Raw genomic sequence first — 57,671 nt, 5'->3', positions numbered from 1 at the left:
CTGCGCGGCTTCCTCGCCAACCGTGTACGTGTGCATCTGATCGCCCAGCCTGGCCTGTTGAACGAAGTGACCCTGCCTGTGCAGAAGCTGGATAGTCTCACCGACGATCTGCTGAAAAACCGTTATGCAACCAAGGCGATTTTGATCGTAGACGAATCTTTTGATGGTGATGAACAGGGTTATCAATTGCTGAAAGCCGCGTATGGTGACAACCTCTATACATTCAGCCTCCGTCAAGATTGGTCCTATGCCGATTGGTACCTTGCTTCCGATTCAGCTGATCTGGACGAGTTCATCACCAATAAACTCTTTGTACTTGGCACCAGCCTTGAAGAGCGGGACCTGCTGCGCAAAGCGCGTGACAACAAGTACTTCCTCTGGGATTACAACGGAACCGGGCAAAAAACCATCGGCTACTTCGGCCCACTCCGCAAAGACCTGATCGACGTCGAGCTGATCAAAACCATCGCAGAGCACCGTCCGCACTACGACATTGTCCTGATCGGACTCGAGGGTGAAAGCGATTGGGACTTCAAGGCGGAGCTCGGTCATTTGCCAAATATCTTTTTCCTGGGAAATAAACCGGCTGACCTGCAATATTACTATCTCTCCGGCTTCGACATGTACCTGTTGCCGGTCAACATCGAGGATCGTGCAAGCCAAGAACGCGGTCTGAAGGCCCTGCTCCACGCAGGCAAGCCATTGGTGTCCAGCCTGCCGGTATCCCCTGTAGGTCTGCCATACACCATCACAGCACATAACAGCACACGCCTGCTTTCCGATCTGGATCAACTGCTTCATACCCCGGTAGATACGACTCTGCTGGACAAATATCTCGGCCTCTATCTGCCGAAGCGCAAAGCGTATTGGCTCGAATCCCTTGCCAACAACCATCTTTTCTATGAACAGACCCGTGGCATTGAGAAAAAAGAGCTTGGCGTGATCGAAGAACCAGCCGTACCGTTTGCCCCTGAAAAAGTAAACCTGCTGATCGAAGCACAAGGTCTGGACAAAGGCGGGCTGGAGGAAGTCATCTTCAACACGCTCAAAACGATTGACCTCAACTTCTTTAATCCCGTGATCGTCTGTATCCATCACGGCGGGTATGTGGCAGAACGTTGTGAACAGCTGGGCATCCCTGTGATTGTGCTTGGCGACAACAAAGAAGAAGAATACGTACAGGTATTAAAACAGCACAACATCCATATGGTTCACCAGCATTACTCCACCTATGGAGCACCTCTGGCTTATGCTCATCACATCCCTGTCGTTCACTTCATCCACAACTCGTATGTATGGTTCACTGAACAGAACGTGGCTGAGATGCTGGCCCAAGATCCTTATATCTCCTGCTACATCGCCGTTTCGGCCGAGGTAAAAGAATACTCTACCCGCCGAATCAAGCTGCCGGCACACAAGATCGAAGTCATCCCGAATGGTATCAATGTCGACTGGCTCCAAGAAAAATTCAGTCTGCCGCAAAAGATTTACCGTTCTGAATACGGCTTGTCTGACCAAGATTTCGTTCTGCTCAATCTAGCTTCCATCGACGGCCGGAAAGCCCAGCTTCTCACCATCCATGTGATGAAGGAAATCGTCAAAACCTATCCGGACATCAAAGTGCTGATGTGCGGCAATCCTCTTGATGAATCCTTCTATCAAAAATGTCTCAGCTACATCCGTGACTATCGTCTGGAGAAAAACATCATTTTCACCGGATTCGTCAAGGACAACCAAGACCTCTTCAAAATCGCTGATGTCTTCCTGATGCCATCCATCATCGAAGGCTGGAGCATCTCTAAGACAGAAGCGATGTACGCAGGTAAGCCACTGCTCTTAACAGATGTCGGTGGAGCACGCCACGTCATCGAAAACGAAGATATCGGGCTGTTGATTCCTAACGCTTACGGTGATGTCGCCGGTCTCAATGACCAGACCCTCTACACCTACACACTCGATGGTCATACCCGCAATTTCGATGATCTCAAGCAAGCGATCATCCGTATGTACCAAGAGCGGGAGATCTGGAAGGAAAAAGGCAAACAAGGCACGGAGAAGGTGCTTAATCTCTACAACCTCACAAACATTGTGAAGCGTTACGAAACCCTCACCAAGCAAGTGATGTTCAAAGAACGTGATCGCAAATATATCACTCTCTAAGAATTGGGAAGGAGCTGCATCTGTTTTCGCGGATCAGCCCTTCTCCCTATTTATATACAGCGGAAAGGTTTGGGGCTTTTGAAATCGACAGTCAAACGTATGCTTTCCTCGCTTTCTGCCAATCGGACAGTCCGTCAGCTTTTTGCTTCGCTTCCTTATCCGGTCAAAGAACAGGCGAAGAAGCTGTTAAAAGGTGTGATCAAGCATTCTGTACAGCAACGCACCGTCGTCCACCGTACCGAGATCAAGCGAGTAACCGGATATCGTCCACTGGTAAGTGTTATCCTGCCTGTCTATAACCATGATGAGTTTCTTCCAGGCGCCATCGAAAGTGTGTTGAGGCAGACCTATCCACATCTGGAGCTGGTCATTGTGGATGACGGCTCTGACCGGATTCTGCTGGATGGCATTCGTCCCTATCTCACTGATCCGCGGGTTCGTTACGTTCGACAGGAGCATGGCGGCTTGCCGATTGGGCTCAATACAGGATTTCGCTTTGCCCAAGGGGAGTTTCTCACATGGACATCGGCTGACAACATCATGGGAGAGAGCAACATTGAAGAACTGGTAAGCGGCCTGCTCGATTCGCCGACAAGCAGCTTGATTTACGCCGATTACGCGATTATTGACTCAACAGGTCAGCGCCTGAGAGATTCATCCTTTCGTGTACACAACCAGTATGATGCGGATACAAGTGTGATTCTGTTACCAGAGGATCCCGCACCGCTTACCCGTGTCCATGATAATTTTATCGGTCCTTCCTTTATGTATCGCCGGCTCATGACCACGATTGGCAGCTACGATGATTCTATCGGGGTAGAGGATTACGACTACTGGGCGAGAGGCTTTACTTTTTTCCCCTTGCTCCATTTCCCACTTCCCTCCCATCTCTATGAATATCGTGTCCATGATGACTCTCTTTCTGCCAAAGCAAGAGAGCTACGGATCGCGGAGAAGGCGAAAAACCTACTGCAGCGGGTCGATCTACGCGGACAGTTTTTGAAAAAGCAACAGGTGATCCTTGAGCCTGCCTTTACCATACACTACGATGTCCTAAAAGATGAGCTTACGACCTGGTGCCAAACCACTAGCGGCCAGCCTGTTACTGAAGACTCCATCGTAGTGACTGACTTTGGCAGACACCATGGGATTCCTCCTGTGACACCACGGCTTACGATTGTACTGGTTGACCATGATCATCCTAGCCTGTATGAGATCGTTCCTGACGAGGCTGTGGTCTATCTGGCAACCGACCATGATGCCTATCTGCTCCTGCGCCGCTTGCATATCCGTGCCTTTTATGTAGAGGAGCTGAGCAATCTAGCGGGGGCGATCTCTGCCCTGATCGCTGCTAAGCTGTTCGATCCAGCCCCCAAGCAGGCGGTCATCCAAATGATCCAGACCAAATCCCTGCAGATCCATACACCGTGGAAGCCAGAGACTGATACAACCGCACTTTCTATGCTGAATCCGCTTCAAACCTTTGGTCACCAGCTTCATACAGACGCATCTGCCCTCACACCTGATGTGATTCTGACCAATGATGCCTGCCCAGACCGCACCCTGTACCCCACAGCCCCTGTCGGCCTGCTGGTAACAGAGGAGAGCTTCTTCTCACAGGTGATTGCTCCACATCCCACTGACGTCTTCCTCTGCACACGAAAAAACCTGATGTGTCGCTTAGAGCAGCAAGGTGTGCCCCGAGAGCAGCTCTATTGGATCGGGGACCTGTCAGAAGCGCCTTCCCTGCGGCACATCGAATCCGTCATGCTACAAGCCCTCATCCGGTCCGGCAGCTAAGTGAAGAGAGGAGGCCGCTGTGAAACATATTGTTCATATCGTAGAAGCAACAGGAGGCGGTGTGCTCAAATACCTGCTCCAGCTCACCAAGGATGCAGGTGGCTCCGATCTTTCGCACACCATTCTCTATTCTCATCGTGATGTGACCCCTGATAATCTGAGTGAGCTGTTCGCTCCTCATGTGCGTCTGGTTCATTTCCCGATGGTTCGGCAGATCTCACCTGCCAAGGATTGGGATACCATCCGCCAGCTCTATCGGTATCTGCGCGAGCTTCAACCCGATGTCATCCATCTGCATTCCTCCAAAGCTGGTTTTCTGGGGCGTCTGGCTGCATGGTTGTTACGTAAACCCAAGGTCTATTACACCCCGCATGGCTACAGCTTTTTAATGAACAGTGAAGGCTTCCTCAAGCGCGCTGTCTATTTTGCAGCTGAATTGGTCCTCAGTCAGGTACGCGGCGGCATCATCGCCTGCTCCAAGAGTGAGCATCGTTTCGCGCGTATGCTGAATCCTTTTGGCGAGAATATCTTGCTCGAAAATGCATTAGACCTTCACGTCCCACAACATCAAGAGCGTAGCCCCCTCCGGATTGTCGCAGTTGGACGGCTCGACGAACAGAAGAATCCTCTGTTGTTTATTCGTATAATCGCCCGACTGCGTCAATTCCTGCCTGAGATCGAGGCAGTTTGGATCGGAGACGGGCCTTTGCGCTCCGCATGCGAACAGCTGGACCGTGAGACGGGGGCCAACATCACTTTTACCGGTTGGCTGCCTCACCCAGAAGTACTTACACATGTAGCGACAGCAGGGCTTTTCTTGCAGACCTCAAGGTGGGAAGGACTGCCTTTCTCGATCCTTGAAGCATTCGCACTCGGAGCACCGATCATCGCAAGTGATATCACCGCTCATCGCGACCTGATTACCGGACAGAACGGACTGCTCGCCCATGATGAGAATGATTTTGTCCAACACGCCCTGACCGTCCTGCGACAGCCCGAAGTGGCACAGGCTCTGTCCCAAGGTGCGCTGAAATCACATCAGACCACCTACAGCTACGATACTTTTATCCAAACGATCCAAACGATATATAACAATTGAGGTGTCTGAATGATTAAAAAGGCTATCATACCGGCAGCAGGCCTTGGAACACGCTTCCTGCCAGCCACCAAAGCCCAGCCCAAAGAAATGCTCCCCATCGTCGACAAACCAACCATCCAATATATCGTCGAAGAAGCCATCGAGTCTGGAATCGAAGACATCATCATCGTCACCGGCCGTTCCAAACGAGCTATTGAAGATCACTTCGACCGCTCGATTGAACTAGAGATGAACCTGATGGAAAACAAGAAAAGCAGCCTGTTAGAGATCGTAGAAGGCATCTCCAATCTGGTCGATATCCACTACATCCGCCAAAAGGAGCCGCTCGGATTGGGCCATGCCGTCTACTGTGCCCGCAAATTCATCGGTAATGAGCCGTTTGCTGTTCTGCTCGGCGATGATATCATTCACAGCGAGGTTCCTTGTCTGAAACAACTCATTGACGTCTATGAAGCACAGCAACAATCAGTCATCGGCGTGCAGCGTGTTCCTTTATCTGAAACCAACAAATACGGAATCGTCTCCCCCGGCCAACAGATCGCCAACCGGACAGACGTTCTCGATCTGGTCGAAAAACCTGCTTCTCACCCACCGTCCGATCTGGCTGTCATGGGCCGTTATATCCTGCAACCAGAGATCTTTGACTACCTCGAGACGACACAACCGGGAGCCAACGGTGAAATCCAGCTGACGGACGCATTGAAAGAGCTGGCCAAAGTCAAAGGCATGACCGCCCTCGAATTTTCCGGCAAACGCTACGACGTCGGAGACAAGCTCGGCTTCCTGCAGGCTACCGTCGAATTCGCCCTCATGCGTCAAGACCTGCAGCATGATTTTACCCGCTACCTCGTCGACCTCGTACACAACGATGAAACGATCAAAAAAGCTCTTCTTCAAACAACTCTAAACGGTTCGGAGTGAATGTAGATTGAAAACCATACTAGTCACAGGCGGAGCAGGCTATATCGGCAGCCACACCGTAAAGGTTTTGCTCGAAAAAGGATATAACGTCGTCGTATTGGATAACTTGGTTACCGGCCACCACGGTGCTGTCCTGACCGATTCCTTTTACCAAGGCGATATCAGCGATGCGGAACTGATCACCACCATCGTTGAAAAACATCAGATCGATGCAGCCATCCACTTCGCCGCACGCAGCCTCGTCGGTGAATCGATGACCCGCCCAGATCTCTACTTCCATGAGAATACAGCCAAAACCGGCATGTTCCTCTCCGCACTCATCCAAAACGGCGTCAAAAAAATCGTCTTCTCTTCGACTGCAGCCGTCTATGGCCTGCCGGAAACCGTACCAATCTCCGAGCAGACACCGAAAGCTCCCATCAATCCCTATGGCCTGTCCAAGTGGATGATCGAGCAATCCTTTGAATGGCTGGAAAAAGCATATGGCTTGCAATGGATCGCCTTGCGCTATTTCAATGCTGCAGGTGCTTCCCTGGATCATTCGATCGGGGAGGATCATCAGCCTGAGACCCATCTCATCCCACTGGTACTACAGACCGCACTGGGGCAGCGTGAAGCCATCCACGTGTTCGGCAACGACTACAACACACCAGACGGTACCTGTATCCGCGACTACATCCACGTCCTCGACTTGGCTGAAGCCCACGTACTCGCCCTGCAAGCTCTCAACGACGGTCATCCAAGCCGGGCTTTCAATGTCGGCACCGGGCAGGGCTATTCTGTCCGCGAAGTGATCGAGACCGCCAGACGCATCACCGGACATCCGATTCCTGTTGTGGACGCCCCACGCCGCGAAGGAGACCCTGACAGCCTGGTAGCCCAAGTAGACGACATTCAACAACAGCTCAACTGGCAACCGCGCTACAGTGACCTCGACACGATCATCCAAACCGCCTGGAACTGGCATAAGAACAATCCTAACGGCTACTCCAGCTAAACAAACAAGTCCCATCAGATTGACTCCCCCGATCGGATTCATCGGTCAGTATTTGTAACCAATCAAAAAAAGGACTCCCTTCTTCATGAAGAGAGTCCTTTTTGCTATGATGATTTAATTTCGAAATATGGTTTGATAGCCAGCCAGCTTCTCTTGGAAAACCGCCTCTGCACGATTCGCATTAATCAGCTCCACGGCTTCCTGCATACGACCCGTCTTTTCAAGAAGAACCGCTGATAATGCCTTCGCATCCAGGGCGAACTGAGGGTCGTTTACAAGGCTCAAGACCTTTTGTGCTTCAGCATACTGCCCCTCTAGCATAAAGCTCTTTCCTAAGGCCATATAGCCCGTCTGAGGCAGATCCAGCTGACGACGGTCCGGTATTTCCTGCCCCGCAAACGGACCCATCTTCTCTTGGAACTGCTTGTATAAAGCCATCGTCTGATCTGCATATGCCTTCGCCTGATTCAGGTCACCAGCCTTTTTATACTCGATGCCCACCTCGGAAAACACTTGCATCAGCGCACCATAATACGTGTTATTGAAAGGCTCTAATTGAATCGCTTTTTGATACAACTCAATGGCTTTCGGCCATTCTTGAAGCTTGATATAACTCGATGCCACCAGATAGTGCAGAACCGAATTCGTAGGCTCCAAGGCAACGGAATCCTGCAATTGCTTGATCGCTACAGGCTTTACGTTTTCATCCTTTTTCCGCTGATAGATCATCGCCAATACTTCGGCATACTTAACCTGATTCGCCGTCGAATACGGATTATAGGCCACAGCCTGCTCCAGCTTATCCGCTGCTTCGGTCAAAGCTACTTTCCCCTGAAGCGAGCTCACGGCCTCCTCTGCCAGATAGAATCGTGTCTCATACACGCCCAGCACGATCACCAAAGCAAGTGTGGCGTAGAAGGCCACCTGTTTTCCGACTGGCACCTGTCTTACGAGCGGCACCTTCTGACCGCCCTTCGCCTCCTCGTTCGCTCCCGCCTTGACCGAGGCCACCGGCAACGCCATCGCGATCAACCAGAAGGTAATCAATCCAACAGTCCCAAACGAATAGTCAAAGTCAATCGCCGCATGCATCAAAAGCATCGCAAGCGCCGTAACCGAAGCGATAGCGAGCAGCTTCTGATTCTCATCTGTCTCATTTCGAATCCCCATGAGAATACGTGCCAGATAAAACAGGATCACTCCCGCAAAGACAGCCAATCCCACGATACCGCCACTAATCAGCAAGTCCAGATAGACACTGTGCGTTTCATTACTCAAATACGGCAGTTGTTGATATCTCGTATACACGATCTCCCAACCTTGTCCCCCGTATCCTAACAACGGCGAATCTCCCACCATCTTCAGAGCATCATCATACATATTCGTACGGCCAATCACACTGTTGGTATCCGCGTCGATATCAGCAAGACGGCTCTGCATCGCCTCCGGCAGGTTCTGATACACCAAGCCCTGATATTTCAGGTCAAGACCCAGCGCAACAGCCATCACCACAAGCAGTCCAGGCAAGATCCATCTGGTATAGGACTTGCCACTCAGTCGGTTCAATCCAGACACTTTAGTACTGACCAGCTTAACCAAATAAGGAGTCAGCGTGACCAACAAGACCAACCCAATTATCCCAATCACAGAGTACACCGGAGACGGATGTGTTGCCCCTTGTGCGGTCATCGATTCATTCTGCTGATAGACCAAGAAGCCAATCCCTACACTAAGCACGGTATACCATGTATAGCGCACCTGCTTCTTCCCCTTCAGCAGTGCCAAACCAATCAACCAAGCCACCGGGAACAGCAGCATCGTACCGCGTGAATACGAATGGAACAGACCAGCACTATAAGCCACCAACGGCAATGCATAGAACACATTCATCCACAGTCTGTTTTTCCCGTCATCCTTACTCAACATCACTAGACCAAAGATCCAGAACGCACAGGTCACCGCGGCAAATGTATTCGCATACTGAAACACACCTGTCAGTCGGCCATTCAGCACAATATCCTTATACTCCACCCAGCCCCACAGACCAAACAGAGCGAAGAAGCCTAAGATTAATCCAAATGCGTGAAAGACATTTCCCAATACCCGTCCCGCATCAGCCTTCTGAGCCTTCTGATCCTCACCACTTCGAATCCACATGAGGATAAGGAACAGGCAGACATACGTACCCCAGCGGAACACATAGTTAAGGCCACCTTCCAATGTCTCGGCCTGGAACAAAGACAGCAAAAAACTCAAAGGAATCAAAGCCGCAACCGTATAAGGAATCAGTCTGCCTATCTCTTTGAACCTCCAAGCCAGAATCCCGACAACCAGCAACAAACCACTGATCATGACCTCATACAAGTACATTCTCTTATCAAAAAACAAGGCTTGCTCAAAAGAAGAACCGATAACGATCAATGTAATCAGACATAAGACAATCCATCTGGAATAACCTTTCATGTTTTACCTCCGAACCGAGACCCACCATTTATTTCACGAAACCACTCTCGCTTACTTCGCTAAACCGTTTTGTTGCAAGAAGGCTTTGATCTCTTCTTTTGCCTTTAAACCATCTGGTGCGAGACTCAAGTAATTATTCAAATGTTCAACTGCCTCTTTCTTCTTCTTCAACTGTAGATAGCTCAATCCAATAATTCGTTCCGCATCAAAATAATTAGGATTAGTAGCAATTGGAGTTAGGGTTGTGATCGTTTCCTCATATTTAGTCTTCAAGTAAAGGATCTGTCCCTTTTTCATGACCAATTCCAAAAAGTCACTTTGCACAGCAAGTCCCTTATCTGCTAATTCAAAAGCCTTATCTAAATCCTCTTTGTACATATAAATCCCTACCGCATTATTGTAGGCCTCAATGATCTCAGGCGACTTCTCAATAGCAGCCAGATAATGTTTCTGAGCATTTTCAAGGTCATTTTCACGACGATAGCCATTTCCTAAAAAGTAATCATACCGGCCATTCTCAGGGTCTTTTTTCATAGAGCTTTCCAAGATTGGCTTTGCTTCAGTGAATTTACCTTGATCCAATAACGCAACTGCTTGTATAAACTGTTCCTCAACAGTATCGCTAGCTGAATTGCCGTTTATATTAGCAGTCCCTGTCTCGGCATTACTACAACCGATTATAGAAAATGAACAAATAGTCAATACTACTAATAATCTGATGTATAGTTTTTTCATCTCTTTTTCCTCCACTCCGTTATAAATAGTCAACCCAAATACTATTATTCTAGCACAATCGATGTAGAATATGTCCTGTTAGTTTGATAAAGAATAGATAAAAGATGGAAAAAAGCAATAAAAAAAGAGAGCCTGTTAAACAGACTCCCTTTTTAATAAAGATTTAGTTTCTTGTTACGTTTTGGGAAGTGAAGCTAAGTTTGTTACCCTTAGCATCAGTTGCGTCAATAGTTGTTGCTGGTTTGATTTGAATGTTTTTAGCGTACTCTTCAGCAGTCAATGCACGACCAAGTTTGAGTACGTATACTTTATCAGTAGCACCAGCGATTTCTGTTACTGTGCCGTAAGTAGCACCAGCTACAGTTGCCCAATCTTGACCATCAACGAATACCCCAAAGTCAGCAGCGGAGTCAGTGATAGAAGTGCCATTCATAGACTCGCTGAAAGTGATTGTGATTTCGTCAGCGGATGTAACTACTGCAGAAGCAATAGTTGGAGCTACGTTTTCTACGAAGTTGAACTTCTTAGTAGTAGCAGGGATCACAACGCCGGTAGCGGTTTTTACATCTTTAACAGTTACAAGACGCTCACCGGAGAGGTTGAATGTACCAGGCTTCAAGGTAAGTTTCACGATAGAAGCAGGTACACCGTCTGTAGTTACAGAGTTCTTAACGAAGATCGCGCTTTGAACAGCACTTGTACCTTCTACTGTGTAGTTAGCAACATTGAGTGCAGAAGCCGCATCAAGTACTTTGTCGAAAGATACATAGATAACGTTGTTGTCAGCTTCAGTAGCGGAAGTGTTGAGGTTGTCGTAACCAATAGCAGTTACGGAACCTTCGCTAAGATCAGTATCAGCGGTACGAGTAAATGTTACGCCGTCTTTCTGAGCGAAGTTGTTCAGGCTGAGGTCATTTACAGTACCAGTAAGGGATACAGTGTAAGCGCCAGGTGCGAAACCGTTCAGGCTAATCGCGATAGCGTTTTTAGCGGTACCATAAGCAACTGGTACGAGGTTAGCAAATTCTACATCAGTTTCAACGTAGTTAGAAACAAGCTTACCTTTAACAGTTACTGTTTCAGAGGAGAGGTTAGTAACATCAACGTTTTCGTTGAACACTACTACCAAGTGCTCTTTGCCATCAATTTTTTCTACACGGGTAGAATCTACGGTTGGAGCTACTTTATCTTTAGCAAAGGTAACGAGTTGAGAGTAAGCCCCACCTTTATTACCATTGAAGTCTTCGTAGTTAGCAGCAACTAATACTTTTTGAAGACCTTCAATACCACTCTCGAGTGTTACGAGGTACTCAGGGTTGTTAGTACCGTCAATGTCTACTGTACCATTGAAACCTTCTACAGAGATCGCAGGAGTTGTAGAGAGTTTTTCGGTAAATGTTACTTTGAAGCTCTTATCGTTTACAGGAGTAACACTTACGATTGCTGGGGGAACTGTTTCAGTTTGAACCTTTTTAACGGTAACTGTTACAGGGTTTGGAGAAATAAAGTTGTCTTTATAGTCCACAGCTCCGATAAAGCTAAGGGTGTAATCTGTGTTTGCATCCGCATTAGTGAGGTTTACGGTAAGAGTTTTACGATCAGCGGAAAGAGTCAGGGCAGTCTGGGAAGACACCTTAGATTCGTCACTGCTAGACACAGTTCCGAGGGATTTGATTGGTTCAGAGAAAGTTACAGTAGCTTCTTTCCAGTTTTTGTACTCAACTTTAGCTACAGTTGGACGTACAGTGTCCGCAACTTTTACTACTGTGGAGTAAGAAGCCATAACTTTTCCATCGAGGTCTTTAAAGTTGGAGAAAGTAAGTGCATACTCACCATCGAAGAATACTGTATCTTGATTTGGTGTGATTACAACTGTTTGAGCATCAACGAACTTGAAGCCTACAGCTGGTGTGCTGCTTGCGTCAGCAATGTAAGAGAACGCGAGGCTACCAGAAGTTTCATCAACAGGTTTGTTGAATTTCACTTGAATTTCTTTCGCATTCAGAGCGGAAACACCTGTTACTTGAAGAGTAGCAGCTGGGTTTACTTTCACTACGAAAGTCTCAGATACATCACCAGATTTAACAGTGATAGTAGCTGTACCTTCAGCTTTAGCTTCTACTTTACCGTTAGCATCTACAGTTGCTACAGCAGCGTTAGAAGTTTCGAAAGTGAATTCAGCATCTACTTCGTTACCGTCTGCATCGTATGCTACAGCGGAAAGAACGAGGGAAGAATCGTTAGCATCGCCTACAGTCAGTTCGTTGTCGCCGGAAGCAGTAACTTCGATAGTGTCAACGCCTGGAAGTTCAACGTCAACTACTGGATCGTAGATGTCGCCTTCGTTACCCTCTTCGTCGATAGAAGTGAAACCGTCGAGTGCACCAAGTGCATCGAAGTCTTCAGTTGTACCGAAGTGGAGTGCATCGTATGCGTCTTCAGCTGTGAGCAGGTCATAGATGTTAGCTACATAACCGTTTTCGTCAACGAAGAGTGCAGCGGATGGATCAGCGATCATTTCATCGAGTGCTACGTCAAAGTTAGCGTCAGACAGGTAAGCGTCGAGAGAGTAAAATTTCGCAACTTCTCCACCGATATAGATACCAGCTTGTGGGTGTGCGAAAGCTGCAGATGTCATGCTGCTAACCAATGCGGTTGATAATACAGAAAGCAGAAGCTTCTTGTTTTTCACGTACTACCCCTCCAAAAAAATTTTATAAGAGCCTTGTTAATCTGTGCTGTCGTATAAGGTAATGCTTGACCATCAGTATGATATTTAGTGAACCAGAGGGGCAAAACCCCTCTGATCCATTTAAAGTAGTTAGCTGATGATTATATCTTCACCAAAGAGTGATTATTGTTGGAAGTTACCGTTGAAGGTATACTCTTTACCACCTTGGGTGAGAACGAGTTTGTAAGAAGAAATAACTTCTGTCTTTTTAACGAGTACATCAACAGTGAAGGTACCGTCTTCTTCAATTGTTACGTCTGCTGTTTTAGTACCAACAGTGATTTTCGCAGTACCATCAGTGTAGTTGTCGAATTGACCAGCTACAGTGTATTGGTTAGCGATCAGTACGTCTTTCTTAGTTGCGGAAGATTGAGCGTACTTAGGTGCATCACCAGTTGTTGGAGGAGGAGTTACTACTACATCGTCTTGAGCAAGGAAATCGCTCATGTCGTAGCTGTAGTCTTCTACTTCATCCTCATCAGTGATCCACATTACGTAGTCGATAGCGGAACCGTCGTCATCGGAGTCAACGAGTACTACGTAGTCGCCTTCTTCAACGCCGTCGATTTTCTCAGTGTAATCGAAGTATACAGTAGCGGAAGAGGTTACAGCTGTGCGAGTAACTTTCTTGCCGTCTTTGTCAAGACCTTCGAGTTTGAGGGTGCGGCCATCAACATCAGTGATCAGACCAGTTGTTACGAAATCGAGTTCTGCATCTTCTGCATCTTCGAGAACAGTAGTCAATTCTGGCTCTTCACCTTGAGTGTCAACGATTACTACTACGTCTTCTGGATCTACTTCGTTAGAACCATTGAGGGAGTATTGAACGAAGTTAGCACGTTTCAGGTCAGCATCGTCAGCATCGTCGAGGTCGCCGTCAACTTTGAACTCAACTTCTTTCACTTCGTTGTCAACTTTAGCAACGAAAGTTACATAAGTGTCGCCATCGGACTTAGTTTTTACGCTCTTAACGAGGCCGTATGCTTTGTCTGCGGAGATGGAATCGCCAGCAGTTACGAATGCATAATCTACTTCGTTATCATCTTCGTCTACGATGTAGTAAACGGAGATGTCATCGTCATCAGCGATGGATTTGAATTTAGCAGTAGAAGCGTCTTCGAGTTCACGACGGTTGCCTTCTTTGATTTCACCAGTCATATCGAATACGATGGTGTCGTCAGTTACAGTGTAGGATTGGCCGTTGTGAGTGAGTACGAGATCGTCTTCGTCAGCTGCTTTATCCCAATCGTCGTTGGAGAGGAAGCCAACAGTCAGTTCTTCGTCTTCACGAACGCCTTCGCCAGCACCTTTAGCGGTGTTGAAGATGCGAACTTTGTCTACTTCACCTTTAGAATCGAGGGAAACTTCTACTACTGCAGGAGTGTCCTTCTTAGGAGTGAGCAGAGAGAGTGCTTCAGCAGAAGTTACTTCGTCGAACTCACCTTTCTTAGTGGTGGTGTTGTAAACGTATTTCTCAATGTCTTCTTTTTCGAGCTTGATAGTTTGTTTAGCACCTTTTTCAGTGTAAACGTTGAAGGAGTATTTGTCTTCCAATTGATCGTAAACAGCTGCTTTTGTTACGATTGCTTTGAAAGTACGATCGTTAACATCGGATTTAGTTTCGATGTGACGAACGCGGCCAGTTGGGTCGAGGTAGAGTTTAACTTCTACGCCGTCGAGGTCACGGATATCTTCTTGTGTGATATCTTCTACAGTGTCGTTGCCATCTTCAGAGAAGGAAGCTTTACGGAAACGGTAGGTTTTATCACCAATTTTGATGCGGTTGTCGTTAGTGTTGTGAGCATATACTTCATCGATTTTGCCTTCTACAACAGTGCGGTTAGCAAAGATGAGGTATTTGTCGCGGTTACCATCAGCGTAGTATACAGAGTATACGTCCATTGGTTTCAGGTCAGCCAATTTCGCTGGTTTACCGTCGAGGAATACGAGGTAGTCTTTACCTTCTTCTTTGTCTTTCACATCGAAGTTAGTACCTTGGAGAGTAGTGATTTTCTTCTCGTCAACTTTTTCGATTACTTCAGAACCGAATTTGTTGTAATCACGGCTGCTTTGGTCAGCAGTGCGATCGTCAACTACGGAGAGGTACGCGATTTCGCCGCTGTCGTTCAGAACAGCTTTGATAGAGAATGCATCAGATACTGCGATTACTTCGCGGAGTGCATCTTCAGCATTTTTGAAACGCTCAAAGTTGAAAGTTACTTTCGCATCGTCTGCGAAATCGTACTTTTTACCTTCGCCAACTTCGAGTTCGAGTTTGCTGAGTTCGAGTTTGTTGATGTCTTTAATGTCTGCTTCTTCATCAACAACTTTACCGTTGTAGTAGAAGTCAGAGATGGTGTCTTTAATTACGGACTCATCTTCAGAGCCTTCCATCCATACTACTACGTTTTCACGGCCTTCTTTAACCCAAACTTGAACGTGTTGACCAGCGAAGTCGTTAGGGTTGATACCGTCAGCAACTTTGTATTTAGCACCTTTGATGGAGTTAGAAGGAGCAGAGAACTCAACTTCGTTACCTTTGAGGGTACCAAGACCAGTTACAGGTACGTTAGATACGAATGGCAGATCGCCTGGTTCGTTATCGTCAGTGCGTGCCCATTCCATGTCGTATACTTCAACGTCGAGGTATTCGGACAGGAGAGTTACGTTTTCAACTGCACGGTAGTCGTTGTTAGAACCGAAAGAAGTTTGTTTCATGATGTCGACAGTCAGAGAGTTGTCGAGCATTTTGAAGATGTCACCACGAGTAGCAGCTTTGTTAGCATCGATATTTACGTTTTTGGAAATACCGAGTTCAGAAGCTTTCGCGATGTAGTTATTTGGCCAAGTACCTTTTACGGATGGCTCATAACCGAGTGCACGAACGAGCATTGCTACAGCTTCAGCGTAAGTTACGTTGTTGCCAGCTTTGAAAGTTTTATCTTCATAACCCTTGATGATTTCTTGGCCGTTAGCTACGTTTACGTAACCTGCGAACCAGTCAGAAGAGTTAACGTCTTTGAAGTATTTGTTGAATTGAGCCAGTTTCGCACCGGACTCAAGACCGCGAGCGCGAACAACGAGAGTTGCGAACTCAGCGCGAGTGATTTGACGGTCAACGCCGTATTCACCGTTGCCATAACCTTGAACAAGACCAAGTGCTTCAAGGCGCTTTACAACTTTCTCGAGATTTGCATCCATTTTTGGAGCTGCAGTTTCTTCAGCGCCAACAACCATAGGAGCTACAGACAATGCTAATGCACTTGCGAGTACGCTATTAACAACCTTTTTCATAACCTTAGGTTCTCCTCCTCTAGTGTAAAAAGAATTATCTTTTGATGGGAATTTACATTTATCTTTCTTTTTAAAGCCCGAATCCTGCAAGCGCGTTTCACCTCCCTTCGCAGGATACGCATCTAAACAAGCTGATTTTTTATTAATCTTGCCTTGTTTTAAAATGCAACAGTTACTAGTGTAACATAGTTGCTAGAGTTCGTGAATCCTTTTTAAGGAATTTCTCCGTAATCACTGTGACACTCTATTAAACGCTTCGTCTGACCAAAAGTTGCGGTGCCTGGCGAAAAATTTTAAAGTTTTTTTCTGAGGCTTGATTTTACTTGGCTGTGTGACTCACTCGCCCGCCTCACACTTGTTATTATAGTGGAGGTTGTCGGCGAAGTCATCGCTAACCTTTTTCCATCGTGTCCAATCTGAGGCAAGCTCAAAACGGACAAGTCTAGCATCTTGTTTTTCGTTTCGTTCGTGTGTTTCTTGTGTTTCAGAGGCTCTCATGTCCGCCTCACAATTTGTATTATAGAGAGTCCTAGGGATAAAGTCACTGCTATATGATTGGTAACAGTGCCAGTGCTCCCCTTTCTCTGAAAAATGCCTATTTGCCTGTAGCGTTCTCGTAATTGATCAGGGCGAGGTTGTAGTTGTGAATGGCGGTCTGGAGGCTGTTCTCTGACTTGGAGAGCTCCTCTTCTGCACCGATTACTTCAATAGAAGTAGCGAGACCATTCTCAAAGCGCAGTTTGGTCAGACGGAAGCTTTCTGCTGCCGCCTCTTTGCCTTTTTTCAATGCTTCGATCTGGCTTTTCACAGAATTGAGGTTGTGATAGGCTTGCAGCACTTCTACGGTAATGTCGTTCTTGGTCTGCTCGATTGCGATTTGGGCCTTTTCAAGGTCGTTTTGTTTCAATTGACCCGGATAGGTGGAGAGAGCGGAGTATTTCTTGATCAGCTCAATGTCCAGTTGCGCGATCTTCAATTCTTCTGCCTTGGACAGAATCTCAACGCGGTTCTTCAGGGCTTCTGCAATCGCGTCTTCTACTTTAAGAGCCACATTTTCTGTATGTGTCTTGTTCATCAGTGTCCATTTCTTCGTCAGTTCTGCACCGATAAACTTGTTGAGTTCCAGGAGTTTAATCTCCGCTGTGCTTTCTGCTGCTGCTAAGGATGCCTGTGCACCTGCTACACCCGCTTGTGCCGTGAGCACATCTGTTTTCGCGCGGGTTCCCACTTTGAAGGCTGCTTCTGCAATCTTCAGGTTGGTTTCTGCGCGCTTGAGGCTTTGCTTTTTCAGTTCCAGGTCTGCTCGTGCGTTGATATAGTCATAAAACGCTTTTTCAGCACCCAGCTTGATTTGGCTCTCCGCAGATTTCAGTGAAAGGTCATTTACCTTCTTGACGAGGTCTACCTTCGCACTTTGTACGTATTTTTGCTGGGCAGCACTTAAAGAAGTGATGAACTCAGATGGAAGCTCGCGCACCTGATCGTGGACCAGACGTACGTTGATGCTTGAGGTATCCACATCAATCCGCAAGTTTTTCAGTGTCACGTTGTTTTTGAGTGCGACTTCGATTGCTTTGTCGATTGTCAGCTCTTCAGCGGCAGCTGTTGCTCCTGCTTGCGTAGCGGAAGTGGTGCTCGTTGTCGCTGGTGTCGTTGTTTCCGCTGCCCAAGCAGAAGCTCCTGGGGTCACCATCAAGGCGGCCAGAGTTACAGCTACCCATGATTTCTTCGAATAAGGAAAATTCATTATGATACAACTCCTTTTCGTACAAGTTCTAATATTTATATCGGAACATCTCTTCCACAATATAACACAAAGATGTCAGACGAATGTCAATTGTTACGAATTTCACAAAAATATCCCGTCCACGAATGCGCACCCTATATACATATCTCCTCCCTCCACTAAATATGACTGTGCAGAGCATGAAAAGGTTTCTCTACTAATACGGATCAAGTGCGGAAAAGATTTCAAATTCGTTGCATCTAGGCAAAAAAGTGGCTATCCTTCTATATGAGGTGAGAAACTGATGTTGGATCAATATAAGACGGTTGCCGGCTACGGGGAGGATGAGATCGTCATTGAGCGATCCCGCTTTATCGGCTATGCGCAGCGGGCTACCACGGAAGAAGAAGCCGTTCAATTCATTCAGATGATCAAGAAAAAGCACTGGGATGCTACCCATAACTGTTCTGCTTTTGTCATTGGCGAAAATGATCAGATTCAGCGCTCCAGTGATGATGGTGAACCCAGTGGTACAGCCGGGAAACCGATTTTGGAATGCATCAAGAAAAACGGGCTGAAGGATACGGTTGTGGTCGTCACCCGTTATTTTGGCGGAATTAAGCTTGGTGCCGGGGGATTGGTGCGTGCTTATACAGCCGGTACCGTAACCGGACTTAAAGCTGCAGGGATCGTAGCCCATATCCTGCATCAGGCGGTCACCATCACCATCGATTATCATTGGTGGGGCAAGGTAGAAAACGAATTGCGCCTGGGGAATCACCGAGTTTCTTCTATAGAATATACGGATAAGGTATCGGTTACCGTACAGGTCCCCAATGGTGATGAAGATGCATTCTCTGCCCAGATGACGGATCTGACCAATGGACAGGCTGAGATCGTCCTTGGGGAGAAAGAATACATCGAGGTTCCGATTGAAGCAGTGGAAGCGGATGAAGAAGAATAAGAAAAAGCCTCTGGAGCAGTTTTATGTGCTCTGGAGGCTTTTTGCGTTGCCTTTATTTCGTTGCTTTTTTTCTGATCCACTCATCTACAGCAGCCTGCAGATGGTCATCATCAATCTTAACACCTGGGCGTTGAATATCTTCACCAATCAGGATTTGGATCGCGTCTGCGAGATCGTCTTTGACATCTTCCTCGTAGTCACGGATGTCTTCAAGATCGTCTTCGTCAGAGGATTCGATCCAGTCATTGAAGGCACGTAAGGATTTTTGCTTATTCTCAAGTGCATCTTCAATGTAATCGATGACATCTTCCATGTCGCGTTCATCTCGGGAGGACAGGTTATCCCCCAAAGATTCAGCCAGTACTTCCATGCGCTCTTCTAACAGTTCAAGCGGAATACTGCGGTAGGCCACACCTTGTTCTATAAGGGCCGTGTTCGGTGTGGTGTTCACAGAAAGCTTCAGCTGAATGGCTGCTTCCATCTGTTCAGAAGTGTTATACAGGGCTTTGGCCAAAGAAGCGATGTTGAGGATGTCCTGACGCATCATACCAGAGTGGTACCCTCGCGTATCGTACGCGATGTTTCCCATGATCTCAGAAGCGATTTGGCTTTTGGACTTGGTCTGGTAGGAAGAACCCAGTTTGTTATACAAATTATTCACTTCTGCACTGTTTCCACCCAGGAAAACGTGTGCCTGGTAGCTCTGATTATCAACAACATAAGCCAGTTTATCAATTTTGCGAAGTGATTCAGCCGGAATATAGAGGTTGCCCTCAATGATGACACCCTTATCCGGTACTTGTGCACGGTCCATGGTGAGTGCGACTTTATCGTATGTACCAAATTGACCATATGGACTTACTGATGCGGCCCATGCTGTACCGATACCGCTCAGCAAGAGGAATGCTAACGACGTCAGAATGGTTCGTTTTTTCATCCTGTTCCCTCCCCTTCAATCATTTTATCATATTTCCTTATTGGAAAAAGCCTTCTTTTGGAAGTTCCCCAAAAGAAGGCTTTTCTAAGGTGTGTGCTACTTAATGGCGTGGATCTTCTGGATTGTTTTTTGAGCTTCCATTACGCGTGCCAAGAGGATGGCAGCGTCACCGCGAAGGATGTTGGCTTGCGGTTCAAAGACATAACCGGTCTTTGGATCAGTTGGGTCGATTGGAGAACCCACGATCAGTTTTTGCTTCGCGATCGCCAATACAGACGGCTTCGCGTAGTTATCGATCAGGTTGTAGTCTCTGAAGAGCTTTTGCAAGTCTTTATCGATCTTCGATTGTACGGTGTCTGTTTTGAGCTTAAGAGCGCGTGCCAAGATAACAGCTGCTTCTTGACGGGTGATACGGCCTTGCGGATTGAAGATACGTGGATCTGTACCACGTACGATACCGAGTCGTGCCGCTGTCTCAATGTGACGGTAGTCGTACAGAGAAGTCGAGGTGTAATCAGTTGGTACGTCGTCGAAGCTGGAGCCACGGATGTTATCAAGAAGCGGGAGTTGCAGAGCGCGTACGACCATGGCCGCGAATTCACCACGAGTGGTTTCTGTATCCGGGCTGAAGTCGATCGCACTGCGGGAGAGGATAACCCCTTTGGAGAACATCGCTTCAATGTGGTTACGTGCATATGGATGCTGAATTACATCGCGGAAGGAGTCATTCAGCTTCGCCACTACATAGTAACCGAACTTGTCGAATGGTACTTTAATGGTTTTCTTGGAGGTGTTAACGACACCACCGAGATTCTCCCAGTAGTACTTCTTCGGATCATAACGCATAACGGTCAATTGGTTCGCTGCGCTTGGTACGATGTTTGGATCATAGGCGAGCTCAAGGGTACCGCGTTTGTTTGGAACAAGGACACGATCGCTTGGTACGTTGTTGAAATTGTAGAGCTTCGGATTCATCGTGCTTGGATTAGGCATTGGCATGATCGGCAGCATCCCGAAAGTGTATGGGTCATACTGCGGAGATATACTGCTTGGGTCATCGGCCATACCTGCATCCATCCAGTACACTTGTGATGCCTTGATGAAGTGAGTGTCAAACGAGTTTTTGAACTGACGGCCAAGATCCGAGATCGTATCGTCAAAGTTCTTCGGTCTTGAATCCAGATAGTCGAAGCGGTCTACTACGCCGTCTTCACTGTTTGCGATTGCGTACAAAATGTTGTGTTCTTTAAATACCTGACCTTTGAGGTTTTGTGGAACGTTATAGTCACTGCGGATCAGGTAGGTGTCTTTCGGGAAGGTCAACACGAGTTTATTCTCGAATACTTTACCGCCGTTTTTCATCGCTGCCATGAACTGAGCACCTGGAATGGTGGATGGAGCGTAGAATACGTCGATAAAGTCGGTTACGGTGTTGGTGCCTTGTTTGATCGTGAATGTAATTCGGTTGGACTTACCAGGCTTCAGATCTGAGATCACCACACGGTAAGCATCAGTTGTGTCGATATCACCATCGAGATCATCGTCAAAGCTGACTTTCGATGCATTCAGCTTATTCACCACTACGCTGTCTGCATTTTTCGTCTCCAAAACGAACTCAATGTAGTTTTGGTTGATCGTGCTTTGCAGACCGGTTTTGATTGGACGAAGAACTTTGTAGGTAAGACCTGGAGCACTTACTTCAAGACGGAAAGTAGCTTTGGAACCACCATTCGTACCATTGTTGTATACGTGGAACAGGTAAACCGCTTTACTTCCGTCTGCTGGAACTGCCTGCTCTCCCAATACGAAGGAGAAGTATTTTTTCTCGATGTCATAAGTTACGGTCAAGCCAGTGACGTCAGTCTTAGCAGGGTCACCTGCCGTAACCGGATATGGAGTACCGGAATCCTTCATCAACGTATTGCGGGAGAGATCCCACGTTTTCGTGAAGCCATCTGGACCTTCAATCACAAACAGGTACTTGTTCTGGTTGGCGGTATAAAGACTGTGAATCGTATCTTTCACATCATCGTCATCATCCCCAAGGTCGATGAAGTCAAATGTACCGGCCACCTTCATCGTGGTTTCTTTAGTGGTATACACACCATTGGAACCCACGAATTTAGGGTCAGGCTTTACCTGTACGGTATTGAACGGATAGACGCCTTCTGTATTGGCAACTGGAATCTCTGGAAGTGCGTTGGAGTAAAGAGTGACAATCATCTTTTTCTCGTATACGATATTATCTTTCTCGAAACGGAAAACCACCGTATTCTGACCGTCATGGAACATGTCAGAAAGAACTCTGTTGGATTGGGAGCCATCAACGGTGAAGTTACGGAAATCAGTCGCGTACTGAGCAACGTTGTGCATCAGTTTTACTTCTGTGTTATTCACAGTGAGTGTAACTGGCTTTCTCTTTGTTACCGGATCTGCCGTTGTGTAATCAGAAGCCACGATGTTCACATTCTCGATTTTCCCTTTAAAAGAATCGAGGATGTCTTTGATCAGGTATTTTTCCCCGTTGTCACGAATCGCATAGCCTTCGGACGTGTTAGACAGGGTCGGGTCGTATTTGAAGATTAAGCCGTCAGTCAGTTTGTTAAACTTGAGAATCGGGCCCGCTGCTGCATTAATTCTAACTTTCAAATTTGCGTCTGGATACGTTGTTTTGTTGTAGAAGAAAGAAAGAGTCTGTGTGCCATCAAACGGCAGTTGGTTCATCGTAAACACGTATTCAATCGCTGAACCGTTAATGGTTGGGGTTACACTGGAGATCGTCACAACACCCACACTACCAAAATCATTAACAGATTCTACACGGACCGCAGGAGTACCATTTCCCCCATTCGGTACAGTCATGCGTACCGTAACTGGTTTTTCATTGAGGATTGTTCCGTCAATGAGTGTATTGAAGGTGGAAGAACCACTCAACTGGTATTCAACCTTAGATACGGTTGGTGCATTGAGATCAAGGAATTTGTAGCTGAGACTTTTCGCTGAGAGTGAGTCACGTACAACCGTACCGCTTCTTTGAGACAATACCGGGTTGTATGTTTCGAAGCGTACGTTCACCTTTTTGTTCAGGCCGAACTTGTTGTTGGCAGGAAGTGCAGGGTTACTGGAAAGCCCGTTAAAGTTAAATTTGTATACATGGTATTGAGTCGTGCTGTTAATCAGTGAATACGTAACATTACCTGCATTGACTGGAATGCTGTCGCGTGACCCCAGTTCATCTTCGAATGTTACTTTCAACACATCTACGACAGATGGGTTATTCGGGTCAAAGCTGGTGTTGAGCGGTTCAGCCGGGATAATCATGTAACCTTCGTACGAGCTGCGGGTTTGTCTGGCCCCATCAGCACCTGCTCCGAGTGAATCTCTAATCAGTGCAGGGTCCGTGCTCAGGTCATGTTCCTCGTCAACTGCAATCGCACCGTTACCATCAGCGTCATATTTCATTTTGACATTGTAGAATGTCCCTGTACCGTCGAAGTAGATAATATCACGCTTTACCTCGATGGTTTGGTTGTTGTTCTTGAGATAGAAGATAAGTGTGTTCTTACCCTTGTTAAGTTTGATGTTACCTACGATAAAGTAAGCTTCGGAGTCTTGGGTAACCATACCAGAGCTGGAGTCTTCTCCGTTGCGGATGATTACTTGTGTAACGTTTGGTGCATTACCTTCGATTGTGAATACTCCGTCACCTTGAGACGTTTCATTCGTAATGAAGGTTTCGGCAGAAGAGTTGATTGGCAGCTTCTTACCACCACCGGTGAATTGCAGATTGTAGAGAAGAGGAGTGCTGATGTACGTTATCTCGTATGTGTTGATTACGTCAGCATTACCTTGTTTTCCATAAAACGTGATCGTATTCTCACCGTCAAACAATTCAACGTTGGCTATCGTGATACGTGTTCCGTCTTCCGATACAGTAATACCACGGGAAGACTTCTGTGTAGTGACCCCCGCAGATTTGTTCGCTACCGTATAGGTAATTCCGGTCGGAGATACGTTGATCAGGTTACCTTGAAACGATACATACTTGTAGTTAACCTTCACATTTGAGTAGTAATCCGGAAAGATAAAATTGGACTGATTCTTGTTGTTATCTCCCCATGCCGCTTCTGCTGGTGACGGGTAATACGGAATTAGCGTCAGCACAAGCGCGAAGATCAAGAAAACACTCGTAATCCTCTTAAGCAAATTTTTCCCCTCCTAAGCTTAAATTCCCACATCATACCTACTTATTGGCAAATCCGTCTGTGCGGATTTACTTCTCTTCTCTTTTTCTTTATCGGCAAAAAAGTTGAAAACATTAAAGTTTAAATCAATTTTTTCAAAAAAAGAACCACCCGAAATGTGCGGTGGTTCCTCTCTATTAATGGCTTCTGCGAGTCGCGTTGTACTTGATTTTGAGTCGGCGGTAGGTGTTGATGATCGGGCGGTGTTTTCGGCCTACCAGTCCAACCGCTTCGGTCGCCATGTGAATCGCAAATAATAAGATACTCATAATAATGATCGAAATCCACAAGGCTGCTTTGGCTTGCGTCAACAGAATTGCGGATGCCCCGAAGAAGATGCTGATGCCGTAGATGGTCACTACGGTTGCGCGGTGGGACAGACCCATGTTGAGCAGACAGTGGTGCAGGTGGCCTTTATCCGCACTGGAAATCGGCTTGCGGTTAACGATGCGGCGTACGATGGCGAAGAAGGTATCCCACAGGGGTACACCAAGCACGACAATCGGAATGATAAAGGAAACGAATACGGCTTCCTTAAAACCCATGATCGATAAAGCAGCCAGATTAAATCCGAGGAAGAGAGCACCCGTGTCGCCCATGAAAATACGGGCTGGATGGAAGTTGAAGTACAAGAACCCGATGATTGCACCGAGCAGGACAAAGCAATACATCGCAACAACAGTATCCTTCATGATCAGAGCCATGACAGCCATCGTAGCGGTAGCGATTGCGGATACGCCAGCGGACAACCCATCCAGACCGTCGATCAGGTTAATCGCATTGGTTACACCCACGATCCAGAACATCGTGATAGGAATAGCCAGAAGCGCAAGCCAGCCGCTGGTGAAATCAAGCTCACCACCGAATGGCAGATTGACGACGCCAATCTGGACACCATAAGGAATGACTACGATGGCAGTACCGATCAACTGTCCGAGAAGTTTCCATTTGGGGGAGAGCTGATATTTGTCATCCAGCATCCCTGTGAGGAGAATAATCGTGCTGCCGATCAGGATACCGCGTGTTTCTTCGATTGGTTGCACGAATAAGAAGTAAGATACCAAAAAGCCGATATAGATGGCCAAGCCACCCATGCGTGGCATAATTCTTGTGTGTACTTTTCTCTGGTTGGGAGCGTCAACAGCGCCTACTTTTTCAGCTAGTTTCTTTACGAACGGTGTCGCGATCCACGCGATGACCAGTGCCGTCAGAAGTCCGAAGACATAACTAGACATTTTGTTTCCCCTCTCTAATACGATTGCGAATCTTTATTTTCGTCTATCTAACCATACTGAAACGATGAATCGGGGTATGGACAATTGTCGCTTCCAACGAGATGGCTGTTTAAGCAGGCGGTAGAGCCATTCTAGGTGAAGTTTCTGCCAAATCACCGGAGCTCGCTTTACTTTGCCTGAGATGACGTCAAAGCTTCCGCCTACCCCCATGGCGAGCGGAACCTGAAGCTGATCCCAGTACTTCGCAATCCACATATCCTGCTTAGGAGCACCTAATGCAACGAATAAGAGATGAGGTCTAGCTGCTGCAATTTCTTGTGCAATACCGATTTCGTCTGCCGGACCGAAATAACCGTCACGTCGACCGACTATCTGTGCCTTAGGATAACGCTTGGCAAGGTTTTCGGCGGCCAATTGGTTAATCTCAGGGCCAGCGCCGAACAGATAGACCCGCCAGCCGTGCTGGTTGGCTTGCTCCATCAGTCCTTCTAACAGTTCGATGCCAGTGACCCTCTCATAGATAGGAAGATTGGTCCATTTGGCTGCGTAGACGATTCCGATACCGTCGGGGACAATATAGGCTTGGTCAAAGATGCTTGCCAGATCTGGATTTTCATTCGCTGCCATGACGATCTCCGGGTTAGCGGTGACGACATGGGTACGCTCCTCTTGCTGTACACGTGAGGTAAGCTCTGTGATGGTGTCTTGGCGGCCTTTTGTCTGAAAAGGCACTCCAAGGATTCTTGCCACTTTCATAATAGATGATGGCCTCCACTTGATCTACAGATGTAGACGTGATTGTCTCGTGAAATGTTGCACCGTGACAATTCTACTGCAAACCAACCTGTTATTCAAGAATTATTCACTATTCTCCTACGGCAAACATCAATTCACCCTCGACTGCTATTTTGCCGTCTACGCGGGCGATGCCGGTCGCTTTTCCGATCTTGCCTTTCATGCGGGTCATCACGATTTCGAGTTCCAGCGTGTCGCCTGGCTTGATCTGTTCCTTGAAGCGGACACCGTCGATCCCGGCGAAGAAAGCAAGCTTGCCACGGTATTGTTCCATACTGAGGAGCACAACCGCGCCTACCTGTGCTAATGCCTCAATGATGAGTACTCCCGGCATGACCGGGTAGCCTGGGAAATGACCTTGGAAAAACGGTTCGTTGATCGTTACGTTCTTGATCCCGACCGCGCGTTTTCCCTCTTCAAACTCAACAATCTTGTCCACCAGTAAAAAAGGATAACGGTGAGGGATGATCTCCTGAATTTGTTTATTGTCAAAAATCGTGGTGCGTGCAGTCGTAGTCTGTTCCATTAGAATCATTCAGCTCCATTTCCAACATTTGAGTAGTTACTTGGTGAATTATATGTTACAAAGAAATATACACTATGTATACCCCCCACTCCCACAAAGGAGAATGGGGTTCATAATAAAGGAGCGCTTCCTGGATGAAGTGCTCTTTTTTATTTAGCCGATCCGGTTGAGCAAGCGGATTTTGGTCAAATAAATCGCACTTGTCACGAAGGAGAAGGAAATAACTACCCACAGTGTTTCCTCTCCGTACGGATGCCTAAACATGACCAGCGTAAAAACAAGGTAGAACAGTACAGTCGTGACTTTCCCAAACACATTGGCCGGAACGGTTTTCTTGCCCCGGAAGTGAAACAGTGCAGAGAACAGGATCATGCCAATATCGCGCAGGAAGAAGAAGAGCGCTGCCCACAAGCTGATCCGCTCCGACATATAAAAGGAGCTGATCGCAGCCAACATCATCAGTTTGTCAGCAAGTGGGTCGAGCATGGTCCCCAAGGTGGTAATCAACTTGTATTTCCGGGCAATGTAGCCGTCCAGCATATCCGTGATTCCCGCCAAGACCAAGATGCCAAAGGCAATTTCTATATGGAATGGAAACGGGGAAAAGAAAACCCACAGGTACAGAGGGATTAATGTAATACGAAAAAGCGTGAGTGCATTCGGAATATTCACCGAACATACCTCCGTGCGCCTGCGTGTAAGTGGTGGCGCCTTCTAATTTGTGTAAAAAAGACCGCTTTTCTCATTATACTCTTTTCCCGGTTGAATTGTACAGAAACAAGAAAAAGGCCTTTACCCAAGCGGTTGAAAGGCCTTTTATCCAATCCCGTCAGAACTTATGTACCGGCAAAAATCAAATCATACATATGCTTGTAGGTATTCAAGTCAAACACTTCTGATACAGGTGATTTCCCAATCACACTGTAACCGATGATCAGCCCGATCAATAATGAGAAAAACAGCAAAGCAGGCACAAGCACAATCTTGGCGACGACACGGGGCCAGCCGCCACGGTTGGGCTTGAATGCCTGTTCGCTTGATTCTTCTCCTAAGAGGCTGTTCCCTTTTGCTTGATCCATATCAGGGGGTCCTCCATTTGTCAGAGATATTAGCGGTTGCGGAGCATGTTCGTGATGCTCATCATCTGATCCCCGATCGAGAGGGCACGGGCATTGAGCTGGTAAGCACGCTGCGCGATGATGAGGTTGCTCATTTCTTTGTCCATGCTGACATTGGACATCTCGAGGGCGCCCTGACGGATGCTGGTGAGGGTCGGCTCTCCATCTTGGTTGACCAGTCTCAGTTCGTCGATCGGCACACGAACGAGGTATTCGTTGTCGCCCATCTGTGTAAACTGGCTTGGATCGGTCATTTTATAGACAGGGATTTTGTAAGTGGTCGCTTGACCGTTCACATTGACCGTACCGTCAGGCAGGATTTTCAGATCCCCAGGTGGCACTTCGATGGCGATCCCACGTTCGTCTACGAGCAAGTCGCCAGTAGCGGTGGTCAGGTTCATCAGTTCTTGGCCGGCTTGGGAGCTGCCTGATGGAGTCAGCTTGAAGTTACCATTGCGGATAAAACGGAGCTCTTCGCCCTGACCGCCGTTGGTGCTGCGGCTGACAAGAAAAGCTCCTGGGCCTTCGAGCATGAGGTCTGTCGGCACCTCTGTCACTTTCGCGGCGCCTTGGCTGTAGTCTGTTTTGCTTGCACTGATGCGGACACCGTTGCCATAGGTGAAGCCTTTTGGCGTGGTGCGCTCAGCCTTATCTTTGTCTGGCTGTTTGTTCAAGGTGTCGGTCAATAGATCAGAGAATGTAGCGTCTTTTCCCTTATACCCTACCGTGTCGATGTTGGCTAAGTTATTGCCTGTCGTGTCGAGGGCATACTGGACGCTTTTCAATGCTGATGTGGAGATATGCATGGATTGAAGCATGGTTTACCCTCCTTATAACTTGCCGATTTCGTTGACTGCTTTTTCCATTGTACCATCGATGGTGCTGATCACGCGTTGGTTGGCTTCATAGGAGCGAAGCACGGTCATCATGTCGGTCATCGTGCGGGTCGGGTCTACGTTGGAGCGCTCCATCCAGCCTTGACGGACTGCAAAGAAGCCTGCGTTGTTCGGGTCGTCCATGACATTCGCCAGCTCGCCTTGACCGCCGTAACGGTAGACGTTGCCACCGTCGTTGACCATTTCATACGGGTTGTTGGCTACTTTGATGCCAAGAGTCACTCTCGTCTGCTGATCAGGCAGAGTGATGACACCCTCTGATGAAACCGTGATGTCACGACTGGCGGATGTGGGTACATCCTGTACTTGGATGGGCTGGTTGTTTTGATCGAGGAGGTAATATCCATCCATGGTGACCAGATAGCCTTCGTCATTAAGATTCCACTTGCCGTTACGGGTGTAGCGAATCGCGTCCTGCGGGGCCGGGTTGGCTGGATCATCCAGACGGGCCACGCTGAAGAACAGCTTCGGCTGCACCGGTTTGTCGTTGACTCGTGCAGGGTCTTGCGGGTATGGCAGATTATCTGTCAGTGCGATATCAAACTGGTTGTCAGTCTTGACGATATCACCTTGTGCGAAGCTTGCAATCGACTCTGACAGATAAGCACCCGTGTGCAGACGGCCAATATTCACGGGTTGTCCGGGCATGGTCGGTACGCCTGGAATGCTAGGGACTTGGTTATCACGGATGCGGGCAATCAGCTGCTCTGGGAACGAACGGATCACGCCCTCGGTTTCTTTGTAACCTGGCGTGTTGACGTTGGCAAGATTGTTAGCCAATACTTCCTGACGGTTTTGCAGAGCGTACATACCAGATGCCGCTGTGTACAGTCCTCGAATCAAGGTTACCCCTCCTTATCCAAAAAACTTCTTACGGTTGGCTGGAAGCTTATCCAGATAGTCCAGCATCTTACCGGTTCCTTTGGCTACGCACATCATCGGTTCTTCGGCTACGACTACAGGTACTAAGAGTTCTTCTGCGAGCAATTGGTCAATCCCGTGCAATTGTGCGCCACCACCGGTTAAAAAGACACCTTTATCAATGATATCGGCAGAAAGCTCCGGAGGTGTTCGTTCCAAAACATTCTTGGAAGCTTGTACAATCGAGCTGACCGACTCAGCCAGGGCTTCTTGGACTTCATAGGAGCGGATTGTGATGGTTTGCGGAAGACCCGTCACCATATCGCGTCCACGAATATCCATTTCGTCCTGGCGTCCACCGTACACGGTGCCGATCTGTACTTTGATATCCTCAGCCGTGCGTTCTCCGATTAATAGCTTATACTTGTTCTTTATGTACCTCATAATAGCTATATCGAATTTATCGCCCGCGACTTTTATAGAGGAGGCGGTGACAATATCACCCATGGACAGAACAGCAACATCCGTTGTTCCACCGCCTATGTCTACTACCATGTTGCCAGATGGTTCAAAAATTTCCATACCTGCGCCCACAGCGGCTACCTTTGGTTCTTCTTCTATATAGACTTCACGCGCTCCACCGCTGCGCTCAGCCGCTTCGCGGATCGCTTTTTGCTCGACGGATGTGATGTTGGTCGGGCAGCAGATCAGGATGCGTGGTCTTGTAAAGAGGCTTTTGCCTCCGATTTTGGCAAGAAAGTGTTTTAACATTGCTTCTGTGATCTCAAAATCAGCGATAACCCCATCACGCAAAGGACGGATTGCGACGATATTGCCCGGTGTGCGTCCTACCATGCGGTATGCCTCATTACCTACTGCCAAAACCTTTCTCGTTTTATTATCAATAGCCACCACCGATGGCTCATCTAAGACGATGCCTTTGCCTTTTACATAGATCAGAACATTGGCAGTGCCTAAGTCGATCCCGATATCTTTGCTTAACATGAAAGGGCCTCCCTGTACGATTACATTGCTATAAGTATATCATAGGAACTATTTCGTGAGAGTACAAGGAATTCCTCTCTGTCAGACACAAGTTTCTCTAGACACTTTCTTCCTGCTGTGCACGTACTTTCTTGTTCTTGCGCTTGTATTTGATTTTGGTCGCCTCTCCTCCCCGCAGATGACGAATTGCTTTGTGATACTCCAGAATTTCCTTTACTTGGTTAGCCAGCTCTGGATTTATCTCGGGCAGTCGCTCTGTCAAATCTTTGTGCACCGTGCTTTTGGACACACCGAACTCCTTGGCGATCATGCGAACCGTGTTCCTCGTCTCTACAATGTATCGCCCAATCTTGATGGTTCGCTCCTTGATGTAATCGTGCACGCCCCTCGCCTCCCTGATCAAAATTGTCTGATACAATATATGGGAGCGATCGGACACATATTCTACATAGACAAGTCTTACAGCCCAATAACTTGCAAACTTTTTCATAAAGCATGGCCAACTGGATCAGTGAATGATCAAAAAAACAACCTACAGGATACGGATTTCCTGTAGGTTGTCGTGTCTGGTGCAGATGAATTACTGAGTCTCCACCTGGGTCAGATATTTAGTTGGATCAACGGATTTTCCTTCGGAGCGGACTTCGAAGTGGAGATGAATACCCGCTTCTTTTTCATAAATGTTGCGGCCAGCCGTCCCGATTGCTTGGCCTTTGGTCACTTCATCATTGATTTTGACAGTGACCTTCTCCAGGCTTTGGTAGACGGAGACGATGCCGTTTTTGTGCTCGATCTCGATAAAGTTTCCGACGAGTGGGTCGTTTTCCACTTTTGTGACTTTACCTGCGAGAGCGGCTGTCACTTCGAATGGCTTGTCATCCGTGGAGACAAGGTCGATTCCGGTGTGCGGCACGAAGGAGTCTTCGTACTTCACGAGTGCTTTTTCCTGTTGCTCTTTTGGAGCTTGGTCATCGAAGAAGCCCATGCCCATGTCGTACTTGATGCCTTCACCTACAGGCCATGCCATTGGTTCAGCTGCACCCGATACAGCAACCGCATCAGGAGTTTCTCCGTCAGTCGCAGCAGCAGTTTCGTCTTCTGGCGTCGTGGTGGTTACACCTTGCATCAGTTGCTCTTTCTCGATGGTGTCATTGGTGGTGTTACCTTGGAACCACATCACGAATGCGAGAATGATTGCTGCGGTTGAGATGTAGACTGCGGGGAACGCCCACTTCTTGCCCATGAAGCTTTTCCATGCTGATTGTTTGATTGGAGTTGGTTGTTTTGGAGATTTTTGATCTTCCATTTAATATCACCTCATCCCTCAGTATCGCCAGATTTCTGACGCATAAACCTCGGGAAACAGGGAATATTAAATGATTTTTTTGTAGTCGGTCAGAGAAATGCCTTGATAGAAGTATTTGACGATCTGTTCTGCCTTTTTGCCTGCTTTGGCCATGCCGTTGGCGCCCCATTGGCTCATGCCGACGCCATGTCCGTACCCTTGTGTCGTGATCGTGACCTGCCCGCGGTTCAGCCTCATGGTAAAAGAAGTGGAGTTGAGTCCCAGCTTCTCGCGGATTTGCTTGCCGCTGAACTCCTTGTCCCCGATGCGGATTTTGCCGATCCGGTTGCCTGTGGTGCGTTCGATGACATCGTACCAGGCACCGCCTGAAGTGGCGGCCGTGACATTGACACCAAGCTTCTGCTCCAGATCAGCAAGCGTCAGGGTGACTTGCTCTTCATAGCGCGGGGATTGGATGTCCCACGGGCTTGCTACGCTTTTGAGATAAGGAATGGATTTGCTCCAGTATTCTTCGGAGTTCTCGGTGAAGCCATTGCTGGTGGAGAAAAAGGTGGCATCGATCGGTTCGCCTTGGTAGGTCAGAACCATGCCTGCTGTCTCGCGCACAGCCTGCTGAATCCGCTTTTGCTTCCACTCAAAGCCGCTTCCCCAGCGCTTCTGACGCTCTGCTTCGTCGAGGTAGGCTTGATGCTTGACCGTATCGAAGACGTGCGCTCCTGCTGGTACATCGTCAAATTTGCCTTGCTGGATACGGCGGACGATATAGGTGCGGGCGGCCATCGCCTGTGCTTTGAGCGCTTCCAGCTCGAACTCTGCCGGCATCTCAGCGGAGACGACTCCTTCGATATAGGTTTCCAGCGGAACGGTATCTACCTTTTTGGTGCTTGTACGATAGACTTTGACGGGGATTTGGTTGCCAACCGGCTCAGGGACAGGTGTGTTGGTCATCTGGACGACGGGCTTGGCTACGGGACTGACGGGAGATTGGTAGATCACGAGGGCGGCGGGGATGAGGACAAGCAGGATAGGCAGGATTACCAAGAGTGATAGGACGTAGCGTTTCATGTTCGATCCTCCCGAACTAGAGTCACATAGATTTGTGCTGAACACTTACAGTCTATGTTTCCATTCGAGAGGATAGAACGTAGAGAAGTGACTTGCTAGGACTGGGAGAGTCGCTTCACGAAGCGGCCCATCCGCTCCATGGCCTCTTCTAATTGGGCGAGGGATGTAGCGTAGGAGCAACGGATATGGTCACGACCACTGTCACCGAAGACGTCTCCTGGTACGACGGCTACTTTTTCTTCAAGCAGAAGCCGCTCGGCAAATTCAGAGGCGGTCAGCCCGGTAGAAGCGATAGACGGAAACACATAGAACGCACCCTCCGGCTGATGGCAGGCAAGCCCGATCTCGCACAGAGCCTCGACCATAAAGTTGCGGCGCTGCTTGTAGCTCTCCACCATCCGGTCTACATCATCCATGCCGTACTTCAGGGCCTCGATCGCTGCCATCTGTACCATGCTCGGCGCACAAAGCATGGTGTATTGGTGGATCTTCAGCATCCCGGTGAGCAGGTCAGGTGGTGCACAGATATAGCCGAGACGCCAGCCCGTCATCGCGAATGCCTTGGAAAAGCCGGAGATCAGGATCGTCCGCTCTTTCATCCCAGGCAGAGAGGCGATACTCTCATGACGCTTTGCAAACGTAAGCTCTGCATAGATCTCGTCGGAGAGGACAAGCAGATCATAGCGCTTGATGATCGGGAGCAGCTGTTCCCATTCTTCATGGGTCATCGTGCTTCCGGTTGGATTGTTCGGATAACAGAAAATGATCGCTTTGGTCTTGCGGGAGATTTTTTCTTCCAGCTCTTCTGCAGTCAGCTTGAAGTTGTTCTCTGCTGTCGTATGTAAGAAGACAGGGACACCCCCAGCAAGACGGATCACCGGTTCATAGGAGACATAGCAAGGCTCAACGACCAGCACTTCATCCCCCGGATTGAGGATGGCGCGCAGGGCAATGTCAATCGCTTCACTGGCCCCTACGGTAATCAGCATCTCGGTCTCCGGATTATAGTGCAGGGAGAACCGGTCCTGCAGGTAGTGATCAATTTCTTTTCGCAGGGACAACAGCCCGGCATTGGATGTATACGCGGTATAGCCGCGCTCCAGAGAGGAGATGCAGGCTTCGCGGACACGCCACGGTGTCACAAAATCAGGTTCCCCCACACCAAGAGAGATGACCCCTTCCATCGATGCAGCGAGGTCAAAAAAGCGGCGTATGCCTGATGGTTTCAATGAATCAACGGTTTTGGCAAGACGGGATTTCGGCTGGGACTGTGTCATGGCGTGACCACCATCCGTTGATCATCGTCTTGATCATCAAGAGCAATCCCATCATGCTTGTATCGCTTGAGGATAAAATGGGTTGCGGTAGAGACCACAGAATCGAGAGTAGCCAGCTTCTGAGAGACGAAGTTCGCCACCTCATGCAAGGTCTTCCCTTCCAAGACAACGGACAAGTCGTAACTTGCCCCAGACATCAGGTAGACCGCTTTCACTTCTGGAAAACGGGTGATCCGCTTCGCCACTTCATCAAAGCCAACATCCCGCTTCGGTGTGACTTTGACATCAATCATCGCAGTGACATATGGATGATCATCGACCCGCTCCCAGTTGATCAGGGCCGGATATTTGACGATAACCTTTTCGTCTTGTAAGCGCTTAATCGTTTGCTCAACATCTTCTTTGGTGGTACCCAACAGCTTAGCGAGTTGTTCCGCCGTGAGACGGCTGTCTTCTTCTAACAAGCGCAACAATTCTCTGGATTTGTCTTTTTCCACTGAGGCGCACTCCATTTCATTTTGTTTTTCGTTATCATATCACGCTGCGGAATACGTTTCCTATAGATCAAAAACCTTTTATCAAAAAAGAACCCTTCCTTACACGAATGCAAGGAGGGGCTCTTTCTAATCATGATCGGATGATATGGACCGATACACTCCAAATCGATTGTTAGGCAAAATTAGGGGAAAAATTCACGTTGATGGTCTTTGCTTTGGTTTCAGCTACTTCAGCCTTTGGTTGCTCTTCCATGCTTACGCGCTCGATGTCGGCACCCAACGCACGCATTTTTTCGGTGAAGTTGACATAGCCGCGGTCGAGGTGGTGCAGACCAGATACTTCGGTGTCACCCTCAGCTACCAGACCAGCCAGTACAAGTGATGCACCTGCGCGTAGGTCGGTTGCACATACTTTGCTGCCGGTCAGCTTCGCGCCGCCTTCAACAATCGCGCTGCGTCCCTCGATTTTGATGTTGGCATTCATGCGTCGGAACTCTTCTACGTGCATGAAGCGGTTTTCAAAAACGGTTTCGGTAACGATGCTGGTCCCCTCAGAGATAAGCAGAAGCGCCATCATCTGGGATTGCATATCGGTTGGGAAGCCTGGATGCGGCAGAGTTTTGAGGTCTACTGCTTTGAGCGGACCATTGCGGTAGACACGCAGGCCGTTCTCGTTTTCTTCGATTTGGACACCCATCTCACGAAGCTTCGCGGTGACGGACTTCACGTGGTCATAGATTGCATTTTCGATAAAGACATCTCCGCCGGTGATCGCTGCCGCTACCATGAAGGTACCTGCTTCGATCCGGTCTGGGATGACACAGTGGGTGCATCCCTTGAGGCTTTCGACACCTTCGATACGGATCGAACCGGTACCTGCCCCGCGGATTTTTGCGCCCATGCTGTTGAGGAAGTTAGCCAGGTCAACGATCTCCGGCTCTTCCGCAGCGTTCTCGATAATGGTAGTGCCTTCTGCGAGAGCCGCTGCCATCATGATATTTTCAGTTGCGCCTACACTTGGGATGTCGAGATAGATCTTCGCTCCCTGGAGGCGACCATTCGATTCTGCTTCAATAAATCCTTGACCGATCTCGATCTTCGCGCCCATGGCTTCGAAGCCTTTGAGATGCTGGTCGATTGGGCGTGTGCCGATTGCACAGCCACCCGGCAGTGCGATACGCGCTTTGCCTTTGCGGGCCAGAAGTGGTCCCATGACGAGGAAAGACGCGCGCATTTTGCGCACAAGCTCATATGGTGCTTCTATTTTTGCAAGTTTGGTTGCATCAATGGTAAGGGTTTCGTTCTGGTATGTAACGGCTACCTGCAGCTCCTTGAGCAATTCGCAGATTGTAAGCACATCATCCAGGCCCGGAACTTCATGTATGACGCAAGTCCCTTCTTCAGCGAGCAGTGCTGCTGCAATAATAGGTAATACTGCGTTTTTTGCGCCAGATACTTTTACATTTCCCGCCAATGCCTTACCACCGCGGACAACGATTTTATCCAATGTATACCCCTCCGCGTGCTTAGTATTCCGCTGTGATGATAGGTGTCCCTATAGTGATCCGAGTTAGTTGGTTGTTTTTATCGACGTGTGTTGCGACTTGCAGATTCATCTTCTGGTTGCCCGTCATGATGAATGGCCGCCACTCACGAGTGTAGGCAGAAACACTGATGACAGACTCGTCTTCGAGACGCTCTACCTCACGGGCTCCCAGGGCTTGAAAAATACCTAATATCTTACCCTTCTGCCAGCCAACACTCATCTTATCACTGTATATTCCGCGAATACAAGTGCTAAATTGCGGAATCAGTTGGGAGTTTTTGAGTTCATTTGTCGCATATTGTCGTAAATTCTCTATATCTTGTAAATGAGAACGCTTCCCTGATAGAGAAACCACAAGATATGTACCAACTTTGCCGGATTGCTCGACTCCTATCAAGCGGATGGAAAGCAATGCTTTGCCCCAAACCCCCTGAGATTGATAGACCACGTTGTGTTTTTCTCTGCTTAACTGCGATTGTACCGGTACTGATAACCGCTTACTCCACTCTTGCCCCAATGCGAGTAGTTCCTTGGAACTATCCACAAAAGGAAGAGCCACACTGGTACGCATGGTAATGTCCGTAGCGGTTGCTCCTGTCGCTTCCAATGCCTCAAGCATATTGGTCACGGATGGTTCCCCCGCTTCCTTGGCTGACACCGGATAGAGAAACGCAAGCAAAAGCAGAGCCATCAACACGAACATCATGACAGACAAACGGTTATTTTTCCCCATAATCGATACCCCTCTCACATTGTCCCGTACTCATGTATTTCTATATACCATCAGTGTGGACGGAAAACTGGAGGGTTATACCAGCCAAACTAGCGAAAAAGTTGTTCGAGCATACGCGAGGAGCCATAATAGTCGAGCAGAAACTGAGCAACCCCGTGTCCAATAAAGATGGACAGCAGGATTTGCAGTGCTTTGGCTTGAGGGCCGTCCGGTTTTTTGACAAACAAATCAAACCGGAATGCTTGCAGCGCCCACCAGCTTAGGCCAATACATAAAACCGATATCAGGATCATAAACAAGGCGTTCAGTCCGAATGAACCTGTCACAGCGGCATCTTCCTTTCTTTGTGCATCCATTACTCCCTGTCTTGTCCCTCTACCATATCATATGCAGAAGGTTGTGGAGAAAGAAAAAAGGACGGCTGGTTCTGCCGTCCCTTTTTCTACAGCCTTATTTTCCTGGTGTAAACATATCCGCAAAGGTGAAGTTCGGATCAAGCTGTGCTTGGATGAATTGAATTCCCCAATCTGGCACCGCACCGAATACGAGAGTACCGAGCGAGCATACCAGCACAACCACGCCCACACCAATCGGCAGACGAAGCTTCGCTTCTGTGTCGCCGGTGCGCATGTACATCTGGCGGATCACCCCGAAATAATAATAGTACGAGATGATGCTGGTCCCGATCATGATACCAGCCAGCCAGTAGTTGGCATGAAGGATCGAACTCCAGATGATAAAGAATTTACCGAAGAAACCAGCCGAGACCGGAAGACCCGCAAGCGACAGCATGAAGATGGTCATCGCTACAGCGGTAAGCGGTGCACGGTGATAGAGGCCCGCAAATGCTTTGAGATCCTCTGTCTTCTGATCTTGTGTCACTACCATAATGATCGCGAATGCCCCAAAGCTTGCGAGCAGATACGCAAACAGATAGAACACAGTCTGCTGGAAAAAGAATTGGGAGATCGCCGCAAATGGAACGAGCAGATAACCAGCTTGGGCAATCCCGGAGTACGCCATCATACGCTTGATGTTGGTTTGGCGCATCGCCATGGTGTTACCGATGATCATGGAGATCGCTGCGATGATGGAGATGAACCAGAGCAGCTCCTCAAATACGGAAGCCTGCATCTGCTGATCCATCACCCCACGGTACGCGGTAAAGAGTACGCGGAGGATCAGCGCAAAACCTGCTGCCTTGGAGACGACCGTCAAAAAGGAAGCGATCGGTGTCGGCGCACCTTGGTACACATCTGGTGCCCACATGTGGTTAGGTGCAGCAGAGATCTTGAACGCAAGACCTGCGATCAGGAATACGAAGGAAAGCAGTACCATGAAGCCAAAGCCCGTGGAGTATGCTTCTGCCAGACGTTCTGTGATCTGATACAGGTTGGTCGTACCGGTCAGACCATAGACGTACGACATCCCAAACAGCGTGAATGCAGTGGCAAGTGAGCCGGAGACGACGTATTTGAACGCCGCTTCGTTGGAGTTGAGCGACTTTTTGCGCAGACCTACCAGAATGTAGGAAGAAAGCGACAGAAGCTCCAGACCGACGAACAGGGTGATCAGGTCTGCGGAGGAAGCCATCACCATTGCACCGAGCAAGCCGGAGAGGATCAGATAGTAGTACTCCCCGGTGTCCTTCACCTCTCCCTGCTGCATATAGCCCATGGAGATTAGGATGGTGAAGGCGACGCCTGTGAGGAACAGCAATTTGAAGGCATTGCCGTAGTCATCGACACGCATCATATCATTCATATACTGGATCGGCTCAGTCAGCGCCTGCATGTTGCCGACGACAAACACTCCGGCCAGGACAACACCTAACAGGGCAATCCAAGCCAACGCCGTTTTGCTGATTCGTTTACCCAGAAACAGGTCTAGGAGAGAAACCAGGGTGGCAAAACCAAGGACGGTGAATTCGGGCAGGAGGTAGCTCCAATCGTAGGAAAAAATAGTTGTGTTCATCGCTTACCCTCCTATTCCCGTAACATTGATGATGATGGTTTTTAACGTAGCCTGCAGTGGATCACTCAAGATCGCCGGGTAAATCCCGAGCAGAATGATAAAGCCAAGCAGGACTACCATCGGAATCACTTCGAGCGGCTGGGCATCGGATACGCTGTGAAAGCGCTCCTGTGTCGGACCGAACGTAGTCGCCAAGACAGCACGCAAGAGATAGACGGCTGTGAGGATGATCCCGAGTGTACCGATGGCCGCCAGCCAAGGCATCGCGTTGAACAGACCGAGGAACGCGAGGAATTCACTGATAAACCCAGACATGCCAGGCAGACCGAGTGAAGCCATGGCCGCCGCGAGGAAAATCCCGCTGATAAACGGCATCGGTTTGGCGAGACCGCCGAGCTCACTGATGGTGGAGCTGTTGGTACGCTCCCAGATAACGCCGATCAGGAAGAACATCAGCGCGGAGATAAAACCGTGGGAGATCACTTGGAAGTACGCACCTTGGAAGCCGATGGAGTTCATCGCAGCAAAACCGAGCAGGACGATCCCCATGTGGCTGATACTGGAGTAAGCCAATACCATTTTCAAATCTTTTTGTACGAAAGCAAGGACAGCCCCGTACAGGATGTTGATGAGGCCAAGAATCGCCAGCCACATCGCCCAATCCGCCGCAACGGATGGGAAGAACCCGATCCCTAAGCGGAGCAGACCGTAGGCACCCATTTTCAACAGGATACCAGAGTGAATCATAACGATAGACGGTGGAGCCTGAACGTGAACCTTCAGCATCCATGTATGGAACGGGAAGATCGGAAGCTTAATCCCGAATGCAATCAGGAGTGCTACGAACAGACCGACACGCAAGCCTTCATTCTGTGCCAGGTTGAGCAGACTCTCCGGTTGGGTGAAGCCTGCGGTCAGTTCCGCGATGTTCATCGTCGGTGTGCCCAAGACGTTCCCCGCCAAGAAGAAGATGGCGATGAAGGCAAGCAGCATGACTGCCGAACCAAGACCATTGTAGACGAGGAAGCTGTTGGCAGCTCTCTCCCGCTCGCCATAGCCCCAGATCCCGACGAGGAAGTACATCGGAATCAGTGTTAACTCGAAGAAAATAAAGAACAGGAACAGGTTTTGCGTAGCGAAGACACCGAACATCCCGAGCAACAGGACATGGAACAGGATGAAAAACTCTTTCAGGCGCTTCTTAATGTTCCAAGATGCAACGGCTGCAAGCGTACCGATGATCGCGGTGAGCAGGATGAGCGGCATCGAGATACCGTCTACACCCATTTCATAGTCGATCGTGATGGAGAACAGACTGCCATCCTGCATCAAGGTAACAGGAATAGAGATCCATGGTACATCTTCAACGAATTGCATTCCGCCCTGTTGATAGTCAAAGCGGCCAAACAGCATCAGCGAGAGTACCAGTGGCAGGAGTGTTCCGAGAATCCCCACCTGCTTGATGGCGCCACCTTGGGTTTTGGGAATGAACGCGATGATGAGAATCGCCAAGAGTGGCGAGAAGGTCAAGAGCGACAGCAGGAAATTATTAACCAAGCAGAACACCTCCCAGCGGCGTGAGGCTTATGGTAAGACCCACGACGAGCAGAACCACACCCACCAGCACAACCAAGCCGTATGTCTGAACCTGACCGTTCTGCATACGGGCGTTCAATGCACCGATGCCGACTGTAATCGCCGTGACGAGATTGACAAGCCCCTCGACGATATAGCGGTCAAACAGGTTCAGTATGAGACCGATCAGCTTGAGCAGACGGACAAAGACGAATTCGTAAATCTCATCAAAATAGTATTTGCGGTAAGACAGGGTGTAGAGAACAGAAGCACCCTTCGCCACGGATTCACTGTTGATCGAACGGCGGCCATACATCAGATAAGCAAGCAGGATACCACCGACGGAGACGAGGATCGCGGCTACAGCCACCCAGCTGGCAGCATGATGTTCACCTTCTCCGTATTTTTGCACGATATAGCCACCCACACTGCTGTCGAGCAGCCAATGATGCAGGGCCGGAGCAAATGGCGTGTTGATAAAACCAGCCACGACCGCCAAGACAGCCAACAGAATCATCGGGAGCGTCATCACACCCGGAGACTCATGTGCTTTGTCCACACCGGCGCTGTTGCCTTTGCCTGTGAACGTGAGGAAGAACAGACGGAACATATAGAATGCGGTAAAGCCTGCCGCAATCAAAGCGATCCACAAGAGATCCATACGATGAGCCGCATAGGCTGCGCCGAGGATTTCTTCTTTGGACCAGAAGCCGGCAAACGGTGGAATCCCCGCAATCGCCAAACAGCCGATCAAAAAGACGATCCCGGTCACGCGCATTTTTTTCCACAGGCCGCCCATCTCGAAGATATCTTGAGTATGAACAGCATGGATCACACTACCTGCTGCCAAGAACAGCAGTGCTTTGAAGAAAGCATGTGTCATCAGATGGAACACACCTGCGACATAACCAGCCGCACCTGCAATACCGAGAGCCATCATCATGTAACCGAGCTGGCTGACGGTGGAGTATGCGAGTACGCGCTTGATGTCGCGCTGGGTAAGACCGATGGAAGCGGCGAAGATCGCAGTGAAGCCACCTACATACGCAACCACATTGAGTGCTGTGTCAGAAGCGAGGAACAGCGGGAAGGAAGCAGCTACGAGATAGACACCCGCGGCAACCATCGTCGCTGCGTGGATCAAGGCAGACACTGGGGTCGGACCTTCCATCGCATCTGGAAGCCAGGTATGTAACGGGAACTGACCCGATTTCCCCACAGCCCCGACGAAGATCAGGATGGCGGTCAAGGTAATCAGCCCAGGAGCCACCTTGCCTTGTGCCACTGCATTGAAAATCTCCGAGTAATCAAATGAACCGGTTGCCCAGAACAGAAGCGCAATCGCGATAAACAGTCCCACGTCCCCGATCCGGGTCATGATGAATGCTTTTTTCGCAGCCGCTTTTGCCTCTGGCTTGTAGAAATAGTAACCGACGAGCAAGAACGAGCAGACCCCTACCAGCTCCCAGAAGATATACACTTGCAGCAGGTTAGGAGAAATCACAAGTCCAAGCATCGAGAACGTAAAGAGTGCCAGGTATTGATAGAACACAGGGAAACGGTCGTCCCCGTGCATGTAGCCTTTGGAGTAAAGCTGCACCAGCGTACTGACGAACGTCACAATCACCAGCATCAGCGCATTCAGCTGGTTGACCTCAAAGCCCATGTTGATCGCTTTGTCACCAATGCGAAGCCATTCGATTGCGAACGAATAATCAGTTGCTCCCTCTTGAAAACGTGTCCAGAACGTCATCAGCGCGACGACGAAGGCGGCTCCGGTGAGAAGCACTCCCACATACGCCGCTCCCTCTTTCAGCTGACGGCCGAATGAGAGGATCAGGACGAACGCTAACAGTGGAAAAAGAGGGATGAGCCAGGCATATTGCATGATCGTATCCATATTGTCACCTATCCTTTTTCCAAGTCTAGCGTTTCATTGAATCCATCTCATCCACATGAATCGAGTCGCGGTTTCTAAACATCGCAAGCAGGATTGCAATCCCTACGGCTACCTCAGCCGCTGCAACCGTCATCGTGAACAGGGTAAAAATCTGACCTGTCACCGCTGCGTTCAAGCCGAATTTGGAAAATGCGACAAGATTGATATTGACCGCATTCAGCATCAGCTCGATCGACAGCAGGACGATGATGGCGTTACGTTTCCGCAGAGCCCCGTACAAGCCTACACAAAACAGAATCAGGGCGACTAACAAATAGGAAGAAAGCGTTACGGTCATCAGTCTTTATCCTCCTTTTTCGCCATGATGATCGCGCCTACGAGCGCCACGAGCAACAGGACAGATACCAGTTCGAACGGAACCACGAAGTTCGTGAACACTTCCACACCGATTTCTTTCACATTGCTTACATTCGGGTCAAGCTGGCGCGGCGGAAGCACGTTCCAGTTGGTAGAGTAGATCCCGTATGCAACAATCAAAAACAGACCCGCCACGAAGATCCACGTCAGCCAAAACGGCTGTGCCTTGGACGGCTCGTCTTCGCTGGCATCATGTTTGGTGAGCATGATCCCGAACAGCATCAGGATCGAGATCGCACCGGAGTACACCAGGATCTGCGAGACCGCTACGAATTCTGCTTCGAGCAGGACGAACAGCCCGGCGATGCTGATGAAGGTAACCCCGATGGAGATAACCATGTGGGCCACCTTCGTGAAGCTGATCATGAAGACAGCCCCGCCAATCGTCAGGAATCCGAGCAGAAAGAAGATGATCAAACTTGCATCCATCTAGTTCTCCTCCCTGACGTTGGTATTGTTGTCATCGAGCCACTTCAAGTTTTTGAAAAGCTCATCACGGCTGTACGTGGACAGCTCGAAGTTGTTGGTCATGACAATCGCTTCGGTCGGGCATACCTCTGTACACAAGTCGCAGAGGATGCAGATCTCGAAGTTGATATCGTACGTATCGATGATCTTCCCTTTTTTCTCAGGGTCTGGATGTGATTTCCCTGTTAGCTGGATGCACTCCGTCGGACAGATCCGCGCACACTGGTTGCAGACGATACACTTCTCTGGTGAAAAGTGCTGAATGCCACGAAAACGCGGTGGAAACGGGTAGGGAACATCAGGATATTTATGTGTGACGCTTTTCTCGGTCAGCTTTTTCAGCGTGAATCCAAGACCTTTGGCAAATCCTAGCATTTTGTTTCACCCCTTTAGCTTATCAAAAGCTGCCGTTCGAATAGGAAACGAAGAAAGCTGTAAGCAGAATGTTGATCAGTGCAACCGGAAGAAGACCTTTCCAGGCAAATGACATCAGCTGGTCTGCACGGATACGCGGCATGGTGGCACGAAGCCAGAACTGAAGGAAAACGTACAGGGAGAATTTGAGGATAAACCAGACGATCCCTGGAATAAATCCGAGTGCTTCAATCGGTGGCAGCCATCCACCCAAGAACAGGATGGTAATGAGAGACCCCATCCCAAACATGTATACATACTCCGCCAGCATGAACATCGCAAAGCGGAAACCAGAATACTCGACGTGATAACCGGCAACCAGCTCAGACTCTGCCTCTGGCAAGTCGAACGGAGAACGGTTCAATTCGGCCTGTGCTGCAATCAAGAAGACACAGAACGCAAAAAACTGTGGAATGATGTTCCAGACGTCGCGCTGTGCCTCGACGATATCACGCAGGTTAAGGCTGCCTGTCATCAGGATGATCCCGACCACGGACATGACCAGTGGAACCTCGTAGCTGATCATCTGAGCCGCAGAGCGCAAGCCCCCGATCAGCGACCATTTGTTGTTGGAGGCCCAACCTGCTGTGATAACACCCAGAATCGTAATGCTCGACAACGCGATATAGTAGAGCACACCGATACCTAAGTCAGCGAATCCGATGTTTTCTGAGAACGGCATCACTGCAAGCACGGCAAAAGCCGGACCATAAGCGAGTACCGGTGCTAACGCAAACAAAGCTTTGTCCGCGCTTTTTGGACGGGTGTCTTCTTTGAGCAGAAGCTTGGCTACGTCGGCCACTGTCTGCAAAAGACCGAGTGGACCTACGCGGTTCGGACCTGGTCGCAGCTGCATCCAACCGATGATTTTTCGCTCAAAGTAGATGGCATACGTAACGAAGCCAAGTACAACAGCGAGAAGCGCAACTGCTGCCAAAGCAAGCAGCACAACGTTGAGCAGGGAAGGTGTCTGTTCGAGCAGACTTGTCATTATGCATCAACCTCCCCAACAACGATATCGATTGAACCCAGAATGGCGATCATGTTGGAGATATTCTCTCCGCGCAACAGGTCTGGGAGGATTTGCAGATTGACGAAAGACGGACGTCTGAGCTTCATGCGCCAAGGCTTATCCTTACCTTGGCTTGCGATGTATACGCCCAACTCACCACGAGGCGCCTCGATACGCACAAAGGTCTCGCCTGCCGGTGGACGGATGACACGCGGTACTTTGCCCATGATCTCGCCGTCTTTTGGAAATTGAGCGACCGCTTGTTCTACGATCCGCAGAGATTGCACGATTTCTTCCAGACGCAAGTGATAACGAGCCATGCAGTCACCATCAGTAGAAGTCGGTACATCAAAATCAAAACGGTCGTAAATGGAGTATGGCTCATCTTTACGAAGGTCCCACTTCTCCCCGGTACAACGAAGCATGACACCAGACAAGGAGTAGTCAAGGGCCATCTCACGGCTGTACGTGCCGACACCTGTCAGACGGTTGACGAAGATTTCATTGCCGGATACGAGTCGGTGATAGTTATCCAGCTCTTTTTTCATGTATTGAACGAATTCGGAGACTTTATCAATCCAGCCTGGAGGCGCATCCCACTTCACGCCGCCAATCCGCATGTAGTTGTATGTAAGGCGTGCACCAGACAGCTCCGCAAACAACTCAATGATGGTTTCACGGTCACGGAACGCATACAGGAACGGTCCGATCGCCCCGATATCGAGCAGGTAGGTACCCCACCAGACAAAATGGCTGGCGATACGTTGCAGCTCCATCACGATGACGCGCAGGTATTCAGCACGATCCGGGATTTCGAGACCCATCATCGTCTCTACGGCATGACAGAACACGTAGTTGTTGGTCATCGAAGCCAGATAATCAAGACGGTCTGTATACGGGATGATCTGGGTATAGGTCAGGTTTTCTGCCAGCTTTTCGGTTCCACGGTGCAGATAACCCATGACAGGGATCGCTTCTTTGATCGTTTCACCGTCGATTTTGGCTACCAGACGGAATACGCCGTGTGTACTCGGGTGCTGAGGACCGACGTTGAGAATCATTTCTTCGGTGCGTAAACCCGTTTTGCCTGTTAACTCTTCTGGAAGAGAGAGATTCATCGTTTACACCCCTTCGTCGTAAGGCTCGTAATCTTTGCGTAGCGGGTGTCCCACCCAATCGTCAGGCAACATGATGCGGACGAGGTTGTTATGTCCTGGGAAATGAATCCCCAACAGGTCATAGGTCTCCCGCTCGTTCCAATCGGCTCCGGCCCATACGCTCATGACAGAGCTGACCGATGGGTTCTCACGGTTGGTCTTCACTTTTACAGCTACGCTTTGTCGATTGGAATAGGAATAAAGGTGACAGCAGACTTCCATCCGGTCATCATAGTCGACACCATGCAGGTTGGACAGGTAGTCAAAACCAAGCTGCGGCTCCTGCTTGAGAAGAGTAGCCACATCGAACCAGCGTTCGTTTTTGATTACGAGTGTCGGTACTTCTTTGGAAAGCTCGTTGATATAGGAATCCTCGATGACATCAGCACCCAGCTTTTCGCTGATCACCTTGACGTACTTATCGAGGTAAGGCTGATTTTTGGAAGGGGCTTTTGGTGCGGCCGCTTCAGCTGCGGCTCCGTCGCCACCTGCTGCTTTTGCTTTTGCCGCCGCTGCGGCTGCTGCCTTGGCTTTTGCGGCTGCCGCTGCTTTGGCCTTGGCATCATCTGCATCACCAGCGTCACCGCCTCCGGCTTCACGCGCTGCTTTCGCTTTTGCCGCTGCTGCGGCTGCTGCTTTGGCTTTCGCGGCCGCGGCTGCTTTGGCCTTGGCGTCGGCATCTGCTCCGCCTTCTTCGGTCGCTCCACCTTCTGCTGCTTCACGCGCCGCTTTTGCTTTTGCCGCCGCTGCGGCTGCTGCCTTGGCTTTCGCGGCCGCGGCTGCTTTGGCCTTGGCTTCGGCATCTGCTCCGCCGCTTGCGGCTTCGGTGGCTCCGCCTTCTTCTGCTTCGCGTGCTGCCTTGGCTTTCGCCGCTGCTGCTGCGGCTGCCGCTGCTTTTGCCTTCGCCGCCGCATCTGCTTTGGCTTTTGCCAGGGCTTCTGCGTCTTTTGGTGCTTCCTCCGCTTTTGGTGCTTCAGCGGTTTCGGATGTGGCTTCGGCCGCTTGTGCCGCTTCGCGCGCTGCCTTGGCTTTCGCCGCTGCTGCTGCGGCTGCCGCTGCTTTGGCCTTCGCTGCCGCATCTGCTTTGGCTTTTGCCAGGGCTTCTGCGTCTTTCGGTGCTTCCTCCGCTTTCGGTTCTTCCTCCGCTTTCGGTGCTTCAGCCGCTTCGGTATTGACTTCCTCTGCTTTTGGAGCCTCGTCCGTCTCGGATTTGGCCTCTACAGCTTGAGCCGCTTCCCGTGCTGCCTTGGCTTTGGCTGCCGCAGCCGCTGCCGCTTTCTCCTCAGGTGTTGGTTTTCTTTTCTCCTCACTCACTGGTACTCGTCACCCGCTTTCCAGTTCTTGATTCATAGCGAATTTTTTCCTGGAGTTTGTTGATTCCGTAGATCAGAGCCACTGGACTTGGCGGACAGCCTGGGATGTAGACGTCGACCGGTACGATCTGGTCTACCCCTTTTACGACGTGGTAGGACTTCACGTAAGGTCCGCCTGCTGTCGCACAGACTCCCATCGCGATTACCCATTTGGGCTCTGGCATCTGGTCGTAGAGACGACGAAGCAACGGTGCCATTTTCTTGGTTACCGTTCCTGCTACGATCATGACATCAGATTGTCGTGGAGATGGACGAAAAATAACGCCGAAGCGGTCAAGGTCATAGTGTGCTCCGCCTGTGGTCATCATCTCGATCCCACAGCAGGCCAGACCAAACGTAAGCGGCCATAACGAGTTACTGCGCACCCAGCCTTTGACGGTTTCAAGTGTAGTAAACATGACGTTACGGTTCAGTTCTTCTCGGAGTTCAGGTTCAATCATGCTGAGATCTAGCTCCATTCGAGCACCTTCTTTCTCCATGCGTAGATCAGTCCAATCACCAAGAGTGTAATGAAGATGACCATTTCAACCAGAGCAAACAAGCCCAACTGGTTATACGCCACGGCCCATGGGTAGAGGAACAATGTCTCCACATCAAAGATAACGAACATCAAAGCAAAAATATAATACTTCACGTTAAAGCGTACCCAACTGTTCCCAATCGGGTCATTCCCGCTCTCATAGGTCTTCAGCTTCTCTTCGTTCGGTCTTTTCGGACGAAGCAACGGCCCGACAAAATGCACGGTTGCGACCGGAAGCAAGATGCCAAGGAGCAAGAAGATGGCAACTATCACATAATTGTTTGCATAGATGGCACTCATCTCTTCAATTCCTCCCTCGACTGACGGTAAAAAAAATCCTAGATAATTATAACAAATCAGTATCAGAGTGTCTAACGTAAGCCCTTTCTTTTTAATATATGTTTTTCTACGTAAAAAATGGTTTTACCTGCGGACATGATGACCGCAGGTAAAACCTACTGCTTTTTGTGAAAAGAACAGATGAAGAATTATGGTTGGAGGGTTACTTTCACTTTCACTGTACGCTTGATGGAAGAATCAGCAACAGCAGCGATTGTTACGTAGAGGTAAACATCTTCTTTACCATTCGGCAAGGACTGTAATTTCCCTTCTTTTCCAACTAAAGCAACATTGCTGCTGTTCGTTACTTTGTAGCTGATGGCTGCTGTGTCAGCAGGGAGAGTCAGGACAGGTTCGCCTACTACAGTTGTATTCGTCACTTCTGCTTTAAATGACTGTTTTGCCGCATCTACCAGTTCTTTCAGTTTTGCTGCATCTGCTTTGGTTGATTTTTTGTTGGAGACGCCGAGTGCTTTCCACATTTCGTAGAATGCGCCTGTCTCGGTGTTGTACGCTACGATGCGGAGCTTGTAGTTGCCGTCTTCGAGTTGGGTTGGGTAGTAGGAGCCATTGGCACTGCTTACATAGGAGCCATCGATATTTGTGAAGGTGATGGTTCCTGGTGCCAGACCGTCTTCATCCACGATCGAAGCAAGGGTACCGATGTAGCGGTCATTGTAGCCCCATGCTTGCAGCTCGATCACATTGGTATCATCTGCTTGTAACAGGACGCTGGCTTCTACGGTATCGTTCACGCCGTCACCATTCGGGCTTACCACGTCGCTGCTGAGGGAGAATTCATCAAGACCGAAGTGGGTCTGTTCGCGCTCATCCCCTACGTGTACGACGAATGGCAGGTGCAGGTCTGGGTTGCCGTCATTGCTCTTGAGCAGGACTTCCCCTTCGTATACACCATCTTTCGCTTGGGCTGTTGGTGACAGCTTGAGTCCGAACTTGGTGGTTTTGCCAGCTTTTGCGACGACCTCGTCCGTGGTGAGGGATACCGCGATATCATCCACGTCAGGTGTTGCTACCGGCTCATATGGGTCAGTGGTGACAGAATCATGCATCACGATTTCTGCGGTGTAGCTGACTTCTTTTTTACCGGTGTTTTTGAGTTGCAGAGTCTTCTCAACAGCACGGTCGCCCGCTTCCATCAGACCGAAGGATACGTTGTCACCGTAGTTGGTCACTTCGCGCTTGGAGAGGTCGGTGTCGAGCAGTGTCAGTTTTTCAACGGTTTGCAGCAGGGCAGGTGTCTTCAGAGCGGCATAGCCATCAACACGGCCAGCGCCTTGAGAGTAGACATCGTATTGGGTTCCTTTGGCATCAGAGATGCTCACGGATGTGTTGGCCAGCGCTGCTTTGATATCAAATGGTGTCCAGTCAGGGTGTGCCTGCTTGAGCAGCAGGGAAAGACCAGCTACGTGTGGGGTTGCCATCGATGTACCGTTGAGGCGTTGGTACGCTTTGTCGTAGTTGGCATCTGGGAAATATTTGAGCCATTCAGGCTTGGCAGACAGGACAGATACACCTGGTGCGCTTATGTCAGGCTTGATGCTGTATTGGCCGTCGATGATTGGACCACGGGAGCTGAAGCCAGCCATTTTGTCGCCGTTATCATCGGTTTTTGGATAGTTGGCACCGAATGTGAAAGTAAGCGTTTGTGCTTTGGCAGGGTCAGCAAGCAGCTGCTTCGCCAGTGCCCAGCCCTCTGCACCTTTCATGTCAAAGGTTGGGATCGTATCCAGGCTATCGCCCAAAATGCTGTTGATATGTCCTTCACGGCCTGGGTTGTTCAGGTCAGCTTGCATGTCGCCATTCGCGTCATTGCCGTTGAATACGACGATTGCTTTTGCACCTGCTTTTTTCGCATTGGCGATTTTTTCAGTGAAAGCGAGTGTACCACGGGAGACGAGTGCTACTTTGCCTTTGAGGTCTTTGCCTTTGAAGTCCAGCTCAGAGCCAAGGTTCGCATAGACCACTTGCAATGGTTCTGTACCGAGGATCGTTTTGAAATCAGTTTTGTTGGTCTCATAGCCCATCACGTGGAAGTCGTAGTTGCTGCCAAAAGAAGATTTCGCAGAACCATCATACAGGGTGCTTGGAGAAGTCACCGCACCTACTGCGATTGGCAGCTTCGCACCTGCAGGAGAGCCTGCTGTGTAGAAGTGGCGGCCTTTTTCGTTCTGCGCTGCGTTACCATTGGCGATAACGGTTACGACACCAGCCAGCACAGCATTGTTAACTGCGATGGAGTCAGGGGAATCTCCGTTTTTCTCGATGTCGGAGCCAAGAGACAGGTTGATGACATCCATACCGTCACGTACTGCTTTTTCGATCCCGTCGATTACTTGTGCGGAGGAACCGCCCCCACGACCAAGTACACGGTATACATAGAGATCTGCTTCATACGCGATACCACGTACGTTAACATCGGTTTTCGCAGATGCGCGGCCTACGATAGTACCGGATACGTGTGTGCCGTGGTTAGAGCCTTCGTCACCCGTTTTCTCTACGTCTTCATCAGCCGGAACTGGTGGACGCTCATATGGATCGTGGTCATTGTCAAAGGAGTCATATCCGCCTTTGAACGCGTCTTTCAAGTCAGGGTGATGATAGTCTACCCCTGTATCGATAACGCCAACCTTGAGGCCTTTACCGGTGAAGCCTTCTGCCCACATTTTATCGACGCCGATTTGTTTGATTGGCGCGAGGTCATAGTTACCGCCTGGCAGATCCCCGGCTACTTCTGTTTCTGGTACGGTATATTGTGCATTGGAATAAACAGCTTTTACTCCTGGAAGGGAAGCCATTTTCTCGATTTGGTTAGCTGGCAGAGAGACTTCCATGCCGTTGAAGACTTGGTTGTATGTGTGTCCTACTTCGAGGTTGAGTTTTTGTTTTTTGGCAGCGCGTTCGAAGGTCACTTGTTCTTTGCCGATGACCGCTTCTACTTCACTCGGAGAAAAAGAGGCGCGCTTGGAGATTGCAACCGCTTTCGCTACTGCTACTGGTTGTTGTTTGAATTCGATGATGACAGAAATGACTTTATCGGATGTAGTATCCAAGCTTGGTGCAATCTTTGCCGCTGCAGATGACTCCAGCTCAGCAACTACTTTGGTAAGTTCGTTGACTTTGCTCAATTGGTCCAGATCAGTCACTGTAGAAGAGGCAAAAACCGAATATGGCACTGCCCCAAGCAGCAATGATGTGGCTAATGTCACGGAAGAAAGGCGATGAAAACTCTTTTTCACAAAAATTCCCTCCAATTCATAAGGTGACCGTTAAAATATATGTATAGGTCAATATTACCAATAATTCTACGCGATCGATCAAAATACCTTTATTAAATTTAATTATTATTTAGATTCGGAATATTATTATATGAAAATTTTTGTATAACTTAAAATTGATAACTGAAACAAAAAAAGAGACGGAATTGCTTGTCCGTCTCTTCTTCATCTCTAGCAAAAAAGTCTTATTGAATGTTGTCTGGGTTGACCCCGCCGAGATAATCCTCGTAAATGCGCTCCCAGATCACTGTAAATGTCATCTTTTCGTCATCTGGCAACGATTGGAAGTTATCAATCGGCTCCTCCATATACGGAGTCAGCTTGATCAATACTTCTGTGAGCATCGCGTCATTGATTTCGAGCAATTCTTTGAGCTCTGCTTTGGAGTATGTGAAGCTGTTGGTGTCTTGCTCGTGCAGGACCAGTACCAGCTTGCTGAATACCGGGTGTACGAGTGCTTCAAACTGAGTGAAGTTGAGTGCTTCGAGTTCGCGCTCATTGAGGTCGAACACTTCGCGCACATCCGGGAATGGGTTGACTGGAATGTCGTAGTGATCCCCTTTGTCGATCACCAGACCCCACTTGGTGAACAGTTCGATCGCCTCATCAAGACTGGTTGGGTAAGTAATGTTGGAACGCTGTAAGAACTGTTTGTGGCGTTCCAGCAGGTTTATGTAATTCTTATAGTTTTCCTCGGAGCTGAATTTAGATTGATTCAGTTTATCGAAGGTCGCTTGCAGCCCCTTGGTCTCTTCCAAAAGCTTGCGGACTTCATCCTTACTCTCCGCTTTATTCACCGCATAGCAGAGGGCCTGGAACAGGACGTTCATCTCGTGAGAAAGAACGTTAGACCAGCCGTTGATCGTAAAGCCGCTTGGAATGATGGTTTCTTCGCCGTTTTGGCGCAGATCTCTAATCGTCTGCATGAAAGCACTCTCCTTGTCCAAAAGCTTGACTGTCTGTCGAAAGCATTAGGCTTATTATACACATATCGACAGGCGTTTTACCAATCGACGGCGTAAAAAATCCCCAACGCCAATGGTTGGGGATTTTATCATTACAGATTTTTCACGGAAAAGCCGCTGTCTCCAGAGACTTGCAGACGTGTGATCGCACGTTGCAGCGCGTATTCTGCACGACGTTGGTCCAAATCACCATTCTTGTCGTTCAGGCGCTTCTCTGCGCGTTCTTTTGCACGTTTTGCACGATCTGGGTCGATATCGCCTGGCAACTCTGCTGTTTCAGCAAGAATGGAGACTTTATCACCGCGTACTTCCATGAAACCGCCGCTAACAGCGATTTGTACTTCCTTATTGTTGCCGTCCAACTGAATCCGAACTGGAGCAGTTTTCAGCGGAGTAACCAATGGCATGTGGTTAGCCAAGATCCCGAGGTCACCTTGCGTACCACGTGCAATAACCATTTTTGCTTCACCGCTATAGACAACCCGTTCAGGAGTTACGACTTCAACTTGCATCTTACTCATTTACGTCCTCCCCTTTCAACAGGGTCGTCTTACGACATTTTCTTCGCTTTTTCAACAGCTTCTTCGATAGTACCTACATAGAGGAACGCTGCCTCTGGGAGGTTGTCGTGCTTACCATCGAGGATTTCTTTGAAGCTGCGAACGGTTTCTTTAACTGGTACGTATTTACCAGGGAAACCAGTGAACTGCTCAGCAACGTGGAATGGCTGGGAGAGGAAACGTTGAACGCGACGAGCACGTGCAACTGTTACTTTATCCTCATCGCTCAACTCATCCATACCGAGGATTGCGATGATATCTTGAAGCTCTTTATAACGTTGCAGGATACCCTGAACGCCACGAGCTACTTCGTAGTGTTCTTGACCAACTACGTCTGGAGCAAGCGCACGGGAAGTGGAAGCGAGTGGGTCTACCGCTGGATAGATACCAAGCTCGGAAATACCACGGTCCAAGTTAGTGGTTGCGTCCAAGTGAGCGAACGTGGTTGCTGGCGCTGGGTCAGTATAGTCGTCCGCTGGTACGTAGATTGCTTGGATAGAGGTTACAGAACCTTTTTTGGTGGAAGTGATACGCTCTTGCAGACCACCCATCTCAGTTGCGAGGGTTGGTTGGTAACCTACCGCAGATGGCATACGGCCAAGAAGCGCGGATACCTCAGAACCTGCCTGAGTGAAACGGAAGATGTTGTCTACGAAGAGAAGTACGTCACGGCCTTCTTCATCACGGAAGAATTCCGCCATGGTCAGACCAGTCAGAGCGATACGAAGACGCGCACCAGGTGGTTCGTTCATTTGACCGAACACCATCGCGGTCTTGCTGATAACGCCGGAATCTTTCATCTCGTGGTAAAGGTCGTTACCTTCACGGGTACGCTCACCTACACCAGCGAATACGGAGATACCGCCGTGCTCTTGTGCGATGTTGTTGATAAGTTCTTGGATGAGTACGGTTTTACCTACACCCGCACCACCGAAGAGACCGATTTTACCACCTTTTACGTAAGGAGCGAGCAAGTCTACTACTTTGATACCTGTTTCGAGGATCTCAGTAGAAGTCGCTTGTTCTTCAAACGCAGGAGCTGGACGGTGGATTGGGTCACGACGAGGTACGTCACCCATTTCTTGCAGGTCGATTGGTTCGCCCAATACGTTAAATACGCGGCCGAGGGTGATTTCCCCTACCGGTACGGAGATAGGTGCACCTGAGTCGAGTGCTTCTGCACCACGAACGAGACCGTCTGTGGAAGACATCGCAACTGTACGAACCAGGTTGTCACCAAGGTGAACTGCTACCTCACACACGAGGTTAATATCAGGTTCACCAGAGTTTTGTCCTTTATATTCAATCTTGATAGCATTGTAGATGGCAGGCAGGTGCCCACGGTCGAACTCGATGTCAACGACCGGACCCAATACCTGCACGACGCGCCCTTTCGCCATCTTAAATCTTCCCTCCTAAAAGCCTTATTGGAAGCTTGTATCGTACTGATTATCCTTGTGCGTTAGCCCCTGCAACGATCTCGGAGATCTCTTGGGTAATAGCTGCCTGACGCGCACGGTTGTAGAAGAGTGTTAAGCGATCAATCATGTCAGAAGCGTTGTCTGTCGCATTGCCCATCGCTGTCATACGAGCGCCTTGCTCAGAAGCTTTGGCATCGAGGAGTGCACTGAAGATGAGGGTTTCTGCGTAGCGTGGAAGCAATACAGAAAGTACTTCTTCAGGGGACGGCTCGTACTCGTAGTTCGTACCAGAAGCAGTGGCACCAGATTCAGATCCGACTTGATCCAACGGCAACAGACGGGTTACCGTAGGGATTTGAGTAATCGCGGATTGGAATTCGTTGTAGCAGAGATACAGCTCGTCGATTTGCTCAGTCGCAAAGAAGTTGACCGCTTTCGACGTGATTGCTTTGATATCGGAAAAGCTTGGGCTCTCTGGCAGACCTGTGATCTGCTCCAGAATCGGATAATTACGGGAGCGGAAGAAGTCTCTGCCTTTACGTCCAATCACAAAGATGGTGTACTCATCCTTGGATTTGTGCTTTTCGGCGATGGTTTGGATTACTTTACGGATCATGTTACCGTTGTAACCACCCGCAAGACCACGGTCAGAGGTAATCACGATATAGCCTGTCTTTTTCACAGGACGGGACTGAAGCATAGGGTGTTTGAAGCTTGTTTTGCCGGAAGCGATGCTCGCAATCACCTCTTGGATCTTACGTGCATACGGACGTGATGCTTCGGCTTGCTCCTGCGCGCGGCGAAGTTTCGCTGCTGCCACCATCTTCATCGCTTTGGTAATCTGACGGGTATTCTTTACGGATTTGATCCGGCGTTTAATATCACGCATGTTAGCCACTCGTTTTCACCACCTTAGGAATGCAAGCCGAGGGGCCACCAGCCACTCGGCAAGCAGGAGATGTCATTTCTGCGCGAAGATTATTTGCTTACTACGAAGCCTTTTTTGAACTCTTCAATCGCAGCTTTCAGATCGTTTTCATCCGGAAGATCTTTCGTTGTACGGATGTGTTCGAACAGTTGTGGGCGGTTGGAGTCGATCCAAGAAAGGAATTCTTTCTCGAAGCGGCGTACATCGCCTACAGGGATATCGTCAGTGAAGCCTTTCGTAACCGCGTAGATAGAGATAACTTGCTTCTCTACCGGCATTGGTTCGTATTGGCCTTGTTTGAGGATTTCAACGGTGCGCTCACCACGCGTCAGACGCGCTTGAGTCGCTTTGTCGAGGTCGGAACCGAACTGCGCGAACGCAGCCAGCTCGCGGTATTGAGCGAGGTCAAGACGGAGTGGACCCGCAACCTTTTTCATCGCTTTGATCTGTGCGGAACCACCTACACGGGATACGGAGATACCCGCGTTAACCGCTGGACGTTGACCTGCGTTGAAGAGGTCGGTCTCAAGGAAGATCTGACCGTCTGTGATGGAGATTACGTTGGTTGGGATGTACGCAGATACGTCACCCGCTTGAGTCTCGATGAAAGGAAGTGCAGTAAGGGAACCAGCACCCAGATCATCAGAGAGTTTCGCTGCACGCTCGAGAAGACGGCTGTGCAGGTAGAATACGTCACCAGGGTATGCTTCACGACCTGGAGGACGGCGGAGCAAGAGAGAAAGCTCACGGTAAGCTGCTGCTTGCTTGGAGAGGTCATCGTATACGCAAAGTACGTGTTGACCTTTGTACATGAAGTACTCACCCATTGCTACACCCGCGTATGGAGCGAGGTAAAGGAGTGGAGCTGGGTCAGAAGCTGTCGCAGATACCACGATGGTGTATTCAAGCGCACCGTGTTTACGGAGAGTTTCTACTACACCCGCAACGGTGGATTGTTTTTGACCAATTGCAACGTAGATACAAATCATGCCGTTGCCTTTTTGGTTGATGATGGTGTCGAGCGCTACTGCAGTTTTACCAGTTTGGCGGTCACCGATGATCAGCTCACGTTGACCACGACCAACTGGGATCATGGAGTCAATCGCTTTGATACCAGTTTGGAGTGGTTCGTGTACGGATTTACGAGCCATTACGCCAGGAGCTGGAGATTCTACAGGACGGAACTCAGTCGTATTAATAGGACCAAGACCATCGATTGGCTGACCAAGTGGGTTAACTACGCGGCCGAGGAGAGCTTCCCCTACAGGAACTTCCATAACGCGGCCTGTACGTTTTACTGTGTCGCCTTCTTTGATGTCGCGGAAAGGACCGAGGATAACAACACCCACGTTGTCCTCTTCCAAGTTGAGTACCATACCCATTACGCCGTTTTGGAACTCGAGGAGCTCACCGGCCATGGCTTTATCCAGACCGTGTACGCGTGCGATACCGTCACCAACTGTGATTACGGAACCTACGTCTACTACTTCGATCTCAGCTTTATAGTTAGCGATCCGCTCTTTCAGGAGGGCGCTAATTTCTTCAGATCTAATTGAACTCACTTATGTCACCCCATTCATCGAGACATGTTTATAATTGATGCGCGAAGTGCTCCAGCTTGCTCTTGAGGCTGCCATCATAGAGGCGGTCGCCGATTTGAACGACTACTCCTCCGAGAATTGCCGGGTCAACAACACTTTGCAAACGTAACGTCTTGTTCACTGTTTTGCCGAACTGAGCAGCCAGTTCAGCCAGTTCCGCTTCGGAAAGCGGTTTTGCAGTCGTTACCACTGCATCTGCGATACCGCGCGCTTCGTTGGAAAGCTGCACATACGTTGCAACGATACCAGCCAGATCAGCTTCACGGCCATTATCCACCAGAACTTTGAGGAAGTTGCTGGTTTCTTCGCTCACTTGCTTAGAAAAAGCGTCATTGACAAACTCTTTTTTCGCGGCAGCGGCGATGTGCGGGTGCATCAGAAACTGGTTGAGATCCTGGTCAGCCTGTACCACACCCAAGATATCTTTCAGTTCGGTTTCGATCTGGTCAACAAGCCCACGCTCGTTGGCTACTTCAAACAGCGCGCGAGCATAGCGCTTTGCTACTCCGCCGCTCATAGACGATCCCCTACTTGTTTCAGGAATTGATCAACGGTAGATTTCTGAGCTGCTTCGTCCAATTCTTTTTCAATGATCTTGGACGCGAGAAGTACAGAAAGACCAGCAACTTGTTCTTGCAGTTCTGCTTTCGCTTTCGCGATTTCGCGAGCGATATCCGCTGTCGCTTCCGCTTTCAGGCGGGCAGCAGCTTCTTCCGCTTCTTTCTTGATACGAGTTTCCTCATCAGAAGCTTGTTTGTGAGCGCGGTCGATGAGAGCTTTCGCTTCGAGGCGAGCTTCGTCGAGAAGACGACGCTGTTCC

48 protein-coding genes (2 of these 48 running past the window's edge) are annotated in these 57,671 nt (G+C 49.1%); 6 read left to right on the top strand and 42 right to left on the bottom strand.

Translation table 11 applies throughout. The features are described from left to right. From FGI41_RS14835 to galE, 5 genes are all read left to right on the top strand, one after another. Positions 1–2,160: the 3' end of a glycosyltransferase gene (locus FGI41_RS14835; RefSeq protein ID WP_139491130.1), read on the top strand. 2,940 nt of this gene lie to the left of the window's left edge; 2,160 of the gene's 5,100 nt are visible here — the last part of the coding sequence; the start codon falls outside the window, past its left edge; it ends in the stop codon at positions 2,158–2,160. A gap of 78 nt (positions 2,161–2,238) precedes the next feature. Further along, positions 2,239–3,960 carry a glycosyltransferase family 2 protein gene (locus FGI41_RS14830; RefSeq protein WP_139491129.1) on the top strand — a complete coding sequence of 574 codons (1,722 nt, stop codon included), beginning with the start codon at positions 2,239–2,241 and terminating at the stop codon, positions 3,958–3,960. 19 nt (positions 3,961–3,979) lie between these two features. Next, positions 3,980–5,059, top strand: a complete 1,080-nt coding sequence (locus FGI41_RS14825; protein WP_139491128.1) for a glycosyltransferase — start codon at positions 3,980–3,982, stop codon at positions 5,057–5,059. Between the two features lie 9 nt (positions 5,060–5,068). Continuing rightward, positions 5,069–5,980, top strand: a complete 912-nt coding sequence (gene galU, locus FGI41_RS14820) for a UTP--glucose-1-phosphate uridylyltransferase GalU (protein WP_139491127.1) — start codon at positions 5,069–5,071, stop codon at positions 5,978–5,980. Positions 5,981–5,987: 7 nt separating this feature from the next. Continuing rightward, on the top strand, positions 5,988–6,977 hold the full coding sequence (gene galE, locus FGI41_RS14815) for a UDP-glucose 4-epimerase GalE (protein WP_139491126.1): 990 nt from the start codon (positions 5,988–5,990) through the stop codon (positions 6,975–6,977). Positions 6,978–7,091: 114 nt separating this feature from the next. On the opposite strand, the gene FGI41_RS14810 is transcribed toward galE, so the two are convergent. The 5 genes from FGI41_RS14810 to FGI41_RS14790 form a co-directional block, all read right to left on the bottom strand. Continuing rightward, positions 7,092–9,440: an O-antigen ligase family protein gene (locus tag FGI41_RS14810; RefSeq protein WP_139491125.1), complete on the bottom strand. Its 2,349-nt coding sequence runs from the start codon at positions 9,438–9,440 to the stop codon at positions 7,092–7,094. Between the two features lie 51 nt (positions 9,441–9,491). Beyond that, complete coding sequence (locus FGI41_RS14805; RefSeq protein WP_139491124.1) at positions 9,492–10,175, bottom strand: tetratricopeptide repeat protein; 684 nt, start codon at positions 10,173–10,175, stop codon at positions 9,492–9,494. Between the two features lie 163 nt (positions 10,176–10,338). After that, complete coding sequence (locus FGI41_RS14800) at positions 10,339–12,867, bottom strand: Ig-like domain-containing protein (RefSeq protein ID WP_139491123.1); 2,529 nt, start codon at positions 12,865–12,867, stop codon at positions 10,339–10,341. A gap of 162 nt (positions 12,868–13,029) precedes the next feature. Beyond that, positions 13,030–16,200 (bottom strand): S-layer homology domain-containing protein, encoded by a 3,171-nt coding sequence (locus FGI41_RS14795; RefSeq protein WP_139491122.1) that lies wholly within the window; start codon positions 16,198–16,200, stop codon positions 13,030–13,032. Positions 16,201–16,795: 595 nt separating this feature from the next. Next, complete coding sequence (locus FGI41_RS14790; protein WP_139491121.1) at positions 16,796–17,947, bottom strand: TolC family protein; 1,152 nt, start codon at positions 17,945–17,947, stop codon at positions 16,796–16,798. A gap of 283 nt (positions 17,948–18,230) precedes the next feature. Between FGI41_RS14790 and FGI41_RS14785 the strand changes: the two genes are divergently transcribed. Then, positions 18,231–18,890 (top strand): YigZ family protein, encoded by a 660-nt coding sequence (locus FGI41_RS14785; RefSeq protein WP_139491120.1) that lies wholly within the window; start codon positions 18,231–18,233, stop codon positions 18,888–18,890. Positions 18,891–18,942: 52 nt separating this feature from the next. On the opposite strand, the gene FGI41_RS14780 is transcribed toward FGI41_RS14785, so the two are convergent. From FGI41_RS14780 to atpF, 37 genes are all read right to left on the bottom strand, one after another. Next, positions 18,943–19,827: a hypothetical protein gene (locus FGI41_RS14780; protein ID WP_139491119.1), complete on the bottom strand. Its 885-nt coding sequence runs from the start codon at positions 19,825–19,827 to the stop codon at positions 18,943–18,945. 96 nt (positions 19,828–19,923) lie between these two features. Continuing rightward, complete coding sequence (locus tag FGI41_RS14775) at positions 19,924–24,033, bottom strand: S-layer homology domain-containing protein (RefSeq protein ID WP_139491118.1); 4,110 nt, start codon at positions 24,031–24,033, stop codon at positions 19,924–19,926. A gap of 175 nt (positions 24,034–24,208) precedes the next feature. Then, positions 24,209–25,306: a glycosyltransferase family 4 protein gene (locus FGI41_RS14770; protein WP_139491117.1), complete on the bottom strand. Its 1,098-nt coding sequence runs from the start codon at positions 25,304–25,306 to the stop codon at positions 24,209–24,211. Positions 25,307–25,339: 33 nt separating this feature from the next. Further along, positions 25,340–26,062, bottom strand: coding sequence for a WecB/TagA/CpsF family glycosyltransferase (locus FGI41_RS14765; RefSeq protein ID WP_139491116.1), 723 nt, complete (start codon positions 26,060–26,062; stop codon positions 25,340–25,342). Between the two features lie 109 nt (positions 26,063–26,171). Then, entirely contained in the window at positions 26,172–26,627 is a 456-nt protein-coding gene (gene fabZ, locus FGI41_RS14760) for a 3-hydroxyacyl-ACP dehydratase FabZ (protein ID WP_176560282.1), read from the bottom strand. A gap of 153 nt (positions 26,628–26,780) precedes the next feature. After that, positions 26,781–27,299 (bottom strand): CDP-alcohol phosphatidyltransferase family protein, encoded by a 519-nt coding sequence (locus FGI41_RS14755; RefSeq protein WP_139491115.1) that lies wholly within the window; start codon positions 27,297–27,299, stop codon positions 26,781–26,783. Between the two features lie 164 nt (positions 27,300–27,463). Next, entirely contained in the window at positions 27,464–27,706 is a 243-nt protein-coding gene (locus tag FGI41_RS14750) for a DNA-directed RNA polymerase subunit beta (protein WP_139491114.1), read from the bottom strand. A gap of 29 nt (positions 27,707–27,735) precedes the next feature. Further along, the gene (locus tag FGI41_RS14745) at positions 27,736–28,563 is read right to left on the bottom strand and encodes a flagellar hook-basal body protein (RefSeq protein ID WP_139491113.1); all 828 of its coding nucleotides are present in this window, start codon (positions 28,561–28,563) and stop codon (positions 27,736–27,738) included. Between the two features lie 12 nt (positions 28,564–28,575). Beyond that, positions 28,576–29,484 (bottom strand): flagellar hook-basal body protein, encoded by a 909-nt coding sequence (locus FGI41_RS14740; RefSeq protein WP_139491112.1) that lies wholly within the window; start codon positions 29,482–29,484, stop codon positions 28,576–28,578. 12 nt (positions 29,485–29,496) lie between these two features. After that, positions 29,497–30,507, bottom strand: coding sequence for a rod shape-determining protein (locus FGI41_RS14735; protein WP_139491111.1), 1,011 nt, complete (start codon positions 30,505–30,507; stop codon positions 29,497–29,499). Positions 30,508–30,604: 97 nt separating this feature from the next. Next, positions 30,605–30,889, bottom strand: coding sequence for a sporulation transcriptional regulator SpoIIID (gene spoIIID, locus FGI41_RS14730; RefSeq protein ID WP_139491110.1), 285 nt, complete (start codon positions 30,887–30,889; stop codon positions 30,605–30,607). Between the two features lie 198 nt (positions 30,890–31,087). Continuing rightward, the gene (locus FGI41_RS14725) at positions 31,088–31,813 is read right to left on the bottom strand and encodes a M23 family metallopeptidase (protein WP_139491109.1); all 726 of its coding nucleotides are present in this window, start codon (positions 31,811–31,813) and stop codon (positions 31,088–31,090) included. A gap of 66 nt (positions 31,814–31,879) precedes the next feature. Further along, complete coding sequence (gene spoIID, locus FGI41_RS14720) at positions 31,880–32,878, bottom strand: stage II sporulation protein D (protein ID WP_139491108.1); 999 nt, start codon at positions 32,876–32,878, stop codon at positions 31,880–31,882. A 95-nt stretch (positions 32,879–32,973) separates the two neighbouring features. Further along, positions 32,974–34,155: an aminotransferase gene (locus tag FGI41_RS14715; protein WP_139491107.1), complete on the bottom strand. Its 1,182-nt coding sequence runs from the start codon at positions 34,153–34,155 to the stop codon at positions 32,974–32,976. Next, positions 34,152–34,667: an Lrp/AsnC family transcriptional regulator gene (locus FGI41_RS14710; RefSeq protein ID WP_438358024.1), complete on the bottom strand. Its 516-nt coding sequence runs from the start codon at positions 34,665–34,667 to the stop codon at positions 34,152–34,154. Before FGI41_RS14710 ends, FGI41_RS14715 begins: the two co-directional genes overlap by 4 nt. Before the next feature lie 157 nt (positions 34,668–34,824). Further along, positions 34,825–36,159 (bottom strand): UDP-N-acetylglucosamine 1-carboxyvinyltransferase, encoded by a 1,335-nt coding sequence (gene murA / locus FGI41_RS14705; protein ID WP_139491105.1) that lies wholly within the window; start codon positions 36,157–36,159, stop codon positions 34,825–34,827. A 19-nt stretch (positions 36,160–36,178) separates the two neighbouring features. Further along, positions 36,179–36,931 carry a YwmB family TATA-box binding protein gene (locus FGI41_RS14700; protein WP_139491104.1) on the bottom strand — a complete coding sequence of 251 codons (753 nt, stop codon included), beginning with the start codon at positions 36,929–36,931 and terminating at the stop codon, positions 36,179–36,181. Between the two features lie 89 nt (positions 36,932–37,020). Then, positions 37,021–37,287: a DUF1146 family protein gene (locus FGI41_RS14695; RefSeq protein ID WP_139491103.1), complete on the bottom strand. Its 267-nt coding sequence runs from the start codon at positions 37,285–37,287 to the stop codon at positions 37,021–37,023. A 94-nt stretch (positions 37,288–37,381) separates the two neighbouring features. Next, complete coding sequence (gene nuoN, locus FGI41_RS14690) at positions 37,382–38,905, bottom strand: NADH-quinone oxidoreductase subunit NuoN (protein ID WP_139491102.1); 1,524 nt, start codon at positions 38,903–38,905, stop codon at positions 37,382–37,384. A gap of 3 nt (positions 38,906–38,908) precedes the next feature. Beyond that, positions 38,909–40,462 (bottom strand): complex I subunit 4 family protein, encoded by a 1,554-nt coding sequence (locus tag FGI41_RS14685; protein ID WP_139491101.1) that lies wholly within the window; start codon positions 40,460–40,462, stop codon positions 38,909–38,911. Further along, positions 40,455–42,380, bottom strand: coding sequence for an NADH-quinone oxidoreductase subunit L (gene nuoL, locus FGI41_RS14680; RefSeq protein WP_139491100.1), 1,926 nt, complete (start codon positions 42,378–42,380; stop codon positions 40,455–40,457). Before nuoL ends, FGI41_RS14685 begins: the two co-directional genes overlap by 8 nt. A gap of 25 nt (positions 42,381–42,405) precedes the next feature. Continuing rightward, positions 42,406–42,717: an NADH-quinone oxidoreductase subunit NuoK gene (gene nuoK / locus FGI41_RS14675; protein ID WP_139491099.1), complete on the bottom strand. Its 312-nt coding sequence runs from the start codon at positions 42,715–42,717 to the stop codon at positions 42,406–42,408. Continuing rightward, positions 42,717–43,226: an NADH-quinone oxidoreductase subunit J gene (locus FGI41_RS14670; protein ID WP_139491098.1), complete on the bottom strand. Its 510-nt coding sequence runs from the start codon at positions 43,224–43,226 to the stop codon at positions 42,717–42,719. The genes nuoK and FGI41_RS14670 overlap by 1 nt, the downstream gene beginning before the upstream one ends. Further along, the gene (nuoI, locus tag FGI41_RS14665) at positions 43,227–43,640 is read right to left on the bottom strand and encodes an NADH-quinone oxidoreductase subunit NuoI (protein ID WP_139491097.1); all 414 of its coding nucleotides are present in this window, start codon (positions 43,638–43,640) and stop codon (positions 43,227–43,229) included. 22 nt (positions 43,641–43,662) lie between these two features. After that, entirely contained in the window at positions 43,663–44,673 is a 1,011-nt protein-coding gene (gene nuoH, locus FGI41_RS14660) for an NADH-quinone oxidoreductase subunit NuoH (protein ID WP_255298480.1), read from the bottom strand. After that, on the bottom strand, positions 44,670–45,809 hold the full coding sequence (locus FGI41_RS14655; RefSeq protein WP_139491095.1) for an NADH-quinone oxidoreductase subunit D: 1,140 nt from the start codon (positions 45,807–45,809) through the stop codon (positions 44,670–44,672). The genes nuoH and FGI41_RS14655 overlap by 4 nt, the downstream gene beginning before the upstream one ends. Positions 45,810–45,812: 3 nt before the next feature. Then, positions 45,813–47,162 carry an NADH-quinone oxidoreductase subunit C gene (locus FGI41_RS14650; RefSeq protein WP_139491094.1) on the bottom strand — a complete coding sequence of 450 codons (1,350 nt, stop codon included), beginning with the start codon at positions 47,160–47,162 and terminating at the stop codon, positions 45,813–45,815. Beyond that, the gene (locus tag FGI41_RS14645) at positions 47,155–47,679 is read right to left on the bottom strand and encodes a NuoB/complex I 20 kDa subunit family protein (protein WP_139491093.1); all 525 of its coding nucleotides are present in this window, start codon (positions 47,677–47,679) and stop codon (positions 47,155–47,157) included. The genes FGI41_RS14650 and FGI41_RS14645 overlap by 8 nt, the downstream gene beginning before the upstream one ends. Further along, complete coding sequence (locus tag FGI41_RS14640) at positions 47,670–48,041, bottom strand: NADH-quinone oxidoreductase subunit A (RefSeq protein ID WP_139491092.1); 372 nt, start codon at positions 48,039–48,041, stop codon at positions 47,670–47,672. The genes FGI41_RS14645 and FGI41_RS14640 overlap by 10 nt, the downstream gene beginning before the upstream one ends. A 188-nt stretch (positions 48,042–48,229) precedes the next feature. After that, on the bottom strand, positions 48,230–51,337 hold the full coding sequence (locus FGI41_RS14635; protein ID WP_255298473.1) for a S8 family serine peptidase: 3,108 nt from the start codon (positions 51,335–51,337) through the stop codon (positions 48,230–48,232). Positions 51,338–51,561: 224 nt separating this feature from the next. Beyond that, on the bottom strand, positions 51,562–52,302 hold the full coding sequence (locus FGI41_RS14630; RefSeq protein WP_139491091.1) for a DUF6042 family protein: 741 nt from the start codon (positions 52,300–52,302) through the stop codon (positions 51,562–51,564). 131 nt (positions 52,303–52,433) lie between these two features. Beyond that, positions 52,434–52,862, bottom strand: a complete 429-nt coding sequence (locus FGI41_RS14625) for a F0F1 ATP synthase subunit epsilon (RefSeq protein ID WP_139491090.1) — start codon at positions 52,860–52,862, stop codon at positions 52,434–52,436. A 29-nt stretch (positions 52,863–52,891) separates the two neighbouring features. After that, a complete protein-coding gene (gene atpD / locus FGI41_RS14620) occupies positions 52,892–54,301 on the bottom strand; it encodes a F0F1 ATP synthase subunit beta (protein ID WP_139491089.1) in 1,410 nt (469 codons plus the stop codon). Between the two features lie 49 nt (positions 54,302–54,350). Further along, on the bottom strand, positions 54,351–55,211 hold the full coding sequence (gene atpG, locus FGI41_RS14615) for an ATP synthase F1 subunit gamma (protein ID WP_139491250.1): 861 nt from the start codon (positions 55,209–55,211) through the stop codon (positions 54,351–54,353). An 89-nt stretch (positions 55,212–55,300) separates the two neighbouring features. Continuing rightward, a complete protein-coding gene (gene atpA, locus FGI41_RS14610; protein WP_139491088.1) occupies positions 55,301–56,812 on the bottom strand; it encodes a F0F1 ATP synthase subunit alpha in 1,512 nt (503 codons plus the stop codon). 28 nt (positions 56,813–56,840) lie between these two features. Beyond that, the gene (locus FGI41_RS14605) at positions 56,841–57,368 is read right to left on the bottom strand and encodes a F0F1 ATP synthase subunit delta (RefSeq protein ID WP_139491087.1); all 528 of its coding nucleotides are present in this window, start codon (positions 57,366–57,368) and stop codon (positions 56,841–56,843) included. Then, on the bottom strand, positions 57,365–57,671 hold the 3' portion of the coding sequence (gene atpF / locus FGI41_RS14600; protein WP_139491086.1) for a F0F1 ATP synthase subunit B. 197 nt of this gene lie beyond the right edge of the window; only the last 307 of its 504 coding nucleotides appear in the window; the start codon falls outside the window, past its right edge; the stop codon is at positions 57,365–57,367. Before atpF ends, FGI41_RS14605 begins: the two co-directional genes overlap by 4 nt.

This window comes from Brevibacillus dissolubilis (assembly GCF_006170445.1).
GTDB classification, from domain to species: domain Bacteria; phylum Bacillota; class Bacilli; order Brevibacillales; family Brevibacillaceae; genus Brevibacillus_B; species Brevibacillus_B dissolubilis.
Note: the sequence above shows the minus strand (reverse complement) of the source record. Positions and strands in the feature narration are given on the sequence as shown.

Excerpts from the sequence above, each read along its gene's own strand:
- galU (WP_139491127.1), top strand. The coding sequence starts at position 5,069 with ATGATTAAAAAGGCTATCATACCGGCAGCAGGCCTTGGAACACGCTTC.
- FGI41_RS14810 (WP_139491125.1), bottom strand. The coding sequence starts at position 9,440 with ATGAAAGGTTATTCCAGATGGATTGTCTTATGTCTGATTACATTGATC.
- FGI41_RS14805 (WP_139491124.1), bottom strand. The coding sequence starts at position 10,175 with ATGAAAAAACTATACATCAGATTATTAGTAGTATTGACTATTTGTTCA.
- FGI41_RS14795 (WP_139491122.1), bottom strand. The coding sequence starts at position 16,200 with ATGAAAAAGGTTGTTAATAGCGTACTCGCAAGTGCATTAGCATTGTCT.
- FGI41_RS14790 (WP_139491121.1), bottom strand. The coding sequence starts at position 17,947 with ATGAATTTTCCTTATTCGAAGAAATCATGGGTAGCTGTAACTCTGGCC.
- FGI41_RS14785 (WP_139491120.1), top strand. The coding sequence starts at position 18,231 with ATGTTGGATCAATATAAGACGGTTGCCGGCTACGGGGAGGATGAGATC.
- FGI41_RS14780 (WP_139491119.1), bottom strand. The coding sequence starts at position 19,827 with ATGAAAAAACGAACCATTCTGACGTCGTTAGCATTCCTCTTGCTGAGC.
- FGI41_RS14770 (WP_139491117.1), bottom strand. The coding sequence starts at position 25,306 with ATGTCTAGTTATGTCTTCGGACTTCTGACGGCACTGGTCATCGCGTGG.
- FGI41_RS14765 (WP_139491116.1), bottom strand. The coding sequence starts at position 26,062 with ATGAAAGTGGCAAGAATCCTTGGAGTGCCTTTTCAGACAAAAGGCCGC.
- fabZ (WP_176560282.1), bottom strand. The coding sequence starts at position 26,627 with ATGGAACAGACTACGACTGCACGCACCACGATTTTTGACAATAAACAA.
- FGI41_RS14750 (WP_139491114.1), bottom strand. The coding sequence starts at position 27,706 with ATGGATCAAGCAAAAGGGAACAGCCTCTTAGGAGAAGAATCAAGCGAA.
- FGI41_RS14745 (WP_139491113.1), bottom strand. The coding sequence starts at position 28,563 with ATGCTTCAATCCATGCATATCTCCACATCAGCATTGAAAAGCGTCCAG.
- FGI41_RS14735 (WP_139491111.1), bottom strand. The coding sequence starts at position 30,507 with ATGTTAAGCAAAGATATCGGGATCGACTTAGGCACTGCCAATGTTCTG.
- FGI41_RS14725 (WP_139491109.1), bottom strand. The coding sequence starts at position 31,813 with ATGGAAGATCAAAAATCTCCAAAACAACCAACTCCAATCAAACAATCA.
- spoIID (WP_139491108.1), bottom strand. The coding sequence starts at position 32,878 with ATGAAACGCTACGTCCTATCACTCTTGGTAATCCTGCCTATCCTGCTT.
- FGI41_RS14715 (WP_139491107.1), bottom strand. The coding sequence starts at position 34,155 with ATGACACAGTCCCAGCCGAAATCCCGTCTTGCCAAAACCGTTGATTCA.
- FGI41_RS14710 (WP_438358024.1), bottom strand. The coding sequence starts at position 34,667 with ATGGAGTGCGCCTCAGTGGAAAAAGACAAATCCAGAGAATTGTTGCGC.
- FGI41_RS14700 (WP_139491104.1), bottom strand. The coding sequence starts at position 36,931 with ATGGGGAAAAATAACCGTTTGTCTGTCATGATGTTCGTGTTGATGGCT.
- FGI41_RS14695 (WP_139491103.1), bottom strand. The coding sequence starts at position 37,287 with ATGGATGCACAAAGAAAGGAAGATGCCGCTGTGACAGGTTCATTCGGA.
- nuoN (WP_139491102.1), bottom strand. The coding sequence starts at position 38,905 with ATGAACACAACTATTTTTTCCTACGATTGGAGCTACCTCCTGCCCGAA.
- nuoL (WP_139491100.1), bottom strand. The coding sequence starts at position 42,380 with ATGGATACGATCATGCAATATGCCTGGCTCATCCCTCTTTTTCCACTG.
- nuoK (WP_139491099.1), bottom strand. The coding sequence starts at position 42,717 with ATGACCGTAACGCTTTCTTCCTATTTGTTAGTCGCCCTGATTCTGTTT.
- FGI41_RS14670 (WP_139491098.1), bottom strand. The coding sequence starts at position 43,226 with ATGGATGCAAGTTTGATCATCTTCTTTCTGCTCGGATTCCTGACGATT.
- nuoI (WP_139491097.1), bottom strand. The coding sequence starts at position 43,640 with ATGCTAGGATTTGCCAAAGGTCTTGGATTCACGCTGAAAAAGCTGACC.
- FGI41_RS14655 (WP_139491095.1), bottom strand. The coding sequence starts at position 45,809 with ATGAATCTCTCTCTTCCAGAAGAGTTAACAGGCAAAACGGGTTTACGC.
- FGI41_RS14645 (WP_139491093.1), bottom strand. The coding sequence starts at position 47,679 with ATGGAGCTAGATCTCAGCATGATTGAACCTGAACTCCGAGAAGAACTG.
- FGI41_RS14640 (WP_139491092.1), bottom strand. The coding sequence starts at position 48,041 with ATGAGTGCCATCTATGCAAACAATTATGTGATAGTTGCCATCTTCTTG.
- FGI41_RS14630 (WP_139491091.1), bottom strand. The coding sequence starts at position 52,302 with ATGCAGACGATTAGAGATCTGCGCCAAAACGGCGAAGAAACCATCATT.
- FGI41_RS14625 (WP_139491090.1), bottom strand. The coding sequence starts at position 52,862 with ATGAGTAAGATGCAAGTTGAAGTCGTAACTCCTGAACGGGTTGTCTAT.
- atpD (WP_139491089.1), bottom strand. The coding sequence starts at position 54,301 with ATGGCGAAAGGGCGCGTCGTGCAGGTATTGGGTCCGGTCGTTGACATC.
- atpG (WP_139491250.1), bottom strand. The coding sequence starts at position 55,211 with ATGCGTGATATTAAACGCCGGATCAAATCCGTAAAGAATACCCGTCAG.
- FGI41_RS14605 (WP_139491087.1), bottom strand. The coding sequence starts at position 57,368 with ATGAGCGGCGGAGTAGCAAAGCGCTATGCTCGCGCGCTGTTTGAAGTA.